The organism is Paenibacillus aceti (assembly GCF_003614185.1).
In the GTDB taxonomy this organism is placed as follows: domain Bacteria; phylum Bacillota; class Bacilli; order Paenibacillales; family Paenibacillaceae; genus Fontibacillus; species Fontibacillus aceti.
Map to the genome: position 1 here is coordinate 1,061,455 of NZ_KZ987724.1, position 46,694 is coordinate 1,108,148.

A 46,694-nucleotide genomic window follows, 5' to 3' on the forward strand; every position below is an offset into this window, starting at 1 on the left:
GATGAGTCCGGATCTGCGGGGCGATTTGATCAACTATTTTGCAAGTGATGCCGAAGCTGAGCAGCAGCGGGCCTTCATCTTCGCCTCCCTCTCTGATAAGAGCATGACGAATCGTGAGCATGCGTTGCGCCGAGTGAAGCGGCTGTCTCTGCAGGAGAGCGAGCTGAAGCAGGTGGAGGGCTTGCTGAAGCTGAAGACTGGCTCACTTAGGCAGAGTGCTATCGATATTCTACTGCATCAGCCCGAGGAACTGCTGGCTCCGAGCCTGGAACGGTTGCTCTCGGCGAAGGGCGAACTACAGCGGCTGGCCGGATTGGAGCTGTTGTCCGAGCTCAAGGAGGATCAGGATCGCGCGGAGCAATATGAGCAGCTGCGGTCATGGGCGGATCATATCACCGATCCGACGCCGAAGGAAAGACAGCTGCTGGATAAATTGAAGCAGGGCAGCGGCGGCTTTAACGCTGAGAACGGCTTTGGCCTGTACGATCCGCAGCAGACAGAAGACTGGCTCTTAGAGCAGCGCGATGTATCCGGGGTCGATCTGAAGCAAATCCTGACGATCTCGACTGAACGCGCAAGCAAGTTTTTACAAGGATTAGATGAGCTGGTGCATGAATATCGCGATACGGAATACGAGGTTGAATATTATGGCGGCCAGAGAGAAACGAAGCTGATCGGAGCGGATTTAAGGTCATTATCGTATACATCGCGTTCCGATTCTAACGCGCTAGATTATAATCGTTTTGATAGGGAGAGTGAGCTGCAGAGGTATCCCCTAGCCGAGAAATGGCAGCGTTATTGCGAGGAGAGCGAGCTGAATGCTCAAGAACTGCTGACGCTTAATTATGCAATTCTGTCAGCGGATATTACGGAAACTTTGTATTCATTCTATAGTTGTTTTTCCGATGTCGTAGATTTCGATGCCATGAGGAAGACCAAATTGCTTGCTGGGCGCAGGCAACAATATCTGGAGCAGGTCCTCCCACTGGAGAGTATCCTGGAGGTGCTGGACATATTGAACCGGCTCCGTTATAGCAGCCAGGTGAAAACGCTGGTGCATGCTTTTTTTGCTGACAGCGAGCGTAGCGATACGTATGATCTGTTGGAAGCGGCTATGGTTAAGGCGATGACATATGATGTGAAGGATTTGACCGCACAGGATCGACCGGTATGGAAGGTGGCGATAGGACCTTTGCTCGCGATGCTGCGCAGCCGGGTCTACGATGTGGAATCCTTCCGTTCTTGCTTCCGTACGGTGATTCAGTACGATCTATTAAGACGAGAGATTGATAAGACCCGTTATTCCAGCCTCGGCCTGGATCAATATTTCAGGGCCTTCCTGCTCGGAGTGATCGGGGAGAATGAGCTGTGTAAGGAATTGCTAGGCCAGGAGGCCAGCCATCACATGCGGGCGCTGACCTCTCCGCAGGATTCGTTAGTGAACCGAAATGAGAAGCTGATCGAGCTGCGTGAACGTATCGTTACGCGTCTGCTCGATATCGAGCTTGCTCGGGGGGATTTGAAGACGGAGGCTACGGCTTGCACGATGTCCTTCCAGCGGATTTACGGTATGGAACCGTTGATCCGTATTCTTACTAGCCTGCGGGGCGAGACATTCGTTCGCGGCTATATCTATAGCTACAGTGGTCAGACGACCAAGAAGGAATCGCTCAGTCATCTCCTGAGAATCTGTTATCCACGCGATGGGGAGGATGAGGCGAAGCTCGGGCAATTGCTGAAGGGGACGGGAATTTCCGAGAAGCTGCTGCTGGAAGCGGCCATGTATGCGCCGCAATGGATTGAAATTGTGTCGCGGCATTTGGGCTGGGAAGGGCTGCGCAGTGCCGCATGGTATTTCCATGCTCATGTTAATGAGAGCTTTTCCGCGGAAAAAGAGACAATCGTCGCCCATTATTCACCGATTACGCCGCAGGAATTTAATGACGGGGCATTTGACGTCAATTGGTTCAATGAAGCTTATCGCATGATTGGGGAGGAGCGCTTCCGCCTGTTATATGACTGCGCCAAGTATATTTCCGCGGGCTCCAATCACCGCCGTTCGCAGCTGTTCGCCGATTCGGTTCTGGGCCGTCTGCGTCTGGAAGACATGCAGCGTTCTGTCATCGATAAAAGGAACAAGGAGCATTTACTGGCATACAGCTTGATTCCGTTCAAGTCTGATCGGGAGCAGGATTTGCGTGAGCGATACAGCTTCATTCAGGAGTTCTTGAAGCAGAGCAGGAGCTTTGGCGCGCAGCGCCGGGCCAGCGAAGGCACGGTCGGGCAAATTGCGCTGGGCAATCTGGCCCGTAGTGCGGGATATGCCGATGTGATCCGGCTGACCTGGGATATGGAAGCGCGTATGCTGGAGCAGTTGGCGAGTCTGTTCGAGCCGTATGCCCTGGATAAGGATACGTCTGTGCGCCTGACGGTGGATGAGGAAGGCAAGACTGAGCTTGAGGTGACCAGCAAGGGCAAGCGGCTGAAATCGGTGCCGGCCCGATTCAAAAAGGACGGCTATATGGAGCAGCTCAAGCAGGCGAAGACGGAGCTGACCGACCAGTATCGCCGCGCGAAGCGGGAGCTGGAGCGTTCGATGGCGGAGCAAAGTAATTTCCGCGCTAGTGAACTGGCGGCTTTAGCGGCGAGCCCGGTGCTGCGTCCGCTGGTGGAGGCGCTGGTATTTAAAGCGGATCAGCAGCTTGGCTATTTCACGGCAGCGGAGGATGGCACCTTGCGGCTGGTTGAGCCGGGCGGTGATACCTGGGGGCTGGCGGCCAAGGATGAGTTGACGATCGCGCATCCGCTGGATCTGTATGAGAGCGGCGAGTGGAGCGAGTATCAGCGGGATTTATTCGCTCGCGGCATTCGGCAGCCGTTCAAGCAGGTGTTCCGGGAGCTGTACCTGGTGAACGCGGATGAGCGGGCGGGCAAGGCGGGATCGCGACGCTATGCCGGGCATCAGGTGCAGCCGAGCAAGACGGTGGCGCTGCTGCGCGGACGCGGCTGGACGGTCAGCTACGAGTCCGGTCTGCAAAAAGTGCATTACCGGGACAATATTATCGCCACGATCTACGCGCTGGCCGACTGGTTCTCGCCAGCGGACACGGAGGCGCCGACCTTGGAGACGGTGGAGTTCCTGGATCGCAAGACGTATCAACGGATTCCAGTCGATCAGGTTCCGCCAGTCCTGTTCTCGGAGACGATGCGGGACATCGATCTGGTCGTCAGCACCGCGCATGTTGGCGGCGTCGATCCAGAGGCCAGTCTGACGACGATCGAGCTGCGGAAGGTGATCGTGGAGGAATCCCTGCGCCTGCTCAAGCTGAGCAATGTGAAGCTGGACGGCAATTTTGCCCGTATCGAGGGCAAGCTGGGCGAATATGCCGTGCATCTCGGCAGCGGCATGGCCTATAAGCAGGGCACGGGTGCGCTGCACATCATTCCGGTGCATTCCCAGCATCGCGGACGGCTGTTCCTGCCGTTCATGGACGAGGACCCAAGAACGGCTGAGGTGCTGTCCAAGGTCGTGCTGCTGGCCGAAGACACCAAAATCAAGGACCCGCAGATTTTGGTGCAGTTGTAGGGGGCGCAGGTCGAGGGGGTAGCCTAGGGTGAGTGATAGGGCGCCCCAAATGTGCCTTTCGCCCTTAGGCGCGTACCCTAGACGCCTCCTCCCCCCTCTAACGAAACTGGAGAACGCTATTTGAGTCAATTTACGGCCTTTTGAAATCTAACGAAACACCATATCGTTATTCGAGCGAAATAGTACCCGATCAGCCCATTTTCAGCTCAATAGCGATCCCCAGTTTCGTTAGATCTTTCAAAGGCCTTTTTTTGCCCAAATAGCGTTACCACGTTTCGTTAGCGGCCCAAAAGCGTACTAATCCATTAACGCAGGCAATATGTATTCTCGAAAAATATCAGGCTGCTCCTTCTTCTTGCGATTGTCATGCGTCTGGACTACCACCGTCTCCAAGCTCGGGATGATATGGATGAATTGTCCGCCGAAGCCGCGTGCATAGTAGTAATCTACAGCGGACAGCGAATCTACCCACCAATGCCAGCCATAGAAGCCGCGACGCGGCGCTTCCGCGGGGATCGCCGGCTTGACGGACTTCGCGATGAGTTCCGCGGGGATCAGCTGCTTATTCTTCCACAGCCCTTGCTGCAGATAGAGTTGTCCGAATTTAAGCATATCGTCAGGGCGCAGCCATAGACCGAAGCCGCCTGTATGGAAGCCCTGCGGATCGGTCTCCCATTGATAGGATTCAATCCCGAGCGGCCCGAATAAGTGCTTCTCGGCGAACTCGGCCACGGACAGACCGGTCGCTTGCACCAGGATCGCCGACAGCAGCTGCGAGACCCCGGAGTTATACTCCATTCGCACACCTGGAAGATCGGAGAGGGGTTGATCGAGCACGTAATTGATCCAATCGGAAGTCCGGGTCATCGTCGGAAAAGAATTCCGCCCGCCAAACTCAGTCCACTCAAAGCCCGCCGACATCGTTAATAGATGCTCCAGCGTAATGTCGAGCTTGCGAGAATCCGGGATTCCGCGCTGATCCGAACCATTCTCATGGCCTGATGTATCTCTGACAGACCGATATTCAGCCTTAATCCTAAGCTCAGGGAAAAACTTTGAAATCGCCGTGTCCGGCGGCGGAACCACACCTTTCTCCATTCCGATACATATGAGCGCGGAGAGAATACTTTTGGTGCAGGAATTGATCTTGGCGATTTGATCCTTAAATCTCGGTTCCTTATAATATTCGAAGATAAGCCTGCCTTGCTTGCGAATCAGACAGCTCCTTAGCTTCAGGTCTGCAAGAGGGGAGAATAGTGAAGATAGATTCATGTCGTTCATCCTTTGGCTGATGATATATGTACCCATATTATGACCTAATTGAGCATAAAAAACAGCCCTCCACGTCATTCGCATGACGAAGGGGCTGCTATTTTGGAATCAGATTATTTCTTTGCCTTCAGGCCGAGAGCCTGCATCAGCTTGCTGAATACTTCTGTATTCTCATAGCTTCCTGTGAATAGCTCTGCGTTCTTTCCGATGGCTGTGAGCGGGATGTCTACCGCCGTATGTCCAGAGGTAGTCCAGTCCACGACGAATTTATCTTTGGATTTGGCGATGGCGAATGGTCCATCTTCCTGGGAAATGCCATCTCCTGATTCATCCTTATCATCGATCGGTTCAATCGCGAGCCCGCCAGTTTCATGATCCGCCAGCACGAGTACCAGGGTATCCGGGTTCTTCTTGGCAAAATCCTTGGCCAACTTCACGGCTTTATCCAGCTCCTGGCCCGATTTGATCGTCATCTTCGCATTGTTCTCATGGGCGAACTCATCCGTGCCTTCCTCTTCAACCATCAGGAAGAAGCCTTTTTTGTTCGTGGAGAGGGTATCCAGCGCTTTCTGCGTCATTTCCGGCAAAGAGACCACCGGATCGTAAATATCTCCTTCGCCTTCCGGATTCTGCTGGAACATTTCCTCATTAGCGAACAGTCCGAGCAGCTTGCCGCTCTTGGCTTTTTGCAGCTCCGACTTGCTTGAGATATAAGTATAGCCCAATTGCTTCGCCTTGTTCACCAGATTGCCCTGCGTTCCTTTGCTCTTCTCCGAAGGGTCTTCCGCAGGCTCATCCTTGAATTTACCTGGATCTCCGGCCGGATACCAGAAATCTTCACCTCCGCCAAGAATAACATCGAGCTTGCTCTCGGTAATGAACTGTAGAGCGATGTCGCTCTGTTTGGAGCGGTCCTCGACATGCGCGCCGAAGGCTGCGCCCGTGGCATCCGTAACCTGGCTCGTCGTGACGACGCCCGTGGATTTTCCGGCATCCTTGGCATATTCCATAATCGTCTTGACCTTTTTCTTATTCGCGTCCAGACCGATTGCGCCATTGTATGTCTTCACTCCGCTTGCATAAGCCGTGGCTGCCGCCGCCGAGTCGGTTATCGGCACGATCGAGCTCGTATGAACTAAACCCACATAAGGCATATCGTCCATCGCCAGCTTCCCGTTGACACCAACGGTGGCCAGACGGATTGCATTGCGTGCAGCCGTACCCATTCCATCGCCGATAAATAGGATTACATTTTTCGTATGCGGGGTTGCAGCTTCCGCATGATTGGAAATTTGCGTTGTAATAGCCCCAGAGACGAGGAGTGCTGCGGCGGTTGTGGCTACAATCGCTTGTTTCAGTTTGGTCTTATGTGGTTTCATATTTTATTTACCCTCCCAAATAGTGGTTTACAAATTTAATAGTAAGTTACATATGTTAAGAGAGTGTTTCTTTAATTACCATATCATGTAAACTGCAGAGTCTGTCCCGTTACGAACCTCGCGCTAAGTCGAAAACTGCAAATATGCAGGCTTTTCACCTCTAACCCACCTGTCTGTAGCAAATTCCTGCAAATGTGCAGGCTTTTCCATCCTTTTCTGCGAAAGTGGGCTGATAGATAGAAAAAAGATGCATATTCGCAGGAATTTACGTTTTCGGGGCGAGGTAGTCGCCCAATTCCTGCAAATGTGCAGGCTTTTCCATCCGGAACGCAAAACAAGACCATCAGGACGAACTTCCTGATGGTCTCGCTTAAGTCAACACCGGACTACTTCTAATACTCGTTGAACATGGAGGCGATCTCGTGATAATCCGTCGTCTGCGTCAGCGCGAGGGAGAGGAGAATCCTTGCTTTCTGCGGGACGAGACTGTTGCAAGGGATCGAATTGGCGGACAGATCGATATAAGCGTCCTTGAGCGTGATTCCGCTGGATATCCGCGAGCAGCGCACGACCGGGATATTGCTATTCTTAAGAGAGCGAACCCGATCGATCCACGGCTTGCTATAGATGCCTCCGCCCGCACCGGCGATGACGATTCCTTGGGAGATCGTCGCCAGATAGTCGAGAATGCCCGGATCGGCATCGACATGGAAATAAGCGACCGATACGGCGGGCAGCTCCGTAATATTCGAAATATCGAATTGGGCATCGGTCGTATGCTTCTTCAGGGAGCGGGTATAGAAGAATGCCTGATGGTCCCGCATATAACCGAGGCAGCCGAAGTCCCGTTCATCGAAGGCATTGGCCTTGAAGGTATTTACCTTCTGTACATCTCTGCCGCTATAGATCCCTTCTGCAAACACAACCATGACCCCTTGTCCCTGAGCCTCCGGGTTCGCCGCCAGCGCGACGGACTGGAACAGATTCAGCGGCCCATCAGCGCTAATCGCGGTCGCTGGGCGCATCGAGCCGGTAATAATGACCGGTTTATCCGTCTTCACGACCAGATTCAGGAAATAGGAAGTTTCATCCAGTGTATCCGTGCCATGGGTAATGACGAAGCCATGCACATCGGGTCTCAGTGCCATTTTATTGATGATGGTCGCCAGAGTCAGCCAGTGCTGACCGGTAATATCGGCGCTGCACAGATTGCTGATCTGAATGCCCAGACAATTGGCAATTTCATTCAAGTGCGGCACACTGTCCAGCAGATGCTCAATCGGCAGCGAGCCGGGCTCATAGTTCAAGGTTTTATGCGCTTCACCGCTGCCCGCAATCGTCCCGCCGGTGGCTAGAACCACTACATTTTTCAATTCAGGATTGTAAGAAGGCAGTGTGTCAAATTGTACGGAATAATCAGGTATTATCATGTGCGAGTTTCCTTTCCGATTCAATCTCTTCAGTCTGAAAATTAACCTATATTGGGCAATAAGTCAAATACATGCGCTGTAGTCTGCCACGCGATAAACAAAACAATTCACCTGCAATAAAAATAATTAATTTTACTTATCGTCCTTTCTTTTGTATGTTGTAATAAACATTGAGAAGGGTGATGACTAGACATGAAGGAGCTACCAGAGTTATATCGTGAACAGTTTCCTTATTCTGCGCCTCCGCGTATTCTGTTCGACGGGATAGAAGTTCCTGCCGCGCTGCCCTCGGATATATTTATTACGGACACAACATTTCGGGATGGTCAGCAGGCCAGGCCTCCTTATACAGTGAAGCAGATTGAGACCTTATTTGATTTTCTACATCGTTTATCCGGGCCTCGTGGCGTGATTCGCCAATCTGAATTCTTTCTCTATACGAAGAAGGATCGTGATGCAGCTTACGCCTGTATGGAGAAGGGATATCTATTTCCTGAGGTAACGTCCTGGATCAGGGCGGTGAAGCAGGATTTTGCCTTAGTCAAAGAGATGGGAATCAAAGAGACCGGAATTCTGACCTCGATCTCTGATTATCATATTCATCTGAAGCTGGGGATGAGCAGAGAGCAAGCTATGAAGCAATATCTTGATGTGGTAACAGCTGCTCTTGAGGCGGGGATTCGCCCGCGCTGTCATCTGGAGGATATCACCCGGGCGGATATGAAGGGGATGGTGATTCCCTTTGTCCGCAAGCTGGTCGAATTGTCTGAAGAGAGCGGGATTCCGGTCAAGGTGAGGCTCTGCGATACGATGGGGCTTGGTGTGTCCTATCCGGGGGCGATGCTGCCAAGGAGTGTGCCTAGAATCATCCATTGCTTACGGACGGAGACGGGCATTACCAGTGATCTGTTGGAGTGGCATGGACATAATGACTTCTATAAGGTTTTGACTAATGCGGCAACAGCCTGGCTGTACGGAGTAGGGGGGATCAACGGAACATTGCTCGGGTTTGGGGAGCGTACAGGGAATACGCCGATTGAAGCGCTATTGATCGAGTATATGGGACTTACCGGGGATACTTCCGTCGATACCACTATTATTACGGAGATCGCTGAGTATTTTGCGCGCGAGCTGAACTATCAGGTGCCGCCGATGACGCCGTTTATCGGATCGCAAATCAATGTAACCTCTGCCGGAATTCATGCGGATGGTGTGGTGAAGAATGAAGAGATTTACAATATTTTTGATACCGGAGCATTGCTGAATCGGCCGCTGGGGGTACATGTGACCGATAAAGCCGGATCTGCCGGAGTCGCCTTCTGGGTGAATCAACGATTGGGACTTGGTGGGGATGAACGCATCGATAAGCGCCATGAGGGCATCCAGCGGATGACGGTGTGGGTGGCTGAGCAATACAAGGACGGTCGCACGACGAGTTTGTCGGATGTGGAGCTTCTGGTGGCGGCGAAGGAATATTTGCCGGAATTTTTTGAGGGGGAATCGGAGGCTGCTGCTGGAGAAGCTACTGGCACAGATACCCTTCTACCATAAAACGCCTATTAAAATAGGCCAACCAGAAATCTCTGGCTGACCTAACCTCATAATAATTCGAAAGCCTGCAAATCTGCAGGAATTTCCTCAGAACATTCTGATGTATGTGTATGATCGAATAAAATACTTTATTTAATAGAAGCTTCGTAGATATCTTCAATCGATTTGGCCAGCATAGTGTTGAACTCCTCATCACTCTGGTCAACGGTCAAGCCTTGTGACAGAGCGCGGGAGAAGCTGGCGATCAGCCCGTGATTGCGGGCCAGTTTGTCATTGGCATCAGCCTGCGAATAGCCGCCGGACAGAGCCACCACTCGAACGACATGCGGATCGGAGATCAGATCGCTGTAGAAATTGTCTTGAGTAGGAATAGACAGCTTCAGCATAACCTTCGCGTCCGGGTCCAGCTTGCTCAACTGAGCGGAGATTTCCTGCTTCAATATTTGCTCAGAGGCTTCCTTATCCTTGCTGTGGATATCCACTTCTGGCTCAATAATCGGGACAAGCCCTGCTTTGATAATTTGCTTGCCAATTTCAAATTGCTGGGCAACGACCTTCTTGATTCCGTCCGGATTTGCTTCCTTGATCACCGAGCGCATCTTCGTTCCGAAGATATGGCGCTCAACCGCCCGCTTCAGCAGATCATCAAGCCCGGAAATCGGCTTCATCAGCTGAACTCCGTGCTCTTGTTCGGCCAATCCCTGGTCAATCTTGAGGAATGGTACGATGCCTTTCTTTTCCCACAGATAGTCGGCGGTAAGCTGTCCGTCAATGCTACGATCCATCGTATTCTCGAACAGAATGGCGCCCAGGATGCGCTTGGAGTCAAATGCAGGACTCTTGATAATGCGCGTTCTCATCTCATGTACCAGGGCGAACATCTCTTCATCATTGGAATAGCTGTCTTCCTTGACTCCGTATTGCCGGAGAGCCTTGGGAGTGCTGCCGCCGCTCTGATCGAGGGCTGCAATGAAGCCTTGCCCCGATTGGATTCTATTGAATTGCTCAGTATTCATGAATACTTCCCCTTTCTCTAACTGAAAATGAAAGCGATCTTGAATCTCTTATATTATAGCACTTATCGAAGTGGGAGATACATTTCGTTCTGCGCATCCGTTATTTAGCCAGCAGATTGATATGATCCAGATCGGTGCTGCTGTTAAAGATAAATTCCAATTTATAATTTCCGCGGATATAAGTGAGCTTGGTCTGCTTCTTCTTGCCAGTTTTGAAGGTTTTCGTGGAATCGGGAGCGAACCAATGCTTCTTGACCATGCTCATCGTAATGCCGCCGATATTTGTTTGCCGTTCAACATTGGTGCCAAAATAGCGGATTTCCTTGATTTTATCGGATTTATCATATAAAAAAGCATAGCCCGGGCTTCCCATATCAGCGCTGTATAAATCGAAGTCACTTGCTTTTTTACGCTCTGCCATAGGTTCGCCGATCCCTTTAATTACATCCTTCCGGGTGCTCTTGCCGATCGTCAGGTCGCTTACTGCCCCAGGGAACTGTCCCTTCAAGGCAGGCTTATAGAAGCTATTTAGCGTCCGAAGCGCTTGTGCCGTATCTTCATCGTTCTGGCTTGCCGCAGCTGCCGCCTTCACCTGATGCGCTGGTAATGCCACGCCTCCTACCATAGTTGCTCCGATGCCGACTACACCTGCGATCGCAATAGAAGTCCATGCTTTTTTCGCGAATTGTTTCATGTTCATTACTGATTCACTCCTCGTGTCATGTATTTTTATGTCAATTCACAGTCTAAATCATAGTCACATTGACCCCAAAATTGGGTTACGTTTCTATAATATTCAGATGTCATTTCTGACATTTTGTCTGAAATATTTATCGATAAACATTAAATTATTATTGATAATCGATATTTTATTTGGCATACTTGGATTATCATAATTAAAGGGATGTGACTGAATGAATACGATGAAAATACAGAAAACCAGCAGAATCCTGACCGTCTGTCTTCGGGTGATATGTATCATTCTACTGATCGCTATTGCCGGAGAGCTCGCGGCCATCCTCTGGCTAGCCACAGCCTCAGGGGAGGTGGTGCCTGTAGCACTAAGCAATATTATTTCTTATTTTTCTCTTGCGGATTATGCCCATGGTCCGAAAACAGAGCTAATGGCGAATATATTCGTGAATATGTCGAGACAGGGGATCATGGTCGCTATGTTCCTCATTGCCGGGGCGATTTTTAAGGATATTAGCAGAGAGTATACCCCTTTTGTAACCAAACATATTAGACGTCTTCATGTGATCTCCATTCTGATGATATGCTTGTCGCTTATTCCCGGAGTTGTTGAGATCATCATGATTCAATGGGTACGGCCTTCTGTGAAGGGGACGGCGTCATTTGAACTTTCTTACATTTTTGTAGCCGTGATCTTCTTCTGTCTGGCCCAAATCTTCGATTACGGCAGGTTGCTTCAGCAGCAATCTGATGAAACCTTATAAGGATGGATGCACTATGGCTATTATTTTAAGACTGGATCGAGTGATGGCTGACCGGAAAATGTCTCTGAACGAGCTCGCAGACAAAGTAGGGATCTCGAATGTCAATCTTTCAAATATCAAGACAGGCAAGGTAAGTGCGATTCGATTCTCGACGCTGGATGCGATTTGTAAAGTGCTCGATTGCCAGCCTGGCGACATATTGGAGTATAAAAAGGAGGATTAGAATATGACTATTAACCTGTTAGTATCATCGCTGCTCCAGCTTGTTCTCGTCATTGCTGTAGCGTTTGTTTGCTGGCTTATTTTTGCTAGGAAGAGGCAGCCCTTCTTATCCTGGGTCGGATTCATCAAGCCAGCTATAAGGAAGAGGAAGCTTTTTAGCGGCTTATTTATAGCAGGATTTATTTTGTTTTCTGTGGTGGGCTGGCTTGTTTTTGTTTATTTTACCGATCCTTCTGAGGTGGCGACCTCGCAGTTCTATGGGGTAGGTGTGTCAGGCATAGGCGGGGCCTTATTATATTCATTTGTACAGACAAGTTGCTCAGAGGAGATATTATTCAGAGGCTTAATCGGAAAAAGATGTATCTCTGCATTTGGCTTCGCAATCGGAAATTCGATTCAATCGATATTGTTCGGCGGCTTGCATGGAGTGATGTTCTTGGCGAGTACAGGAGTGGTTAACGCTCTAATCATAACGGTATTTACGGCCCTCATCGGCTGGGGGATGGGATATATGAATGAGAAATTATCGGGCGGCTCTATATTGCCAAGCTGGATGCTGCATGGTCTCGCGAATCTGTTCTCGACGATGATTATGATGTTCAAGCTATTCTAGGCGGGGATCAGCCTTGCATGTATTTCCAGCAATTTAATCATAATAGGCAGGAGGCTGTAGAAGATCAAAGACAAAGCGAGTGATGATACTTGAAGTGGACAGCCATAGCGCAGCTCCTGCTCATGCTGCTGAATAATGACGGGGAACAGGATGACAGCTTGCTCACTATAACCCAAGAGGGGAAAACGGTATCCACGGTGAACAGGGAGGCTTATGCTCTTCCCGTATTTCCGCTATTGGACATGGCTAAGTATAATCGATGGGTTAATGAATTGGAGCGGAAAACTTACAGGCCAGCGATGAATGCACGGATTCAGCATAACGGTCAAATTAGGGCCGGGCAAAATGGCAGCAAACTGGATCGCCGGGAGCTGTTGAAGGCTTATTATGCGTATCTCTACAGTCAAGGGGCGGCTTCGCTTGAAGTACCCACATATCCGGTATACCCCAAGGTAGATACGGAGCTGCTCGCTTCACTGCGCTCCAGGCAGATCGGATATTATGTCACTTATTTCAATTCCAGTAATAAGGCTCGTACTACGAATATCGCCCTGGCAGCGGAAGCGATTGACGGAACCGTTGTTTTCCCGGGGGAGACCTTCTCCTTCAATCAAGTGGTGGGAATCCGCACACCGGGCAAGGGATATAAGAAGGCTGCTGTCATTGTTCGGGGGGAACTGTCAGAAGGTGTAGGGGGCGGAATCTGTCAGGTATCCTCGACCTTATTCAATGCCGTGGATCGGGCAGGTTTAAGCATTGTACAGCGATATTCACATAGCCGTAACGTTGCCTATGTTCCTCCCGGGCGGGATGCGACGGTTAGCTGGGGTGGGCCGGATTTTGCCTTCGATAATATGTATAACCAGCCGGTTCTGATTCGGGCGTTTGCGGGAAGTGGCAGTATCTCTGTGTCCATTTTCTCATCTGATGTGATCGAATATACGCCAAGAAGGGTACCAAGCATGTCGAATCAGGTGCCGGAAGAGATTCATGATCCAACTCCAGAGGCCGCACATGGGAAATCTGGAAAAGAAGGCAATTACCCCTCAGGGTCGTCTTTACCTCCGAAAATACCTCAAGAAGAATAGGTCCGAGCGCGCTTGTCACTCCTTATATATTCATTCTACAATATAGGTAGATTTTTCTTGGAGATGGGTGGCATGTAACTTGGAGGTCGTGAAACAGAGGCAGTCATGGAAGGAGAGAGGGAAATGGATAAGCAGGAGTATGCCCAATATCTACTCGGCTTGATGGATGAGGAAGCAGATGCGGAAGAAATCGATGAAGATATGTTCTACGGGTATTTCCAAATGTATATGCCAAGCGGGGAAGGCGTAGAGCGAACCTTCAGCCCATTGCCGGATGGGGAGGCTTACCAGCAGCGGATCGTCCAAATCTATGAGATGCTTGATCCGAAGGAGTTTGCGGGGAATACGGTTCCTGGATATTTTAATGGTAAATCTGGGGCTGCACCCGAGGATCTGATACAGGCGTATGGCAGCAAGCATATCGCTGAACTGAAGCAGCTGCTGGAACAGCATGCGGATGAGGAGTATACTGCTGAAGCGATTCACTATTTAGGTATGATTGACGAGGTAGTAGTGCTGCCGCCTGGTAAACTTGAGCAGTATCGAAAACAGTACGAACCCCTGGTGCATGACACACTGTTCGAGCTAATCAGCGAACATTCGGAGGGTGATGAGCCTGTTGAGATTTTAAGTGAGGCTTTCTATTCGATTGCCTGTGACTATTGGATTTCCTATTATCTGCAGTGGCATCGATATGGACTTGGCGGAGACCCATTGGCCTCCTATTTTGAGTTGTATCGGCTTGGGTATTCGGCTACATTCGCCGGAAATAAGCTGTATCTTGGAGCATAAGCGGCGGATTGTGGAGTTTCTGACAGTTGCCGTGTTTCTACATATCAGCCCTCAGTCAGTGGAGTTGGCATACTCTACTAGCCGGGGGCTATTGTCATATAAAGGCCATCATTTAATTTCAAATATTGAGTTCTGTTAAGCCAGGATCATCCGTATATTTAACAGGGAATGGACAGCCGGCTGAAATCCATTCGCATCGACTTAAAGTTATAGCGCTTTAACTTTATGGGAGACGGAAGGAGATGTGTATGAAGCTATTTTCGGGGAAAATGGGAAAACGGGGGCTGTCGCTGCTGCTTGCCTTTATGGTGCTTTTGCTTCAGCTGCAGTTCCAGTTTCAGGGCAGGGTATTTGCAGAAGACACGGCGACAACGGTACCTTCAGCGGAATGGAGATACACGGAGACCCCGACGGATCTGGAGGTTTATTCGGCGACAAATGGGGTCTACAAGAATGCCTCGAATTTTCAGCCTGAAGTGATCCCTTCGGTTGAGGCTACTGCTGAGGAGAAGGTGCTGCTAGCGGAATGGGTCTTCGCCAATTCAGGCAGTAGCGGTGAATTTCCTGCCACAGGCGGTATTCTGAAGGCATTGTCCAGCTTCCAGAATGTCGGCGGCTATTACGAGTATTCTGACAGCAGCCAGCATTTAAGATACATTGTATATTCGTTGGGTGGTCCGTTCTAATACGAATACGAAGGGATCGCAAGGGATTGGTAGCACGGGCTCCAGTCTGATCAAGGATATCCGTCTGTCAGGTACGGTTCAGGACGGTGAAGTTCCGGGTGATACGCCGACCGTACCGAAGTTGATCAATATGACGCTGATTGGCGATACCAAAACGAGCCGTTCCTTCGCCTGGTATACTGACACAACGGCAGCATCCGTGGTGCAGGTGGTCGAGGCTGCAAGGGCTTCAGAAGACAGCTTTCCCGATAGTGAAGCGCTGACCTTCCAAGGCAGCACCGAAGAGATTCAGACATATGTGACGAAGGCGGATCGGAACGCCAAGAAGAAACAGAAATTTTACAGCCATAAAGTGACGGCTACCGGCTTATCCCCAGGAACGACATACAAATATCGGGTGGGCAGCGGATTAGCGAATAGCTGGAGTGGAGTAGGAAGCTTCACGACGAATGCACAAGGCAACGAGCCGTTTCATTTCATCGCGGGTTCGGATTCGCAGGCCTCCAGCAAGTCGGGCTTTGAGCCATGGGCGGATACGTTCAAGAAGGCGGTACAGACGGTTGGCGATCCGAAGTTCCTGATCAACGCCGGGGATCTGGTCGATAATGGCGATCTGGAGGAGCAGTGGCAGTGGATGCTGGGTCTGCCGCAAGAGCAACTGCTGAATGTGCCGATTGTCCCGGTTGTCGGCGGTCATGAAGTGCAGGATTATGATGGAGATGAGACAACGCCGAACTCCAACTTCTACTATCATTTCAATCTGCCGAAGCAGGTCGTGGCTAATACGCATGATGGATCGGTGTACTCTTTTGATTATGGGAATGCCCTGTTCCTGATCTTCAATTCACAGTATGCTGGAAAGCTGGCCAGTAATGGCAAGGACATCAAGAAGCAGGATCAGCAGTTCGCAGATCAAGTGGAGTGGATGAAATACATGGTCGCGAAGAGCGATGCTAAGTGGAAATTTGTAACCTTCCATAAAGGTCCGTATTCAGCAGGGGATAATGCGGGGGAATGGGAGGACGACCGAGTTCAATTTTATAAAAAAGTGCTCATCCCCGCCTTTGATGAGATGGGCATCGATATGGTATTCGAGGCACATGATCATATGTATATGAGATCGTACCAGATGCTGAACGACAAGGTGATCCCTCCCGGCCAAATTACGGTGGATGCGCAAGGGAATGCCGTGAACCCGAAGGGGACGGTCTACCTGATGTCCAACGCTTTTGGCGATAAGTTCTATAATAAGTATCCGGGCTATGATGATTATTTTGCCGCGATTGACACCCAGCCGAATAAGAAGATGTTCACCGACGTGTCTGTATCCGCGGATGTTCTGCAGATCAAGGCTTACACCGCAGCCAAAAAAGATGAGAAATCGGGCAGCAACGGCGTCAAGCTCTACGATCAATATGGGATCAAGCGGACGGATACCAAGCCAGCTAAGGTTGAAAATGCTAAAGCCCAGGTCAGCGGGGGCAAGGTAGTCATCTCCTGGAAGGCACCTGCATCGAGCAGCGAACCGATCAGGGGCTTCCGCATCTATGAGAAGAACGGTAAGATCAAAACCAACTGGAATGTATATGTCGGGGCCGAATCTGGAAAGAAGGACTATAGCTACACAGTAAACAACATCAGTACCTCTGAAAAATATCAGTTTGTGATCCGAGCTGTCGGAAGCAGAATCAATTCAGATCCGGTCGAAGTTAGTGTGAATTAACAATTAAGCAGCCTTGGTTCGGTGTTCAAGTGAACCAAGGCTATTTTATCTATTCCTTGTGCTCGTGGATGCGGATGAATATCACATTAGGGCTGACGAGGAGTCTCTCTCTGACTGGCTCCTAGCGGGCAGAAGATTAACTGGAAATTCGCTTGCCTTCGGCCTTTTATATAACTGCTAAAATGCATCTATTCCTAGGAAAATATCATGGGACCGGAGGAATAGATGCGAATATACAATTATTTTCTTAATTAAGCCTCTTTTGAACGAGAACCGATCCCAATAGTTGTAGAAATGCACTTATCTACGTAGTAGAGCGGCTAAAGGAGGAGAATAGATGTATATTCGCACTTATGATATGCGACTATCTTATCGAGCTGGATCATATGCCTGAACAGAAGTGTTACCTCTACATCTAACGCGCCATGTCTACGTGCTCTAAATAAGAACGGAGAGCCCTGGTCCGCGAAATGCGGCCGTGGCTCTCTAATTTTTTTATTTCTATTTACCGTGTTACTATTCCTCATGCTCATGAATGCGGATGAATACCACGTTAGAGCTAGCGTGGAAATTCTGGTTCGCTCCCTGCGGGCGGAAGGAGACCTGCGCGGTGTTGCTGACCTTCCGCTTGGCCGGGACTTTGACGACTTTGATCGCAAAAGTGACGCGAACCGTCTGACCAGGGTTCAGTTGTCCCAGCGGGATGCCTGTTCCCGGGTTGGCGGTGTCAAGATGCTTGCCGTCTACCATCACGCTACCCTGCTTGAACTGAATGCCCTCCTGCAGTTTGTCAGTCAGCACTGTATCCAGGACGGGAATCGTTCCGGCATTGCTTATCTTCAAGGTAAAATGCACTGTATCTCCAACGAAGGCCTCGGTTGTACTCGTCTCCTTAATAATCGATAGCGGCAGGGCGGCTACATTCACCACCGCAGTTGCTGCCTGCTCCGGTAGACCGGGTGCCGACACGATCAAGGTGTTCACGATCTGCTCACCAGCTACCGCAGTGGCGGGAACGGTGAATGGAATGATCGCGGTTTGCACTTCGCCGGGCTCTTGAGCAGCGATCACGCCTTGTAAATTCAGTAGAGGATCAGAGAAACGCACCTGATGCAGTGTCACATTCCCTGTGTTCACCCCGCGCAGCGTGAAGAAGACGGTCTGCCCTGGCAGTGCTGTGGTCGGTGACACCTGCTTACGTAGATCCAGGCGCTTGATGCTGGCAACTGTGACCGTGGCTTCGGCTTCCAGCCGCCCGATCTCTGGAGATTCAAAGCTTACGATGTTGTGTAGCAGCGTTCCGCCTGTAGTTCCCGGCGGTACTGTGAAAGTTTGAGTAATGATCGTGAAATAATCACTCGGTATCTCGTTGGCAATGTGCACAATACCCAGCAGTGGATCAGAGCAGCGCAGGTTGGTTAACGGCGCACCAGACAAGTTGCGAAACTCAATCGTGAAGGTAACCGTCTCTCCCGGAGCGGCTGTCGGGCGATCTACCGTCTTCGTTAAGCTAGCCTGGAACGGTGGCAGGACGGTGAGAGCCGAAGAAGCCGTTGTTTCCCCTGTCTGATCACTGCGGGCGACAATGGTATCGGCGATGACGGTGCCTGTCGGCAGATTCGGGACGACGAAAGGTACAGATACGGTTTGAGTGCTGCCCGCGCTTAGCGAAGGGACGACTAGCTCAAAGCCCAATTGTGGATCGCTGAGCGTAATATTCGTTAAATCGGTGTTGCCCGTGTTGTGCAAAGTTAAGATCACGGATACCTTCTGACCCGGCTTCGCTTGAGCCGGGCTAAAGGCTTTGCTTAGCTCTAGTCCAGGCAATCCAGCGATGCTTAGAATTGTAGAGGTTACTACCGGATCACTTTGATCGGAAGTGACAGTTGCCGTGTTAATCAGCTCAGAGCCTGCTAGTGTCTCACCTGGAACGGTGAAGTCGAAGGTGAGCGTCCGCGTCTCTCCGGGAGCCATGGTTCCTAAAGGCTGCGTGATACCAATCAGATCGTCGGTGAGTACAACATTGGTTAATGGGCCGGTGCTTGGATTGGTGACGGTGAACGTATATTGTACCGTCTGACCAGGTGCCGCCACCGATGGATTCACGGTTTTGTTCACATCAATCGTAAACGCTGGTGCATTGACGATGACGCGGGCGATGGCCTCGATCGATTCGGTCTGGTCGCTGGTGACCGTGCTGATATTGGTGAGGATCGTGCCATCCGGCGTTCCCGGTGGGATCACCATACTCAAATTGAAGGTTCTGGATTCGCCTACGGCAAGCACAGGTATCACCGCGTCCAGCCCGAGCGAATCATCCCCAACGCCAACGCTGATCAGATTATTGTTCCCGGTATTGGTAACGGTCACCGTATAGTTCACGGTGTCACCGGGCATAGCGGTAGAGACATCCGCTGTTTTCGTCAGCTCAATCGATGGCAATCCGAGCACTGTAACCGTGGCCGATGCCGACTGTGCAGGTACTTCCTGTGGTGCAGCGGTCAGTACGTTGGTGAACGTGGCCCCTTCCAAAGCATCCAGTGGTATTGTGAACGGAATCGATCCTCCGACTGAAGTTCCTGGAGCTATAGAGGGAACCGTGGCAGTGAACCCGATAAGCGGATCGGACAGAGCGATATTCGTTAATGGAACGTTGCCAGTATTGGTTAAGGTATAGATAAACTGTACGGTATCGCCGGGCAAGGCCTCAGTCGGCTCTACGGTTTTTACCAAATTAAAGGAAGGTAGCAGTAGTGAGACAACTGCTTCTGCTTGAGCCAAAGTCTCAATAGGACCAAAGTGGCCGAGAACCGTAGCGATATTCACAAAATTCGTGCTCGCCCCCGCCGGAATGACGAAGGGGAGGGTGACCGTTCTGGATTCCCCGACGCCGAGCGTCCCTAGATCCTGGTCAACGCTTAGCATCGGATCTGTCAGCAATACATCAGTTAAGGTGGTGTTCCCGCTGTTGGTGATGACAAAGGTATAGGTGACTGTACTGCCGGGTGCCGCCGTAGCAGGATTTACCGTTTTCGTTAATTCAAGGGCGGAAGCTCCGGTAATGATCACATCGGCATTAGCAATCTCTGGCCCGGTTTGATCGGAAGAGGCAGTCACGGTGTTATGAATGATATCGCCTTCCATGGCGGTGACGGGAACGACGAACGGCACATCGATCTGCAGCGTATCTCCAGGATTCAGGGTATCAAAGAGTTCATCCACAGCCAGCATCGGGTCGGTGATGTGAACATTGGTGAGCGGTGTATTGCCGGTATTGGTCACGGAAATCGAATAGTTAATAGTTTCTCCGGGCGCAGCGGTGGAATGATCGACGGTTTTCATGATGAATAGTGCGGTAACACCTGTAACCACAATCTCAGCGGTCGTCGATACCGGCCCGGTTTCAGCTGGAGTCGCTGATGCTACGTTGGTTATGACGCTGCCCCCAGGGGTTCCTGGAGGAACCGTATATTGGACGATGAAGGAGGACTCCGAATTTTGCCCCATAGAAGGCAGGACCGTGGAGAATCCGGTTAAGGAGTCCTCAATGACGACATTAGTAATCGGAGCATTAGACAGATTGGAGACAGTAATCGTGTAATTGACGGTTTCTCCAGGGTTTACCACCATACGGTCCGGTACTTTCGTAATTTGTACATTGTAGAGGGCAAGTATGTTCACGTTAGCAACAGCATTCATCGGCCCCGTCTCGTCAGAGAAGGCGGTGACGAAGTTCTGGAATACTCCAGCTGGCATATTCGAGGGTACGACGAAATCCAGGAAGAATTCTGAAGCCATCCCCGGGTCCAACTGGGAGAGGATTTGATGGAACCCCAGTGTCGGATCATCAACCGTTATATTGTGTAATGGTGTGCTGCCCGTATTAAAAACGGTAAAGGTGTAATGAATCACTTCGCCGGGGAACACGTTCTGTGGAGCGGCCGTTTTCTGAATGCTCATTTCACTGATAAGAAAGGGAGTAATGATCGGTGCAGAAATGACAGTTCCGTTCTCAAAAGGGCCCTCAGCAACGATTTGATAGAGAAAATCCAGCCTAGCTTCATTAACGATTACATCCCCTGGCGGACGGGAGACAACCCTGACTTGAAAAGTAAGCTCATGCGAATCGCCAATATTGAAATTGCCAATCGGGATGCCATCGGCAGGATTCACTCCCGGCAAATGGATCCCGTCCAGGAACACACTATCATTGACGAACTCCGTTCCTGCCGGAATGAGATCTGTAATCATGGCGGAATCAGCGTTAGCTGTACCAGTATTACTGAAGTTGACCGTGTAAGTCAGGATTTGCCCGAGAACCGCTTCCGAGGTATCGACATGCTTGACAATATCGATTAACGGGGCGTTAATATCGATCTGGACACCGAAGGCATTAGTGATATAGTTATCAGCCGAAGTTCTAAATTGTACGGTTGCTGTGGTTTGATTATTCGCTAGTGTCGAGGAAATATCGACATTGGTAATATCCCAGCCTTGTCTGCCAGCAACTACGTTCGTACCTGGGCTACCGTTAATATGGTTGCGTGTCCCAAACGTACCAGAGGTGTCAAGAAGTCCGGCATCATTATTGATTTGTGAAGCAAAGAAATTATTAGAGAAGTTATTGGGTCCACTCAACACGGTTAGGCTACTGGAATTAGGACCAAATAGTAATTGATCTCCAGCAGAGTTGTTGTCACCTTCACCAGCAGAAACCAGCAATCGACCAGACAGAGGCCCGGTAACTGGTGTTCCAAATCCACTAATAGAGGTCGTAACCGTACTGCCGGTAGAAACGTAAACCCCGCCAACAAAGAGGGATAAATTACGGAAGGGAAGGGAGAAATTTTGATAAACGACGCATAAGGTCCATCCGGCAAAAGTTGTGGTAAGCGTAAAATTATTCCGGGCAATCAATCCCGCGACGGCGCCAGCGGTATAAGTACCTGCTCCCGAAGACTGAATAATTGAAGTAACATTTGCTGACCTGACATAGTCAGCCACGCTAGAAGAAAGCACTATATTATTGGCTGTAGCAGGATCAGGTGAAATACTGTGTACCGTGCCTTGGGGTGTTGTAAAGTCAATGGATTTATCGATGAATGCACTTACGTTATCAGGGCTGTTTATATAAGTAGCACTCCAAATCAGTTCTGCGTACAGTACAGTGCTTCCTGACGGCAGATCGAGAATCGCACTAGAGCTATTCAGATTGAAATCATCCGTTGTGCCAGGTGGATAACTGCCAAATTGCGAAGAAGAATCAATGGTTGTAAAAGCTCCGATGCTATCTGCCGTACCAGGTACACCTAAGCTATTACCGCGGCTTAGTCCTAACGTATTTCCAGTAAAAGTAATCGCCCCCGGCTGATTATCGACGAAACGCAAAATGAGAGCCATTTTATATTTAATTCCCTCCTTTGTGAGATATAGTTCTTCCTTCAGATTCCGCTTAACTTATATATGTGTATTCAGTAACCTAATTTATTTGCCTGTACCTCACAAATCCTGGACTTTGAGAAACAAAACAAGACAGCCACGCGGTTTGCGAAGCTGTCTTGTTAATTTCAAGGGATCTACTGGTCCAAGGGTTTATGTAGCCTTCTTGAACTTCGGCTTCCAGGGAGATTCAATAGATTCGGCAGGCTCTTCAATAATAGCTACGGCCTCGTCATATCGACGGCTTTTAAATAAATGAATGATGTCTTCGAGATCCTCGCGATCCAGCAACTTGACCTCATTCACGGCGGCCAGAGTACGGGAGCCTTCGGTATACCGTCCTGAAGTAAGCACGATCGCTCGTTCTGCTTCATAATAACGCATGGAAGCGTAGATCTCCTGGACGGCGCCAAGTCCCACCGGATTGCTCTGCCCGTAACGCTTGGCCTGCAATACGTTCCGTCTACCATCGCGCCCTCTAAACACTAGGTCAGCCCCGAAATCCCGGCTGCCTGTCGTCTGATATACTTCATCGTATCCCAACTCATGAAATAAACGAAAAAGATAAAGCTCGAATTCCGAACCGTCTGCCATGAGATCGATGTCCTTCAAGGTGATTTTGCGCGGATTGGCTTCACGGCGGATGCGCCTTCTCCGATTGCTGATTAAGCGAGCAACGAGCAGAATAAGCAGCAGGGCGAGTATCCCAGCCGTTATGATCATAGTAGTGTCCATAGAAGTTGGCATTGCAATTTTACCTCACTATTCGAATGTATGTTCCTATTTACTATAACAGACTCTATGAGGTTGGAAAAGACTTGGATTATACACTCTATGATCTATTCCCATTTAAAAAAGCGGACCGAGATACTAGTACAAATGAATGCGAGCAGAATCATGATAAGTACGGGCCACATGACTTTATCGATAGGCAGGCCTAACGAAGTCGCCTTCATCAACTTGATGCCCTGGGTGAGTGGAAGCAGATCGGCTGCCTTCTGCAGTGCGGTTGGCATTATTTCGTAAGGTAAGGTAGCCCCCGAGAAAATGAGCATTGGAAAATACAGCAGAGAGGCGATCACCCCCGCTATTTTCACATTTGGAGCTATACCCCCAACCAGAATCCCAATACTGAACATAGATAACATAACGAGAAGGTAGGATCCCAGAAAATACAGCCACGAGCCCTTCAAATCGTATCCGAAGCATATGGCGGAAGTCGCATAAACCAGTAGGAGCGAAACGATAGAATAAATCGCATAGATCGCTAATTGTACCGCTAGAATCAGGGAAGGACTGATGGGGGTGACCTTGAATCGCTTCAGAATTTTTTTGTGCCGATAGTCAGATACGACCAGAGGAAGCCCCATGACTCCGCCTGCACAGATCGCAATAGTGGTTACAGCTCCGAAGGATTGCTCCAGGAAGGTATAGCTCGCCCCCTCGAAGGCAGGTCTATCTCCAACGACGACGCCTAGTATGATCATAACGATGACAGGCATGCAGAGAGCAAAAATAAACATATCGATTCCGCGCAGGGACAGCTTGAATTCTGTTTTAAACAGGGTATGAAAAGCTTGCATTCTCTAATTCCTCCTTATCTGTAAACCAAAGATAGGCATCCTCCAAATGATCATAGGGACTGGCGGCAATGGCCTCCCGCACTGTTCCGTGGAAGATGCTTCGCCCCTCCTTGATAATCATGATTCTGTCGCATAGCGCTTCAACCTCATCCATGAAATGAGAGGTTAGAAGAATAGTCAGTCCTTGGGCCTTCAAGCTGGAAAGGTATTTCCAGACCTCCCGTCTTACCTTCGCATCCAAACCGGTAGTCAGTTCATCCAGGAACACCACCTCTGGATTGGGAATTAAGGCAAGAACAATGGATAAGCGCTGCTTCTGTCCTCCAGAGAGCTCGCTTACTTGTCTGTTCAAATGCTCTGATAATCCAAATTGCTGCAATAAGTCTCTGTAGTTCGATGCTGCTTGGTACAGGGATCGGGTGACTTCGCATAGCTCTGCTACTTTAATTTTGTCTTGATAGATGGTCTCTTGAAATTGAACGCCCACCCGTTCGAACAGTTGCTTGCGGTCTTGCAATGGATTTAAGCCCAAGATGGATACCGTCCCACGGTCATACTTTCTGGTACCGACGATGCACTCAATGGTAGTGCTTTTTCCTGCGCCGTTGGCTCCGAGGAAACCGAATACTTCTCCGCGGTTTACGGAGAAACTGAGATTTTCTACCACCCTAACATCGCCATAGGATTTGTATAGTTGATTTACTGCAATAGCTGCTTCCATGCTGCTTAAATTCCTCCCTTTTCTTCTTGCTGAATAAAAAATAACACCAGAACCAGGTCTGGTGTCAAAGTGGAGGGTTGGTGCTGAATCGTTCCCTCATTTCTCTTAAACGGCTAAGCATGATATAGCTAATCTTCTCAGCTTGCTGCAGCGAGGTAAGCAGCTTGTCACATGCAGAGACAATGTCCTCACCTTCTTCGGGCGTATCGATCGCTGCGCGTAGATCAGTCCGGGGATTATCAGAGAAGGCCTGCAGCATTCTCAATATTGCTGCAAGGGAATAGTTGGCGCAGCGTAAGGAACGTATGATTGTCAGGCGCTGGAGATCTTCATTTGTATAGACGCGATAACCGTTTTGCTTTCTTTTTATAGTCAGCAGCCCGTTCATCTCCCAATTCCTTAAGGCATCTATGGAGATTTGCAGTCGATGGGCCGCTTGTTGTCGGGTAAGGAGTGTATCATCTGCTTCCAACTCACCACCTGACAGTAAACGGTCGGCAATAACGAGGGCTTCTTCGGCATTTTGCTGCTCTCGCTTAATTTTCTCTAAACAGGATTCGGTCAGTAGAATGGCTCTATCGAAGTTCCCGGCAGCGGAAGCTTTTACAATTTCAATAACCGTTTTGCGCAGGCCATTCTGTAAAACCTCAATCTTGAGAGCGGTCCTTACCAGCCTAGTTTGCTCCATGTGGAAATCGGTGAAGATGCGGTACCCATTTGGTTTTCGCTTCGCTTTAGGAATCAAGGCTAGTTTCTCATATAACCGGACTGTATTGGGGTGGATATCGTTGTATTCAGCGATTTCTGATGTTTTATAGGTGTTCATGGATCATGGCCGCCTTTGGTTTTTAGCCTAGTATAACACTCAAGTAAAAGTCTGGTGATAAAGTGGAGGGTTTATATTTACATCACAATAGCCTTGGCTCACTAATCTGAACCAAGGGCTATGTCTGTTTGTTTTCAGTTGAATCTATTCCTCATGCTCATGAATGCGGATGAATACTACTTTAGAGCTAGCGTGGAAATTCTGGTTCGCTCCCTGAGGCCGGAAGGTGGCTTGCGCGGTGTTGCTGACCTTCCGCTTGGCCGGGACTTTGACGACTTTGATCGCAAAAGTGACGCGAACCGTCTGACCAGGGTTCAGTTGTCCCAGCGGGATGCCTGTTTCCGGGTTGGCGGTGTCAAGATGCTTGCCGTCTACCATCACGCTACCCTGCTTGAACTGAATGCCCTCCTGCAGTTTGTCAGTCAGCACTGTATCCAGGACGGGAATCGTTCCGGCATTGCTTATCTTCAAGGTAAAATGCACTGTATCTCCAACGAAGGCCTCGGTTGTACTCGTCTCCTTAATAATCGATAGCGGCAGGGCGGCTACATTCACCACCGCAGTTGCTGCCTGCTCTGGTTGACCGGGTGCCGACACGATCAAGGTGTTCACGATCTGCTCACCAGCTACCGCAGTGGCGGGAACGGTGAATGGAATGATCGCGGTTTGCACTTCGCCGGGCTCTTGAGCAGCGATCACGCCTTGTAAATTCAGTTGAGGATCAGAGAAACGCACCTGATGCAGTGTCACATTGCCTGTGTTTACCCCGCGTAGCGTGAAGAAGACCGTCTGACCAGGCAGCGGGAATATTAATTTGTGAGCTCAAGTCAGCCGTAGAGTTCCTGTAATTCCCGCTCCATACCAGCTCTGCATACAGAATATTGCTTCCTGGCGGAATATTTAATATAGCACTTGAGCTGTTGAGATTGAAATCATTCGTTGTCCCTGGTGGATAACTACCAAATTGCATCGAAGTATCTATTGTGGTAAAGGCACCGATGGCGTTTACCGTAACTGGAGCACCAACCGTATTAGAACGGCTAAGCCCCAGCGTATCCCTGTAAAAGTAATAGCCCCTTGCTGGTTATCAACAAATCGAAGATTTAAGGCCATCTTCTGATCATCCTTCCTTAACTTATGGATCTCTTACGTATCTCCGTTACTTATACATGTTTATGTCATAGTCCGCGTTAGTTGCCTGTACACGAGTACCTATAGCATCATAGAAGATAGGTTGTTGCAGGAGGATAAAGACATAGACATCCTATGCTCAAGTCGAATAACGTATAGGAGAAGAGGTACAAGTGTAAGGAGGCAGAAGTGGATGAGGATTGATCTTGGCAGCGGGAATCGCAAATTCCAGAACTGTGTAGGTATAGATCGCATCGCTTATGCGGATACGGATCTGGTATTTGATTATAATCATCAGTTGCCTCTGGAGGATAATTCCGTGGAGTTTGTAATGGCCTCGCATTGCCTTGAGTACGTAGATGATCTTCAAGCTGTCATGCAGGAGTTGTATCGGGTCTGCCAACATAAAGCGATTGTATGTATCGTTGCTCCCTATGCGCATGTTAGTTCTCATATCGTCAATCCGGAATACAAGCAATTATTCAACGAACATTCTCCACGTTACTGGACCCATTCCTCTGATACGATTATAGATCAGGATGAATTTTCCCTGTCGGATCGGAATTCTTGGTCGCTACTAGAGGATGAGCAGCCGGTTATGGATTTCAGGGTGCTGCGTATGGAATTCTTCTATTTTCCGTCTTTTCAAACCGGATACGATTCAGTTGAATTATCGCTTCTCAGGCAATCCCAGCTAAATGTAGCGCATCAAATCATGTTCCATCTGCTCGTCGTCAAGAAGCCGATCACGACCGAGGAGCAACTATTAATTAGCCAGACAGAAATCTTGGAAGAACCGGATTACGTAAAGGAGCAGAGAGGGCCGACCGAAGTGGAGGAAGAATTAGAAAAAGAGCCCTTATTCTTCTTGGATCATATATCTTCCCAAGCTAAGCCCACAGCGCAGAAACCTATGATCCAGCAACCGGTTACACCTCCACCCGTGATGAAGACGACCGTTGCAAGGCAGCAGCCGATGAGAAATTCCGGCTCTATATCTAGGAGCAGCACGAATAGCAGACGCTCATCCCGTAGAACATCGGCCAGACGCCCTAAATACCAGAGGAGCAGAGCGATCAGGAGAAGGTAAAGTAAAAAGTATCGTGAGAACAAAAGAGAAGCAGCCCCTGTCAAGCGAATGGCTTGGTAGCGGCTGCTTCTTTGGGTTTCTATGAATAGGAACAGACGTGTTATTTCAGAATTTCCTCAATGCGGTTCAGCACATCTTCACTTAACTCGATCCCTGATGCCTTCGCATTCTCGGTCACTTGTTCAGGACGGCTTGCGCCGACAAGCGCACTGGCTATATTGCTCTGACGCAAAATCCAGGCCAGGGCAAGATTGCCTACGGAGATGCCGAGCTCGGCAGCAATGACTTCAAGCTGCTTCACCTTGGCAATTTTCTCCTCAGTGATTCCCTTGCGAACCCAATCCAGCTTGCCTGCACGGCTGTCCTCCGGAATGTCGGTAGCTGATGTATATTTACCCGTGAGCAGACCTTGTGCAAGCGGCGAGAATACCACCTGTCCGATACCGTGGCGCTCGCTTAGCGGAATGACCTCTTTCTCTATATAACGGTCGAACATATTGTAGACTGGCTGGTTAACGACGATGCGATCCAGCAGATAGCGGTCGGCTACGCCTAGCGCTTCGGCAATTTGCGAAGCTTGCCATTCGCTTACGCCAACATAGAGGACTTTACCTTGACGAACGAGGTCGTCGATAGCGCGAAGAGTCTCATATAGCGGTGTCTCAGGATCATGGCGATGGCAATAGAAAATATCGACATAATCATGGCCCAGCCGCTTCAAGCTGGCATTTGCCTGCTCAATCACATGCTTGCGTGATAAGCCGCGGTCATTCGGTCCATCGCCCATAGGCCAGAAAGCCTTGGTAGCAAGAACATAGGATTCACGAGGATATTCCTTAAGAGCTTTTCCAACCAGTTCTTCAGCTGCACCTCTCTCATACACATTGGCCGTGTCAAAGAAGTTAATCCCGAGATCATAAGCGGTTTTAATAGAATTCACCGCATTCTCGCGTTCGACGTAACCGCCATATGTAAGCCAACTTCCCAAGCTGATTTCACTAACCTTCAATCCGGTTCCGCCCAGTCTTCTGTACTTCATTGTAAAAGCCTCCTTTGTAAGGTAACTTGGTCCATCACTTCTCATTGTATAGAATTTCAATTACAATTTGAAGAAGCGAAATGTTTGAACGCTTTATTTTGGCTTATTTTTATTGTAATGGAGGCCTTTCGAGTGGATTATATTGTCCCGGAGTGGGTGGAGTCCCGCTTCCCATTATATGCTGTCAGCAGCATTCATTCCTTATACTGCACCTCGAGCATGCCGCTGCATCCGATCCATGAAGATTCAGCTGTGCTGATTGCGATAGCTGGTGGGAGGGGCATTCTGAGTGCTTATGATCAAATCTATGAACTTGAGGAAGGCAGCATCATGCTGGTGCCTGCCCATATAGATGCGGTACTAAGGGCCAAGCTTCCGCATCCTTTACATGCCTATAAGCTGGTGATCCATGCCTATGAGCAGGAGCGAGGGGGAGCCGCTGGGGCACTGGTGCGCAGTAGTGAGATCGTCTCCAGTTCAATTTTCCGATACTATCCTACTAAAACTGAAATGATTACTCATATAGAGGAACTGTATACACATCGTCTTCCTGTCAGTGAGCTGCGCCATGTGCAGAATCAGCTCCTACTGCATCAGCTCCTTCTTGAGTTGTTGGAACAGCAGAATGCCGGGTTCGAAGCTGCCGAGACTGACAGCCAGCCTTCAATAGACCGGAGCATCGCTTATTTGGAGATGCATTATAGTGAACGCATCACCCGCGAGAAGCTGGCCGCTATGGCTGGTGTCAGCCACTCGCATTTCTCAATCCTGTTCAAGCAGCAGACTGGATTCAGCCCAAGTGAGTATCTGTCGAGGCTGCGTGTACACCGGGCGAAGGAGCTGCTGCTCAGCGAATCGGGTACGCTCCGGGAAATTGCCCAGAAGGTGGGCTATAAGGATGAGTTTTATCTTAGCCGCCGTTTCAAGCAGCAGACCGGGATATCACCTTCCGCTTATACGCAGGATGGAGTCCAGCGTGTGGCCGCACTGCTCTCGCCTTATGCAAGTCATCTGTTGATGCTTGGGGTAGAGCCGACTGTGACGTTAACGGATACCAGTGAGTATGTGAATACGGCGGATTTGCAGCCACAGTTGATGAAGCTGATCGATATTCATAGCCCATTGGAGCAGGTGAAGACGATGCTGCTGCACAATCATGTGGAGCTCATTATTGCAGCTACAGAGCATCTACAGCAGTACGGACTTAGCTCGGAGCAACTGCGGGCCATCGCCCCGGTCGTGGAGATCGCCTGGATGAAGCTGGGATGGAAGGAGCACCTGCGCCTGATCGCCCGGGCAATTCAGAGGAGTGAGCGGGCGGAGCAATGGCTGCACGAGTTCGAGCAGGAGGAGCGGGTGGCGCGTCTGCAATTGGAGCATACTCCAGTGGCGGAGGAGATCATTACGATCCTCGTTGTCAAGCCTGAAGGGCTGTTTGTATATGGCGGACGGAATGTCGGTTATGTAATTTACCAATCATTGGGCCTGCAGCCACCGGCGCTGATCGCGGAAGAGATGAGCAGGCAGGGGGATCAATTCCATTCGGTTATGATTGAAGAGACTGATCTGGGACGGTACGCCGGGTCGCGTATACTGGTTGTGGTATATCCGGATGAGAAGGGGGAAAAGGTCCATGCGGATGATTTTTTCAGATCAACGTCTTGGATGGCGCTTCCTGCAGTGCAGCAGCACAAGGTAGATTTCCTCGATGTAGATGAATGGGTGCCGTATAATCCGGTGTCTATCCGATTGCAGCTTCAGCGTGCGTTAGTATTATTGGGTGGCTATCAATAGTACAAGCTATTTTTCCAACAAAAAGGCATGGTTCGGCGGATAAGAGGTTCATATAATTAGATATGTAATTGAGAATGATTTTCAAAATCAAAGATAGAATCATTCGCATATTCGAAGCACAGCATTTGAAAAGGGGAGAAAGTCATACGATGAAGAAGCTGTTTATTCCGCTAGTTCTTCTGCTAGTCGTTGCGCTTAGCGCATGCGGTGGGGAGCCGGCTAACCATGTAGGAAATGAAGGGGAGGCGTCCCAAACGCCTGCGGCCAATACGGCAGGTGAGGCAAATACGGAGAGTGGGGAAGCAGGTACTTTTACGTATCAGTCCGAGAATGGTCCTGTTGAGGTTCCGAAGAACCCACAGCGGGTTGTCGTTATTACTAGATTCTTGACTGGTAATGTGATGCTTCTCGGCGTGCCTCTGGTCGGGGTGGATGAAATGTCCAAGGAGAACCCGAATTTCAAGGAGCAGTTGAAGGATGTAGAGGACGTGACCGATGAGAGTCTGGAGAAGATTATCGAGCTGGAGCCGGATCTGATTATCGGGCAGTCCGATATTAAGAATATCGACAAGCTCAAGCAAATCGCACCAACGGTGACTTATACCTACGGCAAGCTGGATTACCTTACCCAGCAGCTGGAGATCGGCAAATTGCTAAATAAGGAGAAGGAAGCACAAGCCTGGGTCGATGACTTCCAAGCCCGCACGAAGAAGGCCGGAGAAGAGATCAAGGCCAAGATCGGTGAGAATGCTACCGTCTCAGTAATCGAGACATTCAATAAACAGCTCTATGTGTATGGCGATAATTTTGGCCGGGGTACTGAAATCCTGTACCAAGCCTTCGGACTCTCCATGCCAGAGAAGGTCAAGGAAGCTACGGAGAAGGACGGCTACCTCGCCCTCTCTACGGAAGTGCTTAAGGATTACCTTGGCGACTACGTGATTTTCAGTAAAAATGCGGAAGAAGATAACTCCTTCCAAAATACCGAAACCTACAAGAACCTCCCAGCCGTCAAGAATAACCATGTCTACGAAGCAGATGCTAAAGCCTTCTACTTCAACGATCCGCTTAGCATGGAGTACCAGCTGGACTTCTTCATCAAAAGTTTCCTTGGAGACGAGAATAAGTAGCGTAGAGTGAGTAGCGGGAAAGTATGGGTCGGGAAGTATAGGATTAGGATGAGAAGCCCACGTCTGAATGGCGTGGGTTTTTCTTTGTGGCTATAATAGTAACTAAACAACTCTGCGGTTGGGGAAACTAGTTTGATTGTAAGAGTAGCCAAGAGTGAAGAGTGAGCTAACCGCATCGCCTATCTTCCCCCGTGGAGCAAATTAGTCTCGGATCACCAGTCGCATGAACCCTCCACTCCACCTTAGAACCTCAAACCTGCATAAATGCAGGCTTTTCAGCCCAAAACCACCAGTTACGAGTAAATTCCTGCAAATGTGCAGGCTTTTCATCTCTTTTGGCTGAAAATGAGCTGATTCGAAGAAAAAAGATGCATTTTCGCAGGAATTTACCCCCTTAGGAGGATATCCTTGCTAAATTCCTGCATATTTGCAGGCTTTTTTTCTAAAGGGGGACAGGAAGGAGATTACTACGGTAAAATAGAAGTTATCATTAGCAATAAGTGGCAGGTTACCTCAAAAAGAAACTGGGGTTGCTCAAAAGTAGGTGGATGTTACCTAAGTAATTCGATGTTTTGCGCAAAGTAACTGAGGTACGGCCAAAGTGTGAAAAGTGGAATGTAACTCTGGCGATCGGCCAAACCAAGTGTGAAATTGTGGAAATGTGGTGCTTCATTCCGTTAGAAAAACACTGGTGCGAACCCCAAGCTCACATGAAATCCCCGGGGGATTCGCACCGACGTAGCGGCGCGGCTTCCGGGCATTTTCGATACATTTTTTCACAAATAGTTTCGTTGAAAATGGACATTCGCACTTTAGGGCCTCTCAGCCCTTGCTCCATAAGGGCTGTTTTGGGGCGGAGTCACTCCTTGCACAGGAGTGTGGATTGAAAGACGACTTTTATGCCGTCCATCGTTTTCCGATTCACGTCACTCCTTGCACAGGAGTGTGGATTGAAAGAATCCTGTCCAGGACAGAACGGGACAAATACAAGGGCGTCACTCCTTGCACAGGAGTGTGGATTGAAAGCAAAATCCAGCCGCCCGCCTGAATCGCTATGTAAAGTCACTCCTTGCACAGGAGTGTGGATTGAAAGACCTGTGTAATCGCCATTTATGCGGCCTCCTTCGTTGTCACTCCTTGCACAGGAGTGTGGATTGAAAGATTGCAATGGTCTGGAAGGGCGGTCACAGAAGAAACGGTCACTCCTTGCACAGGAGTGTGGATTGAAAGTTTCCAAATCTGAACGTTATTATTTCGACCACGAAGGTCACTCCTTGCACAGGAGTGTGGATTGAAAGTGTCTGATCGTCTCAAACAATTCCCGCTTATCTAGTCACTCCTTGCACAGGAGTGTGGATTGAAAGAAGGTTTGGACCGTCTTTGTCAATTCAATTGAAAGTCACTCCTTGCACAGGAGTGTGGATTGAAAGATTGTTCGTTACTCTGGAAGTTTTGATATTAACAGGTCACTCCTTGCACAGGAGTGTGGATTGAAAGTCCTCTCCGAGTTGTTTGATCATATCGAGCAAGGGTCACTCCTTGCACAGGAGTGTGGATTGAAAGCGGATCTTGCCCAGTACACTGCGCCGAAGCAGGGGTCACTCCTTGCACAGGAGTGTGGTAAGCGTCAAACCCAGCACACCTGTCCATAATGGTTTGAATCAGTCACAATAAATCCATCACACATACGAAAGGATGGATTGTGAATGGAGATGAATTTACAGGCGTTATGGGCGGAACGAATTCAGGCTTATCGGGCCAGTGGGCAAACGATGAAAGCTTGGTGCGCGGAGCAGAATCTGACCGTTCATCAATTAAAATACTGGCTCTACAAAGCCCAAAGACAAGATCAGGCCGCTTCCGCCACTACCTTCCGTCCGGTTACGGTTACCCATCAGGCTGCAGCAACCGAATCGCTTCAAATCCAAGTCGGGGTCGCTCGGATCGATGTTCGTTCCGGTTTTGAACCGGGGCTGCTTCGCGACGTGGTTGCGGCTCTTGCCCCGTTATGCTGAGTTTCACTTCAGCATCACCGGTATATCTGGCTTGTGGCGCAACCGACATGCGTAAATCCATTGACGGACTTGCGGCGATCGTGCAGGAGCAATTCGCGCTTAACCCGTTTTCCCCGGCGCTGTTTGTGTTCTGCAATCGCAGGCGGGACAAGCTCAAAATCCTGCACTGGGATCATGCCGGCTTCTGGCTCTACTATCGCAGACTGGAACGTGGTTCGTTTCAGTGGCCCGCAGGCGGCACGACTCCTTTGTGCCTTTCGCAGCGTGAACTGCGCTGGCTGCTGGACGGCCTTTCGCTCACCCAGCGTCAGGCGCATGCCCCTGTTTCGCCGGAAGTAGCGATCTAATAGGATCTAAACTAGGGCATGCAGGATTTGGAGCTGCGCTTGTCGAATCATACCCTCATGAAAAATGAACCGGAATCCCTCACCCTTGAACAACTTCAACAGCAAAATGCCCAGTTGGAACAACAAAATCGCCAGCAGGAACGGGAGCTTGCCGAGCTGTCCGCGAAACTGAAGTGGTATGAAGAACAGTTTCGGCTCGCGCAGCAGAAGCGCTTTGGCGCTTCCAGCGAGAAGACGCATCCGGATCAACTGGAGCTGAATCTGTTTAACGAAGCGGAAGTAACGGCTTTGCCAGAACCGGAAAAAGAATCGATCACGTATGAGCGCCGTAAAACCAGCGGCAAACGCGAAGCCGATCTATCCAAACTGCCGGTGGAAACCGTCACGTATACCCTTGCGGAACACGAGCAAATCTGCGACTGCTGCGGGGGCTCGCTGCATGAGATGACCACGGAGACCCGCCGTGAAATTGCAGTGATGCCCCCACAGGTCAAGCTCGTAGAGCATGTGCGTCACGTGTATGCCTGCCGTCATTGCGAGCGCCACGAGCTGCAAACGCCGATCCTCACGGCCCCGATGCCTCGGCCCGTCTATCCTGGCAGTCTAGCCTCGCCATCGGCGATGGCGCATATCATGTGCCAAAAATACGTCAATAGTCTGCCACTGTACCGGCAAGAGCAGGATTGGGCCCGTTTGGGGTATCCGCTGTCGAGGCAAACGATGGCGAACTGGATGATCTACGGCGCGGAGCAGTGGCTAAAACCCGTTGTCGCGGAAATGAAACGGTATTTGCTGAAGCAAGAGGTGCTGCACGCGGACGAGACAACGCTGCAGGTGCTGAAGGAGCCTGGGAAAGCGGCGCAGTCGGAGTCGTATATGTGGCTGTACCGCACAGGTCAAGGAGTGGGTCCGGTGGTGCTCTACGACTACCAGCGTACGCGAGGCGGCGAACATCCGAGAGATATGCTGGCGGGGTTCAACGGCTATCTGCATGTGGATGGGTACCCCGGCTACCACAAGGTCAAGGATGTGACACTGGTTGGATGCTGGGCGCATGCGCGTCGCAAATACGATGAAGCCCTGAAAGCGGCGCCGGAGGCCAGAAGCAATCCGCACAGTGTGGCTGCGCAAGGGCTTGCCTGGTGCAACCAGCTATTTGCCATTGAGCGGGAGCTCAAAGAAGCGACGCCTGAGGAACGACGGAAGGCACGTGAGGAGCAAAGCCGTCCGGTGCTGGATGGTTATTATGCTTGGCTACGTCAGCAGAAACCCCGGACGATGCCGAAGAGCTTGCTGGGTCAGGCGATTGCCTACAGTCTGAACCAGTGGGACAAACTGACGGCTTTCCTGAAAGATGGTCGGCTGGAGATTGACAATAACCGCGGGGAGCGTTCGATCAAGCCGTTTGTGATCGGACGAAAAAACTGGCTGTTTGCCTATACACCGAGGGGAGCTGCAGCTAGCGCAGCAATCTACAGCGTAATCGAGACGGCCAAGGAAAATGGGCTGCATCCGTTCCGTTATCTCACGTACCTGTTTGAACAATTGCCGCAACAGGTTAATCTGCAAGAGGCGCAGGTATTAGAGCCCTTCATGCCGTGGTCATCGACATTACCGGACTTCTGTCGTCTAAACTAATCTCATTCATCATACACGGGCCCCAGTCTGTCCGCTAGGTGGGGTCTATTTGACGTTCACGGAGTGTGGATTGAAAGTCGTAATCGTCCAGAGCCTTCGCCAAAGAAGCAGTCACTCCTTGCACAGGAGTGTGGATTGAAAGTTCCCACCAAAGCGAAGGAGAAGAACCGCGATTTCCGTCACTCCTTGCACAGGAGTGTGGATTGAAAGACTATCATTTTCGATTGTAAACTTAGCGTTGGTGTCACTCCTTGCACAGGAGTGTGGATTGAAAGCGTGGTACTCAAAGACAAGCGGCATACCAATTATGTCACTCCTTGCACAGGAGTGTGGATTGAAAGTCAGAGTAGAACCTGTTATTAAAGAAGCTGATATATGTCACTCCTTGCACAGGAGTGTGGATTGAAAGATACTGGACTTCAGAAGTGATGGGACAGGGGAAGAGTCACTCCTTGCACAGGAGTGTGGATTGAAAGAACGATGTTTTCAGCGATGGATTGGATTGTGTCGTCGTCACTCCTTGCACAGGAGTGTGGATTGAAAGTGTGTCAGCTAGGGATTTGACTAGTGGTAACACAAAGTCACTCCTTGCACAGGAGTGTGGATTGAAAGTCAATGATGGGAGCATATCATTATTCCTCGGCGGTGTCACTCCTTGCACAGGAGTGTGGATTGAAAGCCGCAGGGATGTATAGCCCGTTTCCTCGGATCAACGTCACTCCTTGCACAGGAGTGTGGATTGAAAGAAATGTTATATTTTTAAGCTCCATGCTCAAACCTCGTCACTCCTTGCACAGGAGTGTGGATTGAAAGCTCATACGGAAAATAAAAGCCGACGAATTGCGCAGGTCACTCCTTGCACAGGAGTGTGGATTGAAAGATCTAACAGAGTATACATAACAGTAGCTGGAAAGTCACTCCTTGCACAGGAGTGTGGATTGAAAGGATAAGGATTGGTACAAAGAGAAGGCAAAGAACGTCACTCCTTGCACAGGAGTGTGGATTGAAAGATCGATGCGGCGAGCGCGGAAGATGTAAACGAGCTGTCACTCCTTGCACAGGAGTGTGGATTGAAAGATAATGTCTCTACGGAGCGGAGCTGGATTGGATGGTCACTCCTTGCACAGGAGTGTGGATTGAAAGATGTAATGTAAGTATTTCAGAGTGTGAGTATATGGTGTCACTCCTTGCACAGGAGTGTGGATTGAAAGCCTGCATACACCTCACTTTCACCCGCTCATACAGAAGTCCCAGTAAACCCATAATCTACAGAAATGTCAGTTGTGCATCGATAATCGCTTGTTTTAGCGCAGAACAACGCAAATTCAAAAGCAAATATTAAAGAAAAAACTCATGTCTATAGCAGATGTGAGTTTTTTAGCTTTTTTTAAAGGACGATAAAGGAAATTTAGGTAATCATGGAGAATTATATGAATATGATACTATTTTCCTACTTAACTAGTTCATAAGGGAGGGGTTAGTTTGCCGGAGGATTTTACAATAGGAGATCTACAATTAGAGCAGTTGCAGGATATGGTTACCAAAGTCTCTATGGACCTTAGGAAAGCAAAAAACAGGAAATTTGAAGGTTCAAGTGTACAAGATCAGGGATTCTATGAAATACGCGTAGTTACTCCTATGTTTGGCGGGAGCGCTGAAGCAGGGAAAATAAATGAAAAGTATCCTATACGCAGCTCTTCTATTCGTGGACATCTTCGTTTCTGGTGGCGGGCTACAAAAGGAGCACAGTTTAAAAATGAAAAGGAACTATATGAACGTGAGAGCGAGATTTTTGGAAATACGAATCGTCCAAGTTCGGTAAAGATTTGGGTGGACCATGATGAAATAAAAAATGCAGTCTCAGATTTACAAAGAAATTTAGATCCTAGTTATGTTTTTTTTCCGTTTAGAGAAAACAAGTCATCTACTAAATATAGCAAGGATTTCAGCTTTAGACTCCATATTGAGTATGCAGATCAAAGTGTAAGAACTGAAATAGAAGCAGCGCTATGGGCCTGGATTAATTTCGGTGGGATAGGGACAAGAACGAGAAGGGGATGCGGCAGTCTATATTGTGAATATTTCTCGTTAAAAGAGTCAGAGGTCCATGAAAGTAAGCTTGAAAAGTGGTTCCAGGATAATATGAGAAAATATCGAATTGAGATTTTAGAACAAGATCAAGTAAGAGAATGGCCTACTTTAAGCACTATCACAATACAGGAAAATAAAAAAGATATACAGTATGCATGGAACGAAGTCATAGAGGCATACAAAAGTTTTCGGAGACGAGCTAATAAAGGGAAGGGTAGGAGTCATTGGCCAGAAGCAGATTCTATTCGTAAAATAACAGGCGAATTTGAAACAAGGCACAAAGATCCAATTACTATTTCTCTTAAAAAGAATGATATTGCTTTTCCTAGAGCGCAATTTGGATTGCCTATCGTATTCAGCTTTAAACCGGGTAAGGATCCTTATCGAACTGAACTGATCCTAAGTGAAAAAAAGACAAGACTCGCCTCCCCAGTGATTACGAAAGCAATAGCAATAAATGAGAAACAGGGGTATGGAGCAATCATCGTGCTGAATCAGCCAAGGATAAAGGAGCTCGTATTAAAGAAGCAAAGAGGTAAAGTTCTGAAAAAAATCTATGCACATCAAATCTACACATCCATACCAACTTATAAGAAGCCAGAAAAACCAGGTGAAAATAAAGATAAAAATCCAATGCGCAATAAAGACCAATCCTATGAATCGGCAATTGAAGCGTTTTTAAACAGTGAGGAGGTTAGGAAGTGGAAGAGCGGGAAAAACAGTTAGAGCAGCAAGAAGCCTTCAAAGCGTTAATGATCTTCTCTATCGGACCTGTTCAAGAATTCATTGCTCAAGCCCGGAGAACACGTGATTTATGGTTCGGATCTCATTTGCTCTCTGAATTAAGTAAGGTAGTTGCTATAACTATTGATGAACAGCACGGTGAGCTTATCAGCCCATATTTCGATAAAGATATCTTGGCGGACAAGCAGAAACTAGCGGAGTTAAAGGTTGCTAACAAGATTTATGCCATTGTAGAGACAAATGATCCTAAACAGATTGCACAAACAGTTCGTAAGGCAATTACAAAGAAATGGAGAGAATATACAGAGCAAGCTAAGAGTGAATTGCAGGGCTGGATCAATGAAGGGGCATGGGATCGACAAATCAAAGATGTGATCGAGTTTTATGCTGCTTGGTCAAGGCTTGATAGCGATAACGAATACCGTCTAGTTCGAGAAAGAACAGAACAACTATTGTCTGCTCGTAAGGCATTACGAGATTTTAAGCAGAATGAACCCGGGCGATTATTTGGTGAGCAGAAATCTAGTCTGGATGCCGGACGGGAATCTGTTCTCTGGATGGATCGTTATGAAGAGTTTCGCAAAAAGGGAATTAAGAAGAATGAAACCATGGATGCGATATCTTTGGTGAAGCGACTATCGATACAAATTACAGAAGGAAGCTATAGTTTTCCATCGGTATGCGAGACTGTGTTCAAATCATTCCAAAAGAAAGTTCACACTAATCCAGAATGCAAAGTGGAGGTGGATCGCTATTACTCTAGCCTACGACAGAGACTTAGTTCAATCTTGAAGCTAGATGGAGACAGTATTGACAGCTATGACTCTCGCTTATTCTATGAGAGCCGTATAGATGATTATGTTAACGAACATGCTGCACGTAACACAACCGAGGAACAACGAACTGAAATTATAAAATCGATAAAAGTAGATTTGCAGAACTTATATGATCGTCTGAGCACCATCGGTGTTCAATTCACTCCATATTATGCGTTCATTCAGTGCGATGGCGATGGAATGGGGGATTTGGTGCGCAGTTTTGCCACTTCCAGTGAGCATCAGAATTTCAGCAAGCACCTTTCCCAGTTTGCTTCAGAGGCCAAACAAATTGTGAAGGCTTGCGAAGGTGAGCTTATTTACAGTGGCGGGGACGATATTATGGCGTACGTTCCACTACATAGATGTCTCGAGGTATCCAATGAACTCCGTAAGAGATTTGCAGAAATTCTGCAGAATGCAGTGCCGAAAGACAAGAAAGCTCCCACATTATCTGTCGGCTTGGCGATTGTCCATATGCGTGAACGGCTCGAAGAAGTCCGCGAATTAGCACGGAATGCAGAGAAAATGGCCAAGGCTCGTAAAGATGAATTGGCGGTATTTTTTCAGAAGCGTAGCGGCGGAGATTTGATGAGAATCAGTCTTCCATTCTCGACAGACCCTGTAAATAATATACAGAAGCTTATCGGTCTTTTTCGGCAGGGAGTTCTATCTTCTCAATTTGCATACGGATTAAGGGACTTGTATATGAAGTACGAACAGATGCTAGGCCCTAAAAAGTGGAAGATCACCGATAGTGAGTTACATATCCTTATATGGCAGGAAATTGAACGATCTCTCAAAAAGAAAAGCCCGGAGCTTCTAACAAGCAGTATGGATGAGAATTTAGCAGTTGAGGCTTTACCATTACTTAGAGGCATGTATGAGTCCGTAAATCAATCTGAGGAAGATAGATTACTCCCATTGAAATTGTTAGCTGAACAATTGATTATTGCTGTGACTTTAGAGAAGGCAGGTTATGAGACTGATGCAAATATTGAGAATACAACCTCTTGATCCGTTGATGATTCGTGATGGTCGTCCCTTTGATATGACACCTGGAATTAAGGCACACTCCCTAAGTGATGTGTCTCCAAGTGTATTGGCAGGTACGATTCGCACTGTGCTGGGGAAGTATAGCAAGGATGTAAACCCGATTATAAATGGAGATCGAAATATTTACAGACAGCTTAGTTCCAAAAAAAGCAAAGTGGTCGTGCGAGGGCCTTTATATGAGAAGGACGGGGAGATATTTTATCCCGTACCTCAGGATGTAGGGTTCTATCATTCTACTGAGAATAAGAAACTAGGCGTGGATATCCGCAGACCTGTTCAGCTTCTTGAAGGCGAAGGATTTTATGGAATCGGTACAAATGGTTTGTATGAGAATCTATTATGGCTGCCGATGAGTAAGCAGGTACATAAAGAAACTTCCGAGGCTCCGGCATATATGTCAGCGACACTTATGCATCAGTGGCTACTGGACGAATTATCCCAGGAGGATTGGGGCAGAGAACTGAAAAGATGGAGCGAGAAGCAGAATGGTAGTCATTTTATTGAGAAGTTTCCCCGTGAAGAGAGAGTTCATACTGCCATCGATCATACGACTTATACGGCGGAGGATCAGAAATTATTCTCTACTGAATCGATTATCCTTCCCGATGGAATGAGCATGCTCGTGGCAGTTGATGTATCACAGTCAAATATAGATTGGCCAAGGGATTTGTCGCTTGTTCATTCCCTGGGAGGCAAGAGAAGACTTGCTCATTTCAGTGCAGATAATCATGAAACTTCCGCTTATTGGAAATGCCCTGAGTCTATATTGAACGCCGTGAAGGAGAAGACATACATTCGTATGGTTTTAGCCACTCCAGCTTATTTCTCCAAGGGTTGGCTTCCGGGAGGTTTTAATGAGGAGCTTGTATATGAGAATGCTTGGGAATCAGGGGTGAATTTAAGGCTTCTTTTTGCTTGTATTCCGAGATGGCAACCTGTATCCGGTTGGAGATATGGCGAGATTCCAGAGGATCATAGTAAGGAAAATTCAGCTCAAAAAAATGAGAAGACAGGCAGGGAGAAACCGGTACGCAGATTAGTTCCTGCTGGAAGTGTATATTTCTTCGAAGTAACAAAGGGGAATGCCGAAGATCTCGTGAAACTGAAGTGGCTGGCTTCAGTATCCGATGAAAATCGCAGAAAGTCTGCTTTTGATCATGAAGATGGATTTGGTCTGGCATTATGGGGAGTTTGGGAGCCTAGTAAATAATTTGGAGGGTTAGACGATGACTAATAGTAAATTATATTTTATGCACTGCATATCTCCCGTACATATTGGCGCGGGACAAGGTGTGGGAATTATAGATCTTCCGATGATGAGAGAACGGATTACCGAGTGGCCTTTCATTCCTGGTAGCAGTGTAAAAGGGGTTCAAAGAGATTACTATACTCGGCAAATGAATACCAACCCGCAAAAAATAACGCAAGCGTGGATCGATACGGCTTTTGGGAAGGCGCATGATGAGAATGAATCCAATGCAGGTGCGGTTGTATTCTCGGATAGCCGCCTCTTTGCATTTCCTGTAGCTAGTCAATACGGAACATTTGCTTATGTAACTTGTCCTTTGGTTATCCAACGGTTCCTCAGAGACCTGAGCGCAGCGGGATTATCGGAAAATCATAACGATAGGAATCCGGATAAATATGAGGAGATGCTTAATTGGGTTAATGGTTTGATTTCCGATGAGGTTCAAGCTATAGTTACTAATTTCAATAAAAATAAAGATAGTGACGGGATCATTTATTTGGATGAATTCGAGTGTCGCTCAAAGTATGAGAAAGATTCGATATTCGATAGATGTATGGAGGTCCTTTCCAAACAAATATTCTCAGATCCTCTATCCCAGAAGATGTTTAAAGAGCGTGTTGTTATGGTGTCAGATGATGCTTTCCAATATTTTGTGACCATGTGTTGTGAAGTGGTGACTCGCATTCGTATGGATGATGAGAAAAAGATCGTCAAAAAAGGACACCTATGGACGGAGGAGTATCTGCCAGTGGAATCAATATTGTACGGGATTGTCTGGTGCGATAATCTTAGAAGTTCTTCAGGCTATAGTGAGGCTAATATACTCCGGGATTTGGAGGGGGAAACCCAGCTGCAAATTGGAGGGAATGCGAGTGTTGGTAAAGGTCGTGTACGCTTCCGTATTCCAGAGGGAGGGGGAGAACGATGAAATCTCAGGATCATTATTATGCTCAGACGGCTTACAATTGCATTAAGCGAATAGAAAATGCTCATGTCCAATCCAAAGCTAATGCTCAAGAGTACGGCAGATTATGTCACAGATTTCCTGCAATGGTGATGTTGAATGGTCTAAGGCTAACGGTGGCCTACTTCGAAAGTGTAAATAAGGGTGAGATGCATCAAAATTATATTGCTGATTTGGGTTCTGTTCTTGGAATACAAAACTGGAATGAAGAGTTGCCGGAGCAGAGTAGCCAATATCGACATCTGACGAGACGAGCTCTCCAAGCGTCTGTTTGGTTTAAACGCTATGCCGAGGCTATTTTGAAGGTAGAGGGGGGAGAAGCAGATGATGACAATGAACAGACAAGAGACCTTGACGATTAACCTTCATTTGGCGTTGACGAAGTTGAAGGGGGCATCCAAACAATCTGATTTGCTGTCAGTGATTCGAGATAAGGGTGAGAGTAAGAAGGTTTTTTATGAGAAAATTATTAAAAGATGGCACCCAGATCAATATGAATGGTACAAGCACCGGATGAAGCAATTTTATAATCAGGTAGATCCGAAATATTCACGTCTGCTTATTGTAAAGAATGATTCTCCCTTGGTTATCGGGCTTGGACAACGTTCAGTGTTAGAGACTAATTTGACCCTTCATCCTGTCTATGATGTCCCTTATATTCCTGGAACTGCAATTAAGGGAGCGGCTGCTCATTTCTGTCATCAATATTTAGGAAATGAAGATGCGGGATTTAAGAGGGATGGCGTCTATTACAGGACACTATTCGGTTCTGAGGAACAAGCGGGTCTGATTCATTACTATGATGCTTTTCCTAAAAATAATAAAAATTTGGTGGAATTAGATGTGATGACGCCTCATCATCAGGGTTATAACGATGGGGCTAAGGCCGCACCACGAGATGATGATGATCCTGTGCCAGTTCATTTTTTGACTGTGAGTAGAAACACAAAATTTTGTATACTTATCACTTGTAATTCCGAGGATTCCCAGGATACAAAATGGCTCGATCTAGCTCAAGACATCATCAAGGCCACAGTTGAGCATGTAGGTCTTGGAGGTAAGACGAATTCGGGATATGGGAAATTTAGCTTTGTAGAAGGAGGACATGCAGATGGGGAATCAAGTAACCAGTGCTGATATTATAAAAAATATTGCGGATAACTATGTGCAGTTGGAGAAGTCAATTGTAAGTCAGTTGCGTTTAAGTTGTGATAATCATTATGTAACGATTGGTAGTTTTAGAGAAGAAATATGGCAATCCCTATTTGAGAAGATTGTTCCTAGAAAATTCTCTATTGAACGTTCTGTTTTTATTATTGATTCTCATAAAAATGTGTCTAAAGAGGTAGATTTAGCGATCTTTGATGAGCAGTATACTCCGTACATATTTAACCATGGGAGTATAAAATATATTCCGATTGAAGCCGTGGCGGTTGTAGTTCAATGTAAGAGTGACAAGTTAGATAGTAAAAATATTGATAAATGGGTTAAGAGTATAAAAAAACTAAAAACTTCTCAACAATCTATAGTCAGAATGTACAGTGGTGTAGTATGTGGAACAGATAAAATAGAAGGTGAGCTAACTCAAACATCAACCAGACCTATTCGCATCTTGTGTCATATAAATGAAACAACTACGAAGAGTTGGATAGATGATTTTGATATAGTTATAAGTGTAGAAGATAATCATTTAAAGACAGTGATGGCAGAGGGATGTCTTAGTGATTGGTATGAAAAACTAAATCATGCGGATTCCAAGTATGGAGAAAATATTAAAAAGGCAGACAGTATTTCAAATATCACATTGGACAAATATAAAATAAAAAGCTCAGATGAAAGCAAAGAAGTTTCACTCATGTCATTAGTGTTTCAATTGAATCAATTGCTAATGCTAATTAATAACCCTATACTATTTCCACATTTAGCTTACGTTGAGATGATAAATGGAGTTTTAAATCCTAAAACGAGTAAAGATTTGGAGCATTAGAATCGATTTATAACGCCATTAGCAGTTGGTGCGAACCCCAAGCTCACATGAAATCCCTGGGGGATTCGCACCAGCGTAGTGGCGCGGGTTCTCGGCATTTTCAATACATTTTTTAACAAATAAATATGCTGAAAATGGACATTCGCACTTTAGGGCCTCTCAGCCCTTGTCCCATAAGGGCTGTTTTGTGGCGGAGTCACTCCTTGCAAAGGAGTGTGGATTGAAAGAAAAAGTACAGAGCAACAAAAGAAAATGTAATCTTGTCACTCCTTGCAAAGGAGTGTGGATTGAAAGATCCGGTGCTAAGATTTTTTCTAACTTTCCTTTGCGTCACTCCTTGCAAAGGAGTGTGGATTGAAAGGTACGTGTCGCGCCGGAAGCAACCGGGAAGTCGATGGTCACTCCTTGCAAAGGAGTGTGGATTGAAAGCCTTTGCGGTCTTGAAGTCCTGTGTACCACATGATGTCACTCCTTGCAAAGGAGTGTGGATTGAAAGATAAAACGAGTTTTCACGCGAAAAAAGGGGAGACGCGTCACTCCTTGCACAGGAGTGTGGATTGAAAGATGTCGTACACCTCCTTTCCGGCTTACGAATAAGAGTCACTCCTTGCACAGGAGTGTGGATTGAAAGCGTACAGCATAATACAACAGCAGAGCTATGCCACGTGTCACTCCTTGCACAGGAGTGTGGATTGAAAGGGAAGTGCAGCCGATCTACGGAGGAAACTAGACGTCACTCCTTGCACAGGAGTGTGGATTGAAAGTTCGGATTCTGTCAGGCTCTAGCTCCGGACTTCTGTCACTCCTTACACAGGAGTGTGGATTGAAAGGACGGGGAAGCAAGCGCAAGTAGCATCGCGCGTAACGTCACTCCTTACACAGGAGTGTGGATTGAAAGTTGTGCATGCTTAAATCCGCTCGAAAATGTAACCGACACTCCTTACATAGGAGCGTCGGTTACCACCCTCTAGTAATCTAACGAAACACCATACCGCTATTTGCTCCCAAACAGGGCGATTCGAAATCTAACGAAACACCTGCTGCTAGAATAAAAAGTGGACACCAGTTAACAGACTGGAGATAATGAGACCAACGGAGGTGTCCACATGGGAGAACAGAGACAACGTTATAACGAAGAGTTCAAGAAACAAACGGTAAGGTTCATTCAAGAACAAACCAAAACGGTAGCCGATCTGGCGGAGGAATTGAATATTCCTCGAAGTACCTTACACCAATGGATGAGCCAGTATCGGGAATTAAAGAACGAACCGGCAGCCCGTGTAGATCGGGTACGAGAGTTGGAAGCCCAATTAAATGAAATGAGCCGTCAACTCCAGGAAAAAGAGCAAAAGATTGCAGATGTCGAAGAAGAACTAGCCATCGTAAAAAAAGCAGTGCACATCTTCAGCAAACCAAAGAACTAAGATTTCAATTTATTGAAGAACATCGCTCCGAGTTCTCTTTGGTGAAGATGTGCAAAGTCCTTCAGGTTTCCCGGAGCGGTTATTACAAGTGGAGAATCAAGAAACCCTGCGAGCAGGCGCTTCGGAAGAAGGCTGTGATGGACCGTATTCAGTACCATTTCCATGACCATGAAAAGCGTTATGGCAGCCCTAAAATCACCCATCTTCTGCATCAGGAAGGGCACTGCATTGCGGAACGAACGGTGAGTGTGTATATGCGTGAAATGAAGTTACGCTCCGTGGTATCTAGGAAGTTTCGCGTGCGAACTACAGATTCTGACCATGACCATCCGATTGAACCTAATCATCTGAATCAGCAATTTAACGTATCCCAACCCAACACGGTTTGGGTAACCGATATCACGTATATTCCTTGCCGGGAGGGGCGATTATATCTTGCGAGTGTTATGGATCTATGCACTCGAGAGATTGTAGGATGGCGTTTAGACAACCACATGGAGACGAGTCTGGTGCTGGGAGCCTTACAGGACGCTTATAAAGCCAAACGTCCTAAGAAGGGCTTGATTCATCACTCTGACCGTGGAACTCAGTATACCTCCCATGAATACCGAAAAACGTTGAAAAAGTACCAGATGCTATCCAGTATGAGTCGAAAAGGAAATTGCTATGACAATGCGTGCATCGAGTCCTGGCATAGTGTTTTGAAAAAAGAACTCATTTATTGCAATGCTCGCTTCAAAACGAAGAAACAAGCTTACCAGGCTTTGTTTCAATATATTGAGTTTTATTACAATCG

General features: G+C 48.1%; 35 protein-coding genes, 1 pseudogene and 3 CRISPR repeat arrays (1 of these 39 running past the window's edge). Of the genes and pseudogenes, 24 read left to right on the forward strand and 12 right to left on the reverse strand.

Annotation, left to right across the window (positions count from 1 at the left end; translation table 11 throughout):
* Positions 1-3,586 (forward strand): annotated as a pseudogene (locus tag BFJ94_RS04805) (DUF4132 domain-containing protein) (it extends 1,413 nt beyond the left edge of the window).
* 297 nt (positions 3,587-3,883) lie between these two features.
* Here BFJ94_RS04805 and BFJ94_RS04810 read toward each other — a convergent pair.
* The 3 genes from BFJ94_RS04810 to BFJ94_RS04820 form a co-directional block, all read right to left on the reverse strand.
* A complete protein-coding gene (locus BFJ94_RS04810; protein ID WP_438803703.1) occupies positions 3,884-4,867 on the reverse strand; it encodes a serine hydrolase domain-containing protein in 984 nt (327 codons plus the stop codon).
* Between the two features lie 104 nt (positions 4,868-4,971).
* Positions 4,972-6,237 carry an alkaline phosphatase gene (locus BFJ94_RS04815; RefSeq protein ID WP_120461646.1) on the reverse strand — a complete coding sequence of 422 codons (1,266 nt, stop codon included), beginning with the start codon at positions 6,235-6,237 and terminating at the stop codon, positions 4,972-4,974.
* 392 nt (positions 6,238-6,629) lie between these two features.
* Positions 6,630-7,667, reverse strand: coding sequence for an asparaginase (locus tag BFJ94_RS04820; protein WP_120461647.1), 1,038 nt, complete (start codon positions 7,665-7,667; stop codon positions 6,630-6,632).
* Positions 7,668-7,859: 192 nt separating this feature from the next.
* On the opposite strand from BFJ94_RS04820, the gene BFJ94_RS04825 reads away from it, so the two are divergent.
* Positions 7,860-9,218, forward strand: coding sequence for a hydroxymethylglutaryl-CoA lyase-like TIM-barrel protein (locus tag BFJ94_RS04825; RefSeq protein WP_120461648.1), 1,359 nt, complete (start codon positions 7,860-7,862; stop codon positions 9,216-9,218).
* Between the two features lie 128 nt (positions 9,219-9,346).
* On the opposite strand, the gene BFJ94_RS04830 is transcribed toward BFJ94_RS04825, so the two are convergent.
* Positions 9,347-10,234 carry a fructose bisphosphate aldolase gene (locus BFJ94_RS04830; RefSeq protein WP_120461649.1) on the reverse strand — a complete coding sequence of 296 codons (888 nt, stop codon included), beginning with the start codon at positions 10,232-10,234 and terminating at the stop codon, positions 9,347-9,349.
* Between the two features lie 100 nt (positions 10,235-10,334).
* The gene (locus BFJ94_RS04835) at positions 10,335-10,934 is read right to left on the reverse strand and encodes a YjgB family protein (protein ID WP_120461650.1); all 600 of its coding nucleotides are present in this window, start codon (positions 10,932-10,934) and stop codon (positions 10,335-10,337) included.
* A gap of 214 nt (positions 10,935-11,148) precedes the next feature.
* Here BFJ94_RS04835 and BFJ94_RS04840 point away from each other — a divergent pair, with 214 nt between their 5' ends.
* The 7 genes from BFJ94_RS04840 (at position 11,149) to BFJ94_RS04870 (ending at position 16,815) form a co-directional block, all read left to right on the forward strand.
* Positions 11,149-11,691: a hypothetical protein gene (locus BFJ94_RS04840; protein ID WP_120461651.1), complete on the forward strand. Its 543-nt coding sequence runs from the start codon at positions 11,149-11,151 to the stop codon at positions 11,689-11,691.
* 13 nt (positions 11,692-11,704) lie between these two features.
* Complete coding sequence (locus tag BFJ94_RS04845) at positions 11,705-11,914, forward strand: helix-turn-helix domain-containing protein (protein WP_120461652.1); 210 nt, start codon at positions 11,705-11,707, stop codon at positions 11,912-11,914.
* A 3-nt stretch (positions 11,915-11,917) separates the two neighbouring features.
* A complete protein-coding gene (locus BFJ94_RS04850) occupies positions 11,918-12,526 on the forward strand; it encodes a CPBP family intramembrane glutamic endopeptidase (RefSeq protein ID WP_120461653.1) in 609 nt (202 codons plus the stop codon).
* Positions 12,527-12,648: 122 nt separating this feature from the next.
* The gene (locus BFJ94_RS04855; protein WP_162944406.1) at positions 12,649-13,614 is read left to right on the forward strand and encodes a VanW family protein; all 966 of its coding nucleotides are present in this window, start codon (positions 12,649-12,651) and stop codon (positions 13,612-13,614) included.
* A 123-nt stretch (positions 13,615-13,737) separates the two neighbouring features.
* The gene (locus BFJ94_RS04860) at positions 13,738-14,406 is read left to right on the forward strand and encodes a hypothetical protein (protein WP_120461655.1); all 669 of its coding nucleotides are present in this window, start codon (positions 13,738-13,740) and stop codon (positions 14,404-14,406) included.
* 248 nt (positions 14,407-14,654) lie between these two features.
* Positions 14,655-15,092 carry a hypothetical protein gene (locus BFJ94_RS04865; RefSeq protein ID WP_120461656.1) on the forward strand — a complete coding sequence of 146 codons (438 nt, stop codon included), beginning with the start codon at positions 14,655-14,657 and terminating at the stop codon, positions 15,090-15,092.
* Complete coding sequence (locus tag BFJ94_RS04870; protein ID WP_240431894.1) at positions 15,064-16,815, forward strand: fibronectin type III domain-containing protein; 1,752 nt, start codon at positions 15,064-15,066, stop codon at positions 16,813-16,815. Before BFJ94_RS04865 ends, BFJ94_RS04870 begins: the two co-directional genes overlap by 29 nt.
* 516 nt (positions 16,816-17,331) lie before the next feature.
* Here BFJ94_RS04870 and BFJ94_RS04875 read toward each other — a convergent pair.
* The 6 genes from BFJ94_RS04875 to BFJ94_RS04900 form a co-directional block, all read right to left on the reverse strand.
* Positions 17,332-22,215, reverse strand: coding sequence for a CLIPPER-2 domain-containing protein (locus BFJ94_RS04875; RefSeq protein WP_120461657.1), 4,884 nt, complete (start codon positions 22,213-22,215; stop codon positions 17,332-17,334).
* A gap of 192 nt (positions 22,216-22,407) precedes the next feature.
* Entirely contained in the window at positions 22,408-23,001 is a 594-nt protein-coding gene (locus tag BFJ94_RS04880) for a restriction endonuclease (RefSeq protein WP_120461658.1), read from the reverse strand.
* A gap of 92 nt (positions 23,002-23,093) precedes the next feature.
* Positions 23,094-23,837, reverse strand: coding sequence for an ABC transporter permease (locus tag BFJ94_RS04885; protein WP_120461659.1), 744 nt, complete (start codon positions 23,835-23,837; stop codon positions 23,094-23,096).
* Positions 23,812-24,558 carry an ABC transporter ATP-binding protein gene (locus BFJ94_RS04890; protein ID WP_120461660.1) on the reverse strand — a complete coding sequence of 249 codons (747 nt, stop codon included), beginning with the start codon at positions 24,556-24,558 and terminating at the stop codon, positions 23,812-23,814. Before BFJ94_RS04890 ends, BFJ94_RS04885 begins: the two co-directional genes overlap by 26 nt.
* A gap of 64 nt (positions 24,559-24,622) precedes the next feature.
* A complete protein-coding gene (locus BFJ94_RS04895; protein WP_120461661.1) occupies positions 24,623-25,384 on the reverse strand; it encodes a MerR family transcriptional regulator in 762 nt (253 codons plus the stop codon).
* Positions 25,385-25,528: 144 nt separating this feature from the next.
* Positions 25,529-26,134 (reverse strand): CLIPPER-2 domain-containing protein, encoded by a 606-nt coding sequence (locus tag BFJ94_RS04900; protein WP_162944175.1) that lies wholly within the window; start codon positions 26,132-26,134, stop codon positions 25,529-25,531.
* Between the two features lie 574 nt (positions 26,135-26,708).
* Here BFJ94_RS04900 and BFJ94_RS04905 point away from each other — a divergent pair.
* Complete coding sequence (locus tag BFJ94_RS04905; protein ID WP_120461663.1) at positions 26,709-27,605, forward strand: methyltransferase domain-containing protein; 897 nt, start codon at positions 26,709-26,711, stop codon at positions 27,603-27,605.
* A 100-nt stretch (positions 27,606-27,705) separates the two neighbouring features.
* Here the strand turns inward: BFJ94_RS04905 and BFJ94_RS04910 are convergent, their stop codons facing one another.
* Positions 27,706-28,644: an aldo/keto reductase family protein gene (locus tag BFJ94_RS04910; RefSeq protein WP_120461664.1), complete on the reverse strand. Its 939-nt coding sequence runs from the start codon at positions 28,642-28,644 to the stop codon at positions 27,706-27,708.
* A gap of 132 nt (positions 28,645-28,776) precedes the next feature.
* On the opposite strand from BFJ94_RS04910, the gene BFJ94_RS04915 reads away from it, so the two are divergent.
* The 14 genes from BFJ94_RS04915 to BFJ94_RS04980 all read left to right on the forward strand — a co-directional run.
* Positions 28,777-30,438: a helix-turn-helix domain-containing protein gene (locus BFJ94_RS04915; RefSeq protein WP_120461665.1), complete on the forward strand. Its 1,662-nt coding sequence runs from the start codon at positions 28,777-28,779 to the stop codon at positions 30,436-30,438.
* 149 nt (positions 30,439-30,587) lie between these two features.
* Entirely contained in the window at positions 30,588-31,568 is a 981-nt protein-coding gene (locus BFJ94_RS04920) for an iron-hydroxamate ABC transporter substrate-binding protein (protein WP_120465090.1), read from the forward strand.
* A gap of 858 nt (positions 31,569-32,426) precedes the next feature.
* Positions 32,427-33,131: direct repeats of the CRISPR family, unit length 32 nt; unit sequence GTCACTCCTTGCACAGGAGTGTGGATTGAAAG.
* Positions 33,132-33,274: 143 nt separating this feature from the next.
* Complete coding sequence (gene tnpA, locus BFJ94_RS04925; RefSeq protein ID WP_120461666.1) at positions 33,275-33,583, forward strand: IS66 family insertion sequence element accessory protein TnpA; 309 nt, start codon at positions 33,275-33,277, stop codon at positions 33,581-33,583.
* Complete coding sequence (gene tnpB, locus BFJ94_RS04930; RefSeq protein WP_120461667.1) at positions 33,577-33,930, forward strand: IS66 family insertion sequence element accessory protein TnpB; 354 nt, start codon at positions 33,577-33,579, stop codon at positions 33,928-33,930. The genes tnpA and tnpB overlap by 7 nt, the downstream gene beginning before the upstream one ends.
* 57 nt (positions 33,931-33,987) lie before the next feature.
* Positions 33,988-35,568, forward strand: coding sequence for an IS66 family transposase (gene tnpC / locus BFJ94_RS04935; RefSeq protein WP_120465091.1), 1,581 nt, complete (start codon positions 33,988-33,990; stop codon positions 35,566-35,568).
* A gap of 110 nt (positions 35,569-35,678) precedes the next feature.
* A CRISPR array of direct repeats spans positions 35,679-36,779; the repeat unit is 32 nt; unit sequence GTCACTCCTTGCACAGGAGTGTGGATTGAAAG.
* 271 nt (positions 36,780-37,050) lie between these two features.
* Positions 37,051-38,385 carry a type III-B CRISPR module RAMP protein Cmr1 gene (cmr1, locus tag BFJ94_RS04940; RefSeq protein WP_120461668.1) on the forward strand — a complete coding sequence of 445 codons (1,335 nt, stop codon included), beginning with the start codon at positions 37,051-37,053 and terminating at the stop codon, positions 38,383-38,385.
* Positions 38,361-40,235: a type III-B CRISPR-associated protein Cas10/Cmr2 gene (gene cas10 / locus BFJ94_RS04945; RefSeq protein WP_120461669.1), complete on the forward strand. Its 1,875-nt coding sequence runs from the start codon at positions 38,361-38,363 to the stop codon at positions 40,233-40,235. The genes cmr1 and cas10 overlap by 25 nt, the downstream gene beginning before the upstream one ends.
* Positions 40,198-41,484 (forward strand): type III-B CRISPR module-associated protein Cmr3, encoded by a 1,287-nt coding sequence (gene cmr3 / locus BFJ94_RS04950; RefSeq protein ID WP_120461670.1) that lies wholly within the window; start codon positions 40,198-40,200, stop codon positions 41,482-41,484. Before cas10 ends, cmr3 begins: the two co-directional genes overlap by 38 nt.
* Positions 41,485-41,500: 16 nt before the next feature.
* Positions 41,501-42,451: a type III-B CRISPR module RAMP protein Cmr4 gene (gene cmr4 / locus BFJ94_RS04955; protein ID WP_120461671.1), complete on the forward strand. Its 951-nt coding sequence runs from the start codon at positions 41,501-41,503 to the stop codon at positions 42,449-42,451.
* On the forward strand, positions 42,448-42,849 hold the full coding sequence (cmr5, locus tag BFJ94_RS04960) for a type III-B CRISPR module-associated protein Cmr5 (RefSeq protein WP_120461672.1): 402 nt from the start codon (positions 42,448-42,450) through the stop codon (positions 42,847-42,849). Before cmr4 ends, cmr5 begins: the two co-directional genes overlap by 4 nt.
* Entirely contained in the window at positions 42,812-43,624 is an 813-nt protein-coding gene (gene cmr6 / locus BFJ94_RS04965) for a type III-B CRISPR module RAMP protein Cmr6 (RefSeq protein ID WP_120461673.1), read from the forward strand. Before cmr5 ends, cmr6 begins: the two co-directional genes overlap by 38 nt.
* Entirely contained in the window at positions 43,599-44,474 is an 876-nt protein-coding gene (locus BFJ94_RS04970; protein WP_120461674.1) for a DUF6602 domain-containing protein, read from the forward strand. The genes cmr6 and BFJ94_RS04970 overlap by 26 nt, the downstream gene beginning before the upstream one ends.
* 195 nt (positions 44,475-44,669) lie before the next feature.
* Positions 44,670-45,372: a CRISPR direct-repeat array (repeat unit 32 nt; unit sequence GTCACTCCTTGCACAGGAGTGTGGATTGAAAG).
* Between the two features lie 208 nt (positions 45,373-45,580).
* Positions 45,581-45,898: an LA_3659 family protein gene (locus BFJ94_RS04975; protein WP_120461474.1), complete on the forward strand. Its 318-nt coding sequence runs from the start codon at positions 45,581-45,583 to the stop codon at positions 45,896-45,898.
* Between the two features lie 11 nt (positions 45,899-45,909).
* Positions 45,910-46,694: IS3 family transposase (locus tag BFJ94_RS04980; protein WP_240431933.1), on the forward strand; the 785-nt coding region annotated here is incomplete at its 3' end.

Excerpts from the sequence above, each read along its gene's own strand:
- BFJ94_RS04810 (WP_438803703.1), bottom strand. The coding sequence starts at position 4,867 with ATGAACGACATGAATCTATCTTCACTATTCTCCCCTCTTGCAGACCTG.
- BFJ94_RS04815 (WP_120461646.1), bottom strand. The coding sequence starts at position 6,237 with ATGAAACCACATAAGACCAAACTGAAACAAGCGATTGTAGCCACAACC.
- BFJ94_RS04820 (WP_120461647.1), bottom strand. The coding sequence starts at position 7,667 with ATGATAATACCTGATTATTCCGTACAATTTGACACACTGCCTTCTTAC.
- BFJ94_RS04825 (WP_120461648.1), top strand. The coding sequence starts at position 7,860 with ATGAAGGAGCTACCAGAGTTATATCGTGAACAGTTTCCTTATTCTGCG.
- BFJ94_RS04830 (WP_120461649.1), bottom strand. The coding sequence starts at position 10,234 with ATGAATACTGAGCAATTCAATAGAATCCAATCGGGGCAAGGCTTCATT.
- BFJ94_RS04835 (WP_120461650.1), bottom strand. The coding sequence starts at position 10,934 with ATGAACATGAAACAATTCGCGAAAAAAGCATGGACTTCTATTGCGATC.
- BFJ94_RS04840 (WP_120461651.1), top strand. The coding sequence starts at position 11,149 with ATGAATACGATGAAAATACAGAAAACCAGCAGAATCCTGACCGTCTGT.
- BFJ94_RS04845 (WP_120461652.1), top strand. The coding sequence starts at position 11,705 with ATGGCTATTATTTTAAGACTGGATCGAGTGATGGCTGACCGGAAAATG.
- BFJ94_RS04850 (WP_120461653.1), top strand. The coding sequence starts at position 11,918 with ATGACTATTAACCTGTTAGTATCATCGCTGCTCCAGCTTGTTCTCGTC.
- BFJ94_RS04855 (WP_162944406.1), top strand. The coding sequence starts at position 12,649 with ATGCTGCTGAATAATGACGGGGAACAGGATGACAGCTTGCTCACTATA.
- BFJ94_RS04860 (WP_120461655.1), top strand. The coding sequence starts at position 13,738 with ATGGATAAGCAGGAGTATGCCCAATATCTACTCGGCTTGATGGATGAG.
- BFJ94_RS04865 (WP_120461656.1), top strand. The coding sequence starts at position 14,655 with ATGAAGCTATTTTCGGGGAAAATGGGAAAACGGGGGCTGTCGCTGCTG.
- BFJ94_RS04875 (WP_120461657.1), bottom strand. The coding sequence starts at position 22,215 with ATGGCTCTCATTTTGCGTTTCGTCGATAATCAGCCGGGGGCGATTACT.
- BFJ94_RS04880 (WP_120461658.1), bottom strand. The coding sequence starts at position 23,001 with ATGCCAACTTCTATGGACACTACTATGATCATAACGGCTGGGATACTC.
- BFJ94_RS04885 (WP_120461659.1), bottom strand. The coding sequence starts at position 23,837 with ATGCAAGCTTTTCATACCCTGTTTAAAACAGAATTCAAGCTGTCCCTG.
- BFJ94_RS04890 (WP_120461660.1), bottom strand. The coding sequence starts at position 24,558 with ATGGAAGCAGCTATTGCAGTAAATCAACTATACAAATCCTATGGCGAT.
- BFJ94_RS04895 (WP_120461661.1), bottom strand. The coding sequence starts at position 25,384 with ATGAACACCTATAAAACATCAGAAATCGCTGAATACAACGATATCCAC.
- BFJ94_RS04905 (WP_120461663.1), top strand. The coding sequence starts at position 26,709 with ATGAGGATTGATCTTGGCAGCGGGAATCGCAAATTCCAGAACTGTGTA.
- BFJ94_RS04910 (WP_120461664.1), bottom strand. The coding sequence starts at position 28,644 with ATGAAGTACAGAAGACTGGGCGGAACCGGATTGAAGGTTAGTGAAATC.
- BFJ94_RS04920 (WP_120465090.1), top strand. The coding sequence starts at position 30,588 with ATGAAGAAGCTGTTTATTCCGCTAGTTCTTCTGCTAGTCGTTGCGCTT.
- tnpA (WP_120461666.1), top strand. The coding sequence starts at position 33,275 with ATGGAGATGAATTTACAGGCGTTATGGGCGGAACGAATTCAGGCTTAT.
- tnpB (WP_120461667.1), top strand. The coding sequence starts at position 33,577 with ATGCTGAGTTTCACTTCAGCATCACCGGTATATCTGGCTTGTGGCGCA.
- tnpC (WP_120465091.1), top strand. The coding sequence starts at position 33,988 with ATGAAAAATGAACCGGAATCCCTCACCCTTGAACAACTTCAACAGCAA.
- cmr3 (WP_120461670.1), top strand. The coding sequence starts at position 40,198 with ATGAGACTGATGCAAATATTGAGAATACAACCTCTTGATCCGTTGATG.
- cmr4 (WP_120461671.1), top strand. The coding sequence starts at position 41,501 with ATGACTAATAGTAAATTATATTTTATGCACTGCATATCTCCCGTACAT.
- cmr5 (WP_120461672.1), top strand. The coding sequence starts at position 42,448 with ATGAAATCTCAGGATCATTATTATGCTCAGACGGCTTACAATTGCATT.
- cmr6 (WP_120461673.1), top strand. The coding sequence starts at position 42,812 with ATGATGACAATGAACAGACAAGAGACCTTGACGATTAACCTTCATTTG.
- BFJ94_RS04970 (WP_120461674.1), top strand. The coding sequence starts at position 43,599 with ATGGGGAATCAAGTAACCAGTGCTGATATTATAAAAAATATTGCGGAT.
- BFJ94_RS04975 (WP_120461474.1), top strand. The coding sequence starts at position 45,581 with ATGGGAGAACAGAGACAACGTTATAACGAAGAGTTCAAGAAACAAACG.